We start from the raw sequence: 56,975 nt of genomic DNA, 5'->3' as shown, positions 1-56,975 counted from the left end.
ACAGTTACAGGCCAACTTTGTCCGGGCACAACAGATGTACCAGCAAGCCGAGCAAAAATATCAGGGGCTTGCGCAATACCGCACTGACTACATCCAACAAAGCCAGCAGCAGGGCTCAATAGGGCTGGGCGGCAGGCAGTATAACCAGTTTCTGGCCTTTATCAGCAAATTAGATGAGGCATTAAGCCAGCAAGCGCGGGTGGTACAGCAAAGCCGAAACGCAGCTGAACAACGCAAACAAAGCTGGTTGAAGATGCAAACCAAACGTAAGGCATTAGAGAAATTGCTGCAGTTAGCAGCTGAACGTGAACAGCTGACGCAGGAGCGGCAGCAACAAAAACTGGCAGATGATTATGCCCTGCAGCGCTTTATGCAGCAGCGGCTGTTGCTAAACAGTGACTAGGGCGTGTTGACGTTTGCTGCTTAGATTTTGTTCGCACTGGCGGCGTTTTGATCGCGAAACGAGGAGCGCAGTTTAGTCATTCTAAATAAGTGACGAGTGAAGCTACCGCGTCCTGCTCTCGCCCCTGACCTGCATCCATGCAGGCCACAAAGAGCAAAGCGCCGCCAGCGCGAACCCTCCGGGCAGCGTTTGGCTGGCGTTTCTACTGCGTTATCGCTTGTTCATGTAGAATAACTACACATCACAAGCTCTGCCTTGTATAAACACCAGCCAAACGGCTGCAAAAACAAGCAGTAAACGTCAACACGCCCTAAGCAGAGGCAGCGGGTCAAACCGACAGCGTGAGCTGGCGCGCCGATGTCATTACCCCGGGTCACTGAAAACTGGCGCGAATTTTGAATGTAATTTGTCAGCAGTACTGTGACAAGCATTTTTGCAGCGCAAAGATGGCGAACAAATAAAGCCCAAGGTCAGTCAGTGCACAAGCTAATACTGACCGCAGGCGCAAGTAGCAACGGATTACAGGTATATCTCTATGACGCAAGGTGTGCAGATATCAATGCTGTTAAACCCGGCAGAGTCGCTGGCATTTAGCGAAGTGCCGGGTTTTGCCACTACGGCGGAGGCTGGCTATAACGGCGAAACCACTTTTGCCCGCTTGCTCAGTGACGAACAACAACAACAGTTGCCGCAGCGGCAGTCTGTTGCCGCTGTACCCAGCCAGCTTGCCTCCCCTGAACCCGTTGCAGAAGCTGAGCTGACTCCGCTACCGGTACCAGCCGTTGTGGCAGCGGATCCGGCCGGGCAATCAGTGGCAGCAGCTGCTGAATCAATACCAGTAGAATTGTCTGATGCGGACATTGCCGTCTGGTCCGAAATTTCGTTACCGCCTGTTGAACCTGAGCCGGTTGCACAGCAGGCGGCTATTTCCTGGTTGGGCTTAATTGAACAGGCAAACCAAACCAGTGCACAGTTGGATAAAAAGCGTTTTATGGCGATCCAACAGCAGTTAATGCAGCACCAGGTAATTGAACAGCAAATCGGGCCTGTACCAGAGTCGCCATTATTACCGGCAGAGCAAGCAGAGTTAATTTTCAGTCAGCAGTTTGACACCACAAGACAACAGAGCAGTAGCAGCCCGACAACTAAAGTTGGCACGGCGCAGCAATTATCAGAGCCTGTAATATCTGCGCCCGCTATAGCGGCGTCGGCTACTGAGCCATCAGGCACCGAGGTTGAGCAAGAAACGGCTCAGGCCAACCTCGACCCCGTGCTGCAACTTCAGGCGAAGTCGGAGCGAACCGCTGTCACGCAAGCAGCGGCTGATTTAGAACGTACGATCATGCAGCCGGTGGTCAGTGCCAAAGCTGCAGGCGTTACCGACGGTCAGGCTGATAAAGCGATAGTCAGCACGCCGACTTCTGCTGTGCCGCAGACGCCACTTCAGCCAGCGATAGCTCCGGAAACTACCTCTGCCGCGATGCTTGCGCCGGAGCAAGAAGTTGTTGAACTGATGCAACAGATGCTGCCGTCCCAAGCGGCTCAGCAGACAGCCCCGTTGAGTAGCAGTAAAGCCGTCGCGGATCCAACAGTGCCAGTGGATAAAACGGCGGTTGAGCCGGTTGTTGTTATTAACGACGTAGCTGAGGTCGCTGCGCTGGCTGTTACGGCAGCGCCTCAGGCTGTCAGCCAGTCTGCGGCGCCGCTGCAAGCTGCGGTTAGCCGTGTTGCGGGAACCTCGCCGGCAGCAAAGGGAACAGCGGAGCGGCATAGTAAAGTTGACAGCGAAACAGCGTCACGCGAACTCAGTGCTGGTCGTAACGTCAGCCTGACAGAAGCGATTCCGCCAGCTGAAACCAGCGCAAACAATGCCTTGCCGCCGATTAGCCGGCTGGAAGTGGTGCTAGCCGCGAACAGCGGCAGCGCAGTGCCAGCTACCACCTTAACTGAAACGGCAACCCAATTACAAAGCCGGTTTGAGCAGCAACTGACACAGCAACAGAAAGCGGATGCTCCGCCAAGCGCTCCAGAGTTAAGTGCAAAATTAAAGCAACTGAATCTGCAGCAGCAGGATGCCACTTTGCAGCTGCGTGAGCGGGTGCATGTAATGGTCAGACAAAATATTCAGGTTGCCGAAATCCGGCTTGATCCTGCCGAGCTTGGTCAGATGCAGATCCGGGTAAATCTGCAGCAGGAACAAGCATCAGTGCAATTTATCGTGCAGCAGCAAGCAGCAAAAGAACTATTGGAGCAGCAAATGCCCCGCTTACGGGAAATGTTACAGCAACAAGGGATCCAATTGGGAGAAGGCCAGGTGCAGCAGCAGGAACGGCAGCAAACCGGTCAGAATAGTCAGGGGCAGCAGCAAGGCACAGAATTGGCTGATACAGGCGATGACGCAATGCCGACCCAGCAAATTCAGGTTAAGCTTTCTGAGCGTTTGGTTGACTACTATGCTTAAGCAACAGCCAACTGTCTGACTTTTCATTTACAAAGTTTCGGGCCGGTGAGCATAATAACATCTTTACAGTGGGGCTGAGGGAGCCGTGGTATGGCGGAAAATGAACTGGAATTGGTCGATCAGGGCGCAAAAAAGAAAAAACTGATCATTATCGGCGCCGCGGCCGGCCTGCTGTTAGTGTTGGCGGCGGTGGTATTTTTTCTGTTACCTGGCGATGATAGCAGCGCCCCAGTCACTGGCGAGCAAGCCGGAACTGAGGCTGGTACTGGCCCAACCGTGGCGCAGGGCTCGGCGCTTTATGTGCAGATGCCACGACCTTTCGTGTTTAATGTTGCGGGGGCAAACCGGGATCGGCTGGTACAGATCCGGGTGCAACTGATGGTCCGTGGCGATGCCAATCAGGCGCTGGCGATGCGGCATATCCCATTAATTGAAGGAACTTTACTGGCGACCTTTAGTACCGCCAGTGCTGATGAATTAATAACGTCAACCGGGAAAGAACAATTAAAGAACAAAGCGCTGATCGATTTGCAAACCGCGATGCTGGATGTGGTGGGCAGTGCTGTCGTCGCAGAAGTTTTGTTTACCGGTTTTGTGATGCAATAACAAGAGTGAATAACAGTGTCTGACTTACTATCGCAGGATGAAATTGATGCGCTGTTACATGGCGTCGATGAAGTCGAAGAAGAAGTAGATAGCAGCGATGGCGCCGATGGCGGGCGCACGGTGCAGTTTGACTTCTCATCCCACGACCGTATCGTTCGTGGTCGTATGCCTACGCTGGAAATGGTAAACGAGCGGTTTGCCCGTCATATGCGGATCAGTTTGTTTAATATGATGCGCCGCACTGCCGAGGTGTCAATCAACGGCGTGCAGATGATCAAATTCGGCGAATATGTTCATACCCTGTTTGTACCGACCAGCTTAAATATGGTGCGGTTCCGGCCATTAAAAGGTACCGGCCTGATCACCATGGAAGCGCGTTTGGTGTTCATTCTGGTAGATAACTTCTTTGGTGGTGATGGTCGTTATCACGCCAAGATTGAAGGCCGCGAATTTACGCCAACAGAGCGGCGTATTATTCAAATGCTGTTAAAACTGATTTTTGAAGATTACAAAGAAGCCTGGGCACCGGTAATGGATGTCTCGTTCGAGTATCTGGACTCTGAAGTCAACCCGGCAATGGCGAATATCGTCAGCCCGACAGAAGTGGTGGTGATTAGCTCCTTCCATATCGAACTGGACGGTGGTGGCGGCGATTTTCATGTCACCTTGCCGTATTCGATGTTGGAACCGATCCGCGAACTGCTGGATGCGGGTGTGCAGAGCGATAAGGAAGATACTGATCTACGCTGGTCAAAAGCGCTGCGTGACGAGATTATGGATGTGAAAGTTGACCTCAGTACCAAGATGCTGGACGTGGACTTGACCTTGCGTGACATTATGGAACTGAAAGCCGGTGACATTATCCCGGTTGAGATCCCGGAGCATATCACGGTATTAATCGAGGACTTACCCACCTTCCGCGCTAAGCTTGGCCGCTCACGGGACAATGTAGCGCTGAAGATCACCGAGAAAATTAAGCGGCCAGAGTCGGCGAAATCCGAAATGCAGGTCTTTACCAAGGGCGGCAGGCGCCTGGATAACGATGCCGATATTTTAGAATTAGAGGCTGATTTAAATATCAGCGAACGAGACAGAAGGTAACGAAGATGGCAAATGATCAGGACACCATGGATGAATGGGCAGCCGCAATGGCGGAAGCCGAAGGCGGTGCTAAAGCGGTTGAGCTGGAAGAGCTGAGCGATGATAAAAGTTCTGAGGTGGACAGGCGCAAGCTGGATACAATCCTGGATATTCCGGTTACCATTTCGATGGAAGTCGGACGCTCAAAAATCAGTATTCGTAATTTGTTACAGCTAAACCAGGGCTCGGTAGTGGAGTTGGACCGTATCGCCGGTGAGCCATTGGATGTATTGGTAAACGGTACCCTGATCGCGCACGGTGAGGTGGTGGTGGTTAACGATAAATTCGGTATCCGTCTTACTGATGTAATCAGTCAAATCGAACGTATTAAGAAGTTACGTTAATGGCCAATACTGATTGCAGATCTTTGAATAAAGGCGTGTTGTTGGCAGTGCTACTCTCTGCTAGTGCTGTGCAGGCAATATCGCCCGAAACTGGTAATCCGACAGCCGTAGCGCAGGCAGTTGCAGAGCAGACAGAAACAGCAGAGCCGGCAAAAGATGAGCAGAGTAGTGCGCCAGCGCCAGCCACTGCCAGTAAGACCGCCACACCAGCTACTGGTCCGAATCAGTTCACCGAGCGCAGCGCGGTGCTTAATCCGGGCAGCGAGCAACGCAGTTCGCCGATGACGATACTGCAAATAGCCAGTTCTCTGACGCTGGTTATTTTACTGGTACTGGGTTTGGGCTGGTTATTCAAGAAATTGACGCTACGCTTGCCCGGTGGACGCCATATCAAGGTGGTAACGGCTATGCCACTGGGGCAGCGAGAAAGGCTGTTAGTTATTGAAATACAAGGAAAACAGCGGGTTATTGGCGTCACTCCACATAGTGTTAATTTCCTCTTTGAATTAGAAAATCCACTTCCTGAAGAAAAGTTGGCATCAGATTTTCATACACAGCTGCAGTCATTCCTGAAAAAATAGAAGTTGGCATGCTGCGAGTGTTGTTTATTCTGTTGCTGGTGCTGTTAAGCCCACAACTGCTGGCCGATAACGGCACCTTATCGGCCGTTACTGTTACGACTAATCCAGATGGTTCTCAGTCCTACAGCGTGACGCTGCAGGTGCTGGCCATTATGACGGCGCTGAGCTTTATTCCGGCGATGGTCATTATGATGACCAGTTTCACCCGTATTATCGTAGTGTTAGCGATCTTGCGTCAGGCTATCGGTTTAATGCAAACGCCTTCTAACCAGGTGTTAATTGGTATCACACTATTTCTGACGTTCTTTATCATGGCGCCGGTCTTTAAGAGCATTAATGAGCAGGCGATTCAACCTTATCTGGAAGAAACCCTAAACCCGGTGCAGGCATTGGATGCAGCCATAGTGCCGTTAAAAGCTTTTATGCTGCATCAGACCCGGGTAAGAGATCTGGATACCTTTGCTCAGATCGCCGGTTTAGAGGTTGCGGAAAATCCGCAGGACTACCCGATGACGGTGGTGGTACCCGCCTTTGTCACCAGCGAGCTGAAAACGGCGTTTCAGATTGGTTTTATGTTATTTATCCCATTTCTGATTATTGATTTGGTGGTGGCGAGCGTACTGATGGCGATGGGTATGATGATGCTATCGCCAATGATTATCTCGTTGCCGTTTAAACTGATGATGTTTGTACTGGTTGACGGCTGGATCCTGGTGATGGGCACCCTGGCGACCAGTTATGGAGTCGGCACATGAGTCCGGAAACCTTTGTTGACGTATTACGGGATTCCTTGTTTATCGTTATCCTGTTGGTCAGCGCCATTATTCTGCCATCGTTGTTTGTCGGCTTAATAGTAGCAATCTTCCAGGCGGCTACCTCGATTAACGAGCAGACCTTAAGCTTCTTACCACGCCTAATTGTCACCCTGCTGGCGCTGATTTTCGGTGGTCACTGGCTGGTGCGGGTGATTATGGATTACACCACTGAACTTTATCAAAGCATTCCGCAGATAGTCGGGTAGGGCAGTACCGATGGAAATTTTGATGGCAACCCTGATGCAGACCATAGCAGATTTTTTACTGCCGCTGTGTCGGGTATCCGGTATGCTAATGATTATGGCGGGTCTTGGTGTCAGGACAATTCCAACCCGAATTAAAACCGGATTAGTAGTGTTAATTACTCTGGTAATGATGCCGATGCTGCCGAAAACCATCTACCCTGAACTCATTTCATTTGCGATGTTACTGGAGGTATTGCTGCAGCTGACCATCGGCTTTGCACTGGGCTTTATCTCACTGATGTTTATCAATACTTTCATATTAGCAGGGCAGTTATTGGCAACCCAAACTGGTTTAGCTTTTGCTTCGATGGCGGATCCTGCCAGCGGAATTTCGGTACCTGCGATTGGTCAGTTTTATCTGATCCTGGCCACCTTATTGTTTTTTGTCTTTAACGGCCATCTGATTATGATCCAAATGCTGGTATTCAGTTTTGAGACGCTGCCGATCAATGGTCAATGGTGGGATGTAACCAGTTACTGGACCGTTGTTGAATTCGGTGGCTGGATGTTTGCTACTGCTCTGGCTATTGCGCTGGCACCTATTGTCGCCATGTTAGTGGTGAATCTGTCCTTTGGTATTATGACCCGTGCCGCGCCGCAGTTAAATATTTTCTCGATTGGTTTTCCAATCACCATGCTATCCGGTTTGCTGATTTTATGGTTGACGCTGGATACTTTCTTATTTCATTACGAAAAGCAGTGGGAGCATGTCATCGACTATAGCTGCCGGCTGATAGGCTGTTAGGAGGCTGACGTGGCAGAAGATTCCGGCGCCGAAAAAACCGAACAGCCCACGCCCAAGAAGCTGCAAGACGCAGCGAAAAAGGGCCAGATCGCCCGCTCAAAAGACCTTGGCACGGCTTTTGTTTTAATCGGCAGCGCCGCCGCCTTACTGATTTTTGGCAAGATGTTAGCGATGGCGATGTTAAACATCGGCCAACGGCTGATGCGCTTAGACCAAAAAGATATCTTTGAAACCAACAGTATGTTTACCGCCTGGGGGGACGCCGGCAGAGAGCTGGCGGCACCCTTGGCCGGCATTTTTTTACTGATCCTGATTGCGGCCTTTATCGGCAATATTCTGTTAGGTGGTTATAACTTTAGTTGGGAAGCCGCAGCACCGAAAGCCAGCAAAATGAGCCCGCTCCAGGGGTTCAAGCGGATGTTTGGTTTACAGGCATTAATGGAGCTTGGCAAAAGCATTCTAAAAGTAGCGGTAGTGGTCGGCATTGCCTATTTGCTACTAAAGCTGTTCTTTATGGATATTATGGCGTTGTCGCTAATGAGTGAGCCAAATAATATCGAATCGGCACTCTATTTTCTTGGCTGGTTGTTTTTAGGGTTGTGTGCCAGTATTTCAGTAATAGCGCTGGTCGACGCACCCTATCAAAAGTGGCATCACACCGAGCAGTTGAAAATGTCGTTGCAGGAAATCAAAGACGAGCACAAAAATACTGAGGGTAGCCCGGAAATCAAAGCCCGGATCCGCCGCACCCAGATGCAGATGTCGATGAAGCGGATGATGCAACAGGTACCTACCGCGGATGTTATCGTCACCAACCCAACGCACTATGCGGTGGCGCTGAAATATGATCAAGGCAAGTTCCGCGCGCCGGCCGTGGTTGCGAAGGGCGTGGATGAGGTTGCGATGCATATCCGTAATATTGCCAGAGAGCATAAGATCCCGGTGATTGAATCACCGGCACTGGCGCGCTCAATTTATTACACTACCAAGCTTGATCATCCAATCCCGGAACAATTGTTCGCCGCAGTAGCGCAGGTACTGGCTTATGTTTATCAGCTTAACCTTTATCGCAAAGGCAAGGGGAGCAGGCCGAAAGCACTGGCTAAAGAGTTGCCAATCCCACCAGAGGTGCGTCACTAACGCTGTAATTTTCAGCACTTAGTACAGCTCACTAACAGACTGGAATAGTTCTTGCCTAAGCAGGGGTAGTGTCAATACCTTGTCAGGCCGCTCATGCAATTTGCTCAGTATTTCAGTAAATTTGATAAAGCTCATCTTCAACACCTAAAAGGGATCGGGACGCCCATTTTGATTCTGGCCGCATTGGCGATGGTCGTGCTACCGCTGCCACCGTTGATGCTGGATATCCTGTTTTCTTTTAATATTGCGCTGGCGCTGGTGGTACTGTTGGTGACGATATATACCCGCAGACCGCTGGATTTCGGTATTTTCCCCAGTGTATTGCTGGTTGCCACTATTCTGCGTCTGGCATTGAATGTCGCCAGTACCCGTGTCGTGCTGTTGGAAGGTCATAATGGCGGGGATGCCGCAGGGGCTGTGATTGAAGCCTTTGGTTCCGTGGTTATCGGTGGCAACTATGCCGTTGGTATCGTGGTGTTTCTGATCCTGATTATTATTAACTTTGTCGTCGTTACCAAGGGCGCTGGCCGTATTGCCGAAGTATCAGCCCGCTTTACTTTGGACGCGATGCCCGGTAAGCAAATGGCGATTGACGCCGATCTAAACTCAGGCTTGATTACCCAGGAAGAAGCACGCAAGCGCCGCGAGGAGGTGACCAGTGAAGCCGACTTCTATGGCTCGATGGATGGTGCCAGTAAGTTTGTAAAAGGTGATGCCATTGCTGGTATCGTGATACTGGTGATTAACCTGGTTGGCGGTATTTTTATCGGTATGGTGCAGCATGGCCTCAGTTTTAGCCAAGCGATGGAAATCTATACCTTGCTGACCATCGGTGATGGCCTGGTGGCCCAAATCCCTGGCCTGTTATTGTCAATCGGTACCGCCATTATTGTCACCCGCCAGAATAAAGAGGGCGATCTTGGTAAAGAGATGCAAAGCCAGCTTGGTGATAATACCCATGTGCTTTTTGTTGCCGCAGGGGTTATGACCTTGATGGGGGTAGTCCCAGGCATGCCACATTTCGCCTTTCTTTCATTGGCAGCGCTTTTGGGTGGGGTGGCCTGGTATACGAAAAAATTGGCAACCACTAAGGCTGCCCAGTTACAGCAGCGACCAACCAGTGCCAGCAATGCGATGAGTGATGTGCAACCGGTAAAAGAAATTGGCTGGGATGACGTGCAAGGCGTGGATGTGATTGGGCTTGAAGTTGGTTACCGTCTGATCCCACTGGTAGACAAAGCTCAGGGTGGGGAGCTGTTAAATCGAATCAAAGGTGTTCGTAAAAAGTTATCCCAGGAGCTGGGGTTTCTGATCCCGCCGGTACATATCCGCGACAATCTGGATTTGGAACCAAACAGCTACCGGGTGGCCTTGATGGGGGTCACCAATGGTGAAGGGGAGCTGCGTCATGATAATGAGCTGGCAATCAACCCTGGTCAGGTATTTGGCACGGTGAAGGGGATTGCGACCCGGGATCCGGCGTTTGGTCTGGATGCGGTCTGGATCAGCAAAGATCAGCGTGAACATGCGCAGACACTGGGCTACACCGTGGTGGATGCCGCAACGGTAGTGGCGACCCATCTCAGTCAGATCCTGACCAATAATGCGGCCAGTTTACTGGGACATGAGGAAGTACAAAATCTGCTGGATATGCTCGGTAAGCATTCTCCGAAGCTGGTCGAAGGGCTGGTACCCGATACGCTACCGCTGACCGCAGTGGTGAAGGTATTGCAGAATCTGTTACACGAGGGGGTACCGATCCGCGATATGCGTACCATAGTGCAAACCCTGGTCGAGTATGGGGCTAAGAGTCAGGATATTGACGTCCTTACCGCCGCTTGCCGGATTGCTCTGCGCCGGTTAATTGTGCAAGAGGTCGTTGGTAGCAAGCAGGAAATTCCGGTTATTACCTTTGCACCTGAACTGGAGCAAATGCTGCATCAATCAATGCAGGCCGCGGGTAATGATGGCGCTGGTATAGAACCGGGGTTGGCCGATCGCATTCAACAGTCGCTGCAGGAAGCTCATCAGAACCAGGAATTAACCGGTGAAAGTGCGGTGATGCTGACGTCAGGAATTTTACGCTCAGTGATGGCACGATTTGTGAAGTACACCATTCCAGGATTACGGGTGTTGTCGTATCAGGAAATTCCGGACGATAAGCAGATCCGCATTGTCAGTGTCATCGGTCAGTCGAACTAGGAGTAACTCATGAAAATTAAACGCTTTGTTGCCAAAGATATGCGCAGTGCCCTGGCCGACGTTAAGGAGTTCCTTGGACCGGACGCCATTATCCTGTCCAATAAAAAAGTCGCTGAAGGCGTGGAAATCGTTGCCGCCATTGATGCTGAGCCGGCTGTCCCGAAAGCTAAAGTTGCTGCTGCACAGGTCGAAGGCATTACACCTCCGGCTAAGCGCAATGAACCCAGAGTTAATCTGGCCATTACCGACGAAGCAGAGCCAGCAGATTCACTACGTGCCTTGCTGGAGCGTCAAATGCAAAAGCAAGGGCAAGTGCCGGACGCGCCAAAAGCTGCCAGCGCTGCGCCCAAACCCACGCTGCAAAAAGCCAGTCAGTTCGAACGTCAAAATCCTGTCGCTGCGACCCCAGCGCCGCAATGGCAGGAAATCAGTAAACTGCAACAACAACAGGCTGAGCTGATGCAACAGCAGTTTAGCAAGATGCAGGCTGAGATGTTGTCGATGCGGCAATTGCTGCAGCATCAGGTATCTGGCCTGATGTGGCAGGAACTGGCGCGGCGTGAGCCGGTGCGGGCACTGGTCATTGAAAATCTGCGTCAGCTCGGTTTATCAGAGCTGGTCGCCGATCAACTGGCGTGTTTTATGCCGGAAGATTTAAATACGCAGGATGCCTGGCAAACTGCGCTCGAGTTACTGGCTGGCCAGGTGAGTACTACTCAGGACGATATTTTGCGCCGCGGTGGCGTGGTGGCGCTGGTCGGCCCTACCGGCGTAGGTAAAACTACCACCGTAGCCAAGTTGGCCGCAGCCTTTGCCAAACGTCACGGTACCGATCAGGTCGCGTTAATTACCACCGATTGTTTCCGCATTGGTGCCTTTGAGCAGTTAGCGACCTTTGGTCGTATTATTGGCTGTCCGGTTAAGCAGGCTAAAGACAGTGAAGAATTATCTATCTTGTTGAATCAACTACAACAACGTAAACTGATCCTGATTGACACTGCCGGCATGAGCCAGCGCGATCTACGACTGGCTGAGCAGCTGGCGTCACTGGTGCACAACACCCGTGTCAAAATTCGCAGTTATCTGGTATTGTCAGCGACAGCGCAGGCCCGGGTGATGCAGGAAACCGTGCTGCAATTTAAACGTTTGCCACTGGCAGGCTGTATTTTTACTAAGCTGGACGAGTGTCTCAGCCTGGGAGAAGCGTTAAATATCGCTATCCAGCATGCGCTACCCATTAGCTATCTGACCGATGGCCAACGGGTGCCGGAAGATTTACAGATCGCTGATGCGCAGACACTGGTCGATAATGCCGAACAGTTACGTCTGGCGCATAGCCAACCAGCTCATCAGTGGTATCCGCAAGAGCAGACGGATGCCTTATATGCATAAGAAGTCAATAGCAGAAGATCAGGCCAGCGGCCTCAGACGCATGAATAGACAAAAAGTAAAAGTGATCTCCGTTACCGGTGGTAAGGGCGGGGTCGGAAAAACTAATATCACGCTGAACCTGGCGATGGCATTGGCGCAAATGGGCAAGAAAGTCCTGGTGCTGGATGCTGATCTGGGTTTGGCAAATTGTGACGTGATGCTGGGTTTGCGGGTTGAACGCAATCTTTCTCACGTATTAAGTGGTAAAGCCAGTCTGGACGATATTCTGGTAGAAGGCCCTTTTGGCATTAAAATTGTCCCCGCCACCTCGGGTAATCAGGATATGACTGAATTATCGCCGGTGGAGCATGCCAGCCTAATCCGTGCCTTCAGCGAGCTGGAAACGCCGATCGACGTGTTATTGGTTGACACGGCTGCCGGAATTTCCGACATGGTGCTCAGCTTTTCCCGCGCCTCGCAGGATGTGTTGGTGGTGGTTTGCGATGAACCGTCATCCATCACTGATGCTTATGCGTTAATGAAAATCCTCAGCCGCGACCACGGTGTTGAAAAATTTAAAATAGTTGCCAATATGGTGCGAAGTAGCAAAGAAGGTCTGGAATTATTTGCTAAACTAACCCGGGTAACAGACCGTTTTCTGGATGTAACGCTGGAGCTGGTTGCAACCGTACCGCAGGATGAAAATGTCCGCCGGGCGGCGCGTAAACAAAAAGCCTTTATTGATGCTTACCCAACCACCGCAGCCAGTATGGCGGTGAAAGCGCTGGCGCTAAAAGCAGCTAAGTGGCCTTTGCCTGAAAATGCTTCCGGCCATTTGGAGTTTTTTCTGGAGCAGCTTGTCCAGCCACAATCTGAGTAGGGGGTTCTTTGAACAGTAAGTTGGCCGCATATGGTGGTATTGATCACATGCAGCAACTAGTGGAGCGCCATGCACCACTGGTCAAACGCATCGCCTATCATTTATTAGCCCGGCTACCGGCCAGCGTACAGGCCGATGACCTGATCCAATCCGGTATGATTGGCTTAATTGAAGCCGCCAAAAATTTTGATGGTAGCAAAGGGGCCAGTTTTGAAACCTTTGCCGGCATTCGTATTCGGGGTGCCATGCTAGATGAAATAAGGCGTGGCGACTGGACGCCGCGCTCGGTGCATCGTAATGCCCGCTTAATCGCCGATACCATTGCTGAGCTCGAAGCTCAACTTGGGCGTGATGTTCGTGATTATGAAGTTGCAGAAAAACTTGCTATCTCTTTAGATGAATATCATCATATGCTTAGTGATGTGAGTTCGGGTCGGATTATCGGCATCGAAGACCTCGGTATCTCCGAAGATGTTTTGGTGACGGCTGAGGATTCAGATACCGATCAGCTGTACCATGAGCAGGCTAATGAGGCGTTTAACGCGGCACTGGTGAAACATATCAGTAGTTTGCCGGAGCGAGAGGCATTAGTCTTATCACTGTATTATAATGACGAACTAAACTTAAAAGAAATTGGGGCTGTACTGGATGTCAGTGAGTCCCGGGTCAGTCAGATTCATAGTCAGGCATTAGTGCGGTTAAAAGCCCGAATGCAGGCTTGGTTGTAGTGTATCCTGAATAATGGGATGACGTGCTCTTCGGAGGGGACTTTGGATAAGAATATGAAGATTCTCGTAGTCGACGATTTTTCGACCATGAGACGGATCATCAAGAACCTGTTACGCGATTTAGGCTTTACCAATATTTCAGAAGCGGATGACGGCAGCACGGCTTTGCCGATGTTGCAGAATGGCGATTTTGATTTCGTGGTAACCGACTGGAATATGCCTGGGATGCAGGGGATTGACCTGCTACGTGCGATCCGGGCAGATGCGAAACTTAAGCATATACCGGTATTGATGGTGACTGCCGAAGCCAAGAAAGAGCAGATTATTGCTGCCGCTCAGGCTGGCGTGAATGGCTATATCGTCAAACCTTTTACTGCAGCAACATTACAGGAAAAGCTGGCGAAAGTATTCGAACGGATCGGCTAAGCCGGAGCTGACCAAGGAGTGACGCCATGTCTGCCAATTCGGCTCCGTTAATCACGCTAGACCAAGCCAGAGAGCTGGTACAACTGTTGGAGATGGGCGAGCAGGACATCGCCAACCAATTGGTACAGCAACTCGGTATGCCCGGCTCGTCGGAATTATTTGCCGAGGTTGGCAAACTGACCCGGCAATTACACGAGTCATTGAAAAACTTTCAGATTGATCCCTCGCTAAACAATATTTTGGTTGAAGATATCCCCGATGCCAAAAAGCGCCTTAACCACGTTATTGATATGACTGAGCAAGCGGCTAACCGGACTATGGATGCCGTAGAGTCATGCTTACCTATTGCCGATCAAATCAGTCAGCAACTCAATCAGTTGTTGCCAAGATGGCAGAAACTGATGAAGCGCGATCTGGAATTGGGTGAATTCAAAACCCTCTGTCATGGCATTGATGCTTTTCTGGCAGAGACGGTGACGGAGTCAAACCGACTGAATCAATTATTGACTGACGTATTAATGGCGCAGGATTATCAGGATTTAACCGGTCAGATTTTACGCCGGGTCATCGAATTAGTCCGTGAAGTCGAAGAGAGCCTGATCGGCCTGCTTACTGCTTTTGGTAACAGTAACGTGCAGGTAATGGAACCCAAAGCTGCCAAACGAAAGATTGAAGCTAATGAAGCTGAGGGGCCTATTATTGATAAAGAAGGCCGCAATGATGTCGTCAGTGGTCAGGACGATGTGGATGACTTACTGTCGAGCTTAGGTTTTTAACAGAGGTGTTTACTGATGAGTTTTGATATGGATGAAGACATCCTCCAGGATTTTCTGGTCGAAGCCGGTGAAATACTAGAGTTGTTGCAGGAACAGCTGGTCGAGCTTGAGAATAACCCTCATGACACTGCTCTGTTAAATGCCATTTTCCGTGGTTTCCATACAGTAAAAGGTGGGGCTGGTTTCCTGTCACTGACCGAATTAGTTGATGCCTGTCACGGCGCTGAAAACGTGTTTGATATACTTCGCACCGGTAAGCGCAGTATCACCCCCGAGCTGATGGATGTGATCTTACAGGCTCTGGATGTGGTCAATGAAATGTTTACTGAGGTGAAAGCACGTCAGCCGTTGACCCCGGCCGATCCTCAGCTATTAGCGGCACTGCATTTCTATTCCGAGCCGGAAACACCCGGCGAGGCAGCACCTCAGGCAGCCAAGGCTGCACCTGCGGTTACAGCTCCGGTTGCGCCACAGGTTACAAAGGTACAGCAACCAACCGCTTCACCCGATAGCGATGATGTCGATAGCATCACCGAGGATGAATTTGAGCGTATGCTCGATGAGTTACACGGTTCGGCCGCTCCTGGTCGCACCGAAGTGGCTGCCAGTGCGCCAGCGGCGCCAGTGAGCGCAGGCGATGATATTACTGATGATGAGTTTGAAGCCTTACTTGACCAGCTGCATGGCAAGGGGAGCTTTAAGCCGGAAGTGCCTGCTGCACCAGCTGTGACAGCTACTGAGCCGGCCGCGCCCGCGGCCAAGGCTGATGAAATTACTGATGACGAGTTTGAAGCCCTGTTGGATCAGCTGCACGGCAAAGGCAAGGCGCCAGTAACCCCGGCAGCGGCTAAAGCAGAAGTTCCGCCGCCAGCACCGGTTGCCGCTCCTGCTGCCGCGCCGGTCAAAGCCACAGAGGCACCGGTTGCACCAGCTGCCGGTAATGCCGCTGCGGCAGATAAAGGTGCCGTCGCAGCAGAGACTACGGTGCGGGTTGATACTAAACGCCTGGACCAGATTATGAATATGGTCGGCGAACTGGTATTAGTCAGAAACCGGCTGGTCAGTTTATCGGGCTCTGCGCAAAACGAGGAAATGAGTAAAGCCATTGCTAACCTGGATGTGGTGACTGCCGATATTCAGGGCGCGGTAATGAAAACGCGAATGCAGCCAATTAAGAAAGTATTTGGCCGTTTCCCGCGCGTGGTGCGCGATCTCGCCCGTTCACTAAAAAAAGATATCGATCTGGTGCTGGAAGGTGAAGAGACCGATCTGGATAAGAACCTGGTCGAAGCATTGGCCGACCCATTGGTGCATTTAGTGCGAAACTCGGTTGACCATGGTATTGAATTACCAGATGTGCGTCAGGCTGCCGGTAAGTCGCGTACAGGTGTGGTCAAGTTAGCCGCGCAACAAGCCGGTGACCATATCCTGCTGACAATTCAGGACGATGGCGCCGGTATGGATCCGGAGAAGCTGAAAAACCTGGCGATCAAGCGCGGCGTTATTGATGCCGATACTGCAGCGCGGATGTCAGATACCGATGCCTTTAACCTGATTTTCGCACCGGGTTTTTCAACCAAAGAACAGATCTCAGATATATCCGGCCGCGGTGTCGGTATGGATGTGGTGAAAACCAAGATCACCCAACTCAACGGTACTGTGCATATTCACTCCAAACTGGGTGAGGGTACCTTGCTGGAAATCAAGGTACCTCTGACGCTGGCGATCCTGCCAACGCTAATGGTAATTGTCGGTAAGCAAACCTTTGCCTTACCTCTGGCAGGTGTGAGTGAAATTTTCCACCTCGATCTGGCAAAAACCAATATTGTTGACGGTCAGCTAACAATTGTTGTTCGCAACAAAGCCATTCCATTGTTCTACCTCGAGCACTGGCTGGTGAAAAACTCGGATAAAAAACTGCGTCGGGCCCAAGGTCATGTGGTCATAGTGCAAATTGGTCAACAGCAGGTCGGTTTTGTGGTTGATCAGTTGATTGGTCAGGAAGAGGTTGTGATTAAAGCGCTGGACGCCCTGTTGCAGGGAACACCGGGTATGGCTGGCGCGACCATTACTTCTGATGGTGGTATTGCGCTAATTCTGGATGTGCCTAACTTGCTTAAGCATTATGCTAAAAAATCCAAAATTAAGTTTGAACAGTTTAAGCAGCTGCATGGATAAGCAGGTGATCTATGGCAATTAGGGTATTAATCGTTGATGACTCCAGCTTTTTCCGCCGCCGGTTACAGGAGATCCTGTCGGCTGATGCAGAGCTGGAAGTTATCGACAGTGCAGTGAACGGCCGCGAAGCGGTCGAAAAAGCGCTGGCACTAAAACCCGATGTTATCACCATGGACATTGAAATGCCGGTTTTAGACGGCATTTCAGCAGTGCGTGAGATTTTAAAGGTCCAGCGTATTCCAATTCTGATGTTCTCATCTTTGACCCACGAGGGAGCTAAAGCCACGCTCGATGCGCTGGAGGCCGGTGCCGTTGATTTTCTGCCAAAGAAATTTGAGGATATTGCCCGCGATAAACAGGAAGCCGGTGAATTACTGCGCGAGCGGGTCAGGGCGGTAGCCAGACGCAGGCCATTGGGGCGTTCAACCTTTAGTAGTTCAGCCTTAGCCCGTAATAGCCAGAGCAGTACGCTGCGCCAGCCACTTGGTAGCAGACCGGCAGAGCGGACAACGGAGTCTGGGGCAGCAGAGCGCGGTCGTTTCGAACGGCCGGCTTTAACGCCACGCAGTCATTTCAGCGCTAGTGGCAAGGATTATAAAATTGTCGCTATCGGTACCTCGACCGGCGGGCCTGTCGCGTTACAACGGATCCTGACCGCGTTGCCAGCGACCTTCCCGTTGCCGATTATTCTGATCCAGCATATGCCGGCCGCCTTTACCGGAGCTTTTGCACAGCGACTGAATAGTTTGGCCAAAATTGAAATAAAAGAAGCCGAAGACAATGATCTGTTAAGGCCCGGCGTCGCCTATCTGGCACCTGGTGGTAAGCAGATGTTGGTGGAAGGTTCAGAAGGTCAGGCACGCTTAAGGATCAAAGAAGATGATTCGCCACGGATCACTTTTAAACCCAGCGTCGATATTACCTTTGCCACTGCTGCCCGTGTATACCAGGACAAGGTGTTGGCAATAGTACTGACCGGAATGGGCGCCGATGGCCGGGAAGGCGCCCGACTACTGAAACAGCAGGGCGCTACCATCTGGGCCCAGGATGAAGCCAGCTGCGTGGTTTACGGTATGCCGCAAGCCATTGCTGCAGCAGGTTTAATGGATCAGGAAGTAAGTCTGGAAGATGTCGCTACCCGCATACTGCAGGAATTAAAGCATGGATAAGCTGGCGCTTGGCGGTCTGCTGCTGGCGCTGCTTGCCGTGACCGGTGGCTTTATGCTGGAGGGCGGTGCTGTTGCTACCTTGCTGCATTTACCGGCCTTTATCATCGTGTTCGGTGGTACCCTCGGCGCCGTGATGCTGCAGACGCCTTTTAACCAGTTTCAACTTGGTTTTCGCCTGTTACCCTGGGTGTTTCAGTCCTCGCGCTTACCCGTGAAACGCACCATCGGCCGGATTGTCGATTGGGGTTCTGCCGCCAGGGCGAATGGTTTTTTATCTCTGGAAGATGCTGCGCTGCAGGAAAGTGATCCCTTTTTACATCGCGGGCTGAACTTACTGGTTGACGGTGCCGATGCCGCGCAATTGCAAGCGACGCTTGATGCCGAGCTTAGCTTGGAGCGCGAGCGTTTACTGCGCGGTGCCAGAATCTTTGAAGCCATGGGGGGCTACAGCCCGACTATCGGCATTATTGGTGCTGTGTTGGGATTGATCCAGGCGATGGCCAATATCAGTGATCCCAAGTTGCTCGGCGCAGGCATTGCCACTGCCTTTGTTGCAACCATATACGGTGTAGGTTTTGCCAACCTGGTGTTTATCCCGATAGGCAATAAGCTAAAAAACCTGATCCAACAGCAAAGCCTGTACCACGAGCTAATTATTGAAGGGCTGGTTTCTATCGCTCAGGGCCAGAATCCCAAAGCCATTGAGCCTAAACTGCAATCCTATTTACCGGGCTAAGCTATGTACCGGCAGCGCAGACACCAGCAAACTACAGAGCGCGAAGATCTTGACCGTTGGTTGGTTTCCTATGCTGACTATATGACCCTGATGTTTGCCTTGTTCGTGGTGCTCTACGCCCTGTCGCTGTTAAAGCAGGAAGAATACAGTGTTTTAACAGAGTCTTTGACCCGGATTTTTGATAAACCGCGGCAAAGTGAAACCGGCCTCAGCGGCGCTGGCGTGTTAACTCAGACTGTACCGCAAAGTGACTTTGAACGCTATGGCAGCTCATTAGAGCAGGCAAAAGGCCCGGAGCTATTAGCTGATGCCAAAGAGTTGACCGATCTTCGCCAGCATTATCTGGGAAGTCCGCTACAATCGCTGGAGCAGGAACTCACCCAGTCGCTGACGCAACTGTTGGACCAGGGTTTAGCCAAGGTTCGACTGGAGCAAGACTGGTTAGTGATTGAACTGAGTAGTGGCTTGCTGTTTCCATCCGGCAGTTCGGCTGCAACCAATTCGGCACGGGTAGTACTGCAGGAAATTGGTAAAATTATAAACCCGATCAATAATTTTTTACGCATACGCGGCTACACTGATAATGTACCGATCGCGAATGAGCTATTCTCGTCGAATTGGGAACTGTCGGTGGCGCGGGCGACCTCAGTACTCAGATTGCTGGAAAGTCAGGGCACGCCGCCGCAGCGTATGGCGATAGAGGGTTATGGCCAGTATTATCCGACCGCGGATAACAGCACGGCTGCGGGGAGGGCTGCCAACCGTAAGGTAGAAATTGCGATTTCCCGCTACGGTTACCGGCCTGATAATAATGTGCGCCCTGCCGAGCTGCCGGCAGTCATCGCCGAGCCACAGCCTGGCGAGATACAAAGCGAGGATGGAACCATTCAGGTGATTAGCCTGCCAGGTGGCGGCATCCGGATCACTACCCGTCGTGATAACCCCGACGCGGTACCCGAACAACAGGATCCATAACGTGGTAATTTGGACTATTGCGAATCAAAAAGGTGGCGTCGGTAAAACCACCACTACTGTCACACTGGGTGGTTTGTTAGCTGAGCGCGGCTATCGTGTGTTGTTGGTCGATATGGATCCACACGCGTCTTTAACCTATTACTTTGGTATTGACGCCGAAGAACTTGAAGTCAGTGTCTACGATATTTTCACCCGGGGTAAAGCCATCAGCCGTGAGGAAATTCTGCAATCACTTTGCCCCAGTACGGCAGAACGGCTCGATATCCTGCCGGCTTCAATGTCACTGGCGACGCTGGACCGCTCGTTAGGAAACCAGAGTGGTATGGGCCTGATCCTAAAGAAAGGTCTGAAGCTGATAGAGCAGGATTATGATTATGTCCTGATTGACTGCCCACCGGTAATGGGGGTGTTGATGGTTAATGCACTGGCGGCCTGTGATCGGGTATTGATCCCGGTACAAACCGAATTTCTGGCGCTGAAGGGCCTGGACCGGATGATTGCTACTATGGCGTTGATGCGTAGCTCGAAGCAGGAGCTGACCTTTACTATAATCCCAACCATGTACGATAAAAGGACCAAAGCCTCACTGGAGGCCTATAAAGAGCTGAAAGCTAAATATCAGGATCGGGTCTGGTCTGCCGTAGTGCCGGTAGATACCAAGTTTCGTGATGCCTCTCTGGCACAAACCCCGCCCAATGTCTTTGCCGGTAATTCTCGCGGCGTCTTTGCCTATAATACCTTACTGACCTATCTGTTACAGTTAAGTCCGGAGGCCTGAAATGAGCAGTCTTATTGCGAGTCAGAAGGTCATCCAGCATTATCTGCAGGCGTTGTTAACCGAGGATGATGCTGAGCAGCCGCCGGCGCCAGCAGCTGTGGCCAAGCCAGCCGCAGCGAAAGCGGCAGTCCCTGTTACAGCGGCGCCGACACTTGCTGAAGCCGAGCTGGCACAGAGTCGTAAAGCAGAATTAAATCGGTTGCTGGCTCAGGCCGTGCCCGTTGCCAAGGCCGCAGAGCCGGTGGTGCCTGCTACAGCAAAAGTGCAAACCACGGCGAAAACGCAGACCACACCAGAGGTTCAGAGCGCACCCGCAGTGCTGAATACGCCGGAGATGTTGCAACGCGCTATTCCGATCGCCGAGCGTCTGGCGCAACCTACGGTAGCCGCGACCGTTTTGAAAACCGAAAAAACCTATCGCCAGCAGCGTTTTCAGGCATTATTTTTCAGTGTCGCCGGTTTAAAAATTGCGGTGCCGCTGACCGAACTTGGCGGTATTCATGAAGTCGGTGCCGTGAATGCGTTATTTGGCAAACCAGACTGGTTTAAAGGCATTATGCTGCATCGGCAACAAAAAATTCAGCTGGTGGATACTGCCCGTTGGGTGATGCCGGAAAAATATACCCCGGAGCTGGCAACAGAGCTAAACTATCAATATGTTATTATGCTGGGAACCAGCGATTGGGGCTTGAGTTGTGAGCAATTAATTGACACCATTACGCTAGAACCAGAACAAATAAAATGGCGTGAGCACGAGGGGAAACGTCCCTGGATGGCGGGCCTGATTAAAGAGCAAAAATGTGTACTCGTTGATGTTGATGAGCTGGTCAATTTATTAAACCAGGGCCTTGATATTAACGCCTGAACCAGCAGACCCAAAGGAGCTGTAGATGAATAGTAAGTTTTCAGAGCAAGCTGATAAGAACCAGGCCGCGGATCAGGTATTGCAGTGGGTAACCTTCCGTTTGCAGGAAGAAACCTACGGTATTAACGTGATGCAGGTGCAGGAAGTGTTGCGTTACTCCGAAATTGCACCGGTACCGGGTTCACCGGATTATGTGCTGGGGATCATCAACCTGCGTGGTAATGTGGTAACAGTGATTGATACCCGCGCCCGTTTTGGTTTACCGCCGGCAGAAGTCAGCGATAATACCCGGGTAGTGATTATTGAAGCTGAGAAGCAGGTGATCGGTATTCTGGTCGATAGCGTGGCGGAAGTGGTCTATCTGAAACAATCTGAAATTGATAACGCGCCTAATGTCGGTACTGACGAGAGTGCCCGTTTTATTCAAGGCGTTGCTAACCGCGATGGTCAGCTGTTAATTCTGGTTGATCTGAATAAATTACTGAATGACGAAGAATGGGACGAAATCAGTAGCATCTGATGAATATCATACTGATTACTGTTGCACTGGCCGCGCTGGCGATCCTACTGCTGCTCACTGCCGCCTTCGGGTATCAGCGGCTGCGCCAGCAAGCTGAGCAGCTGGGCATCTTGCAGCAACAGTTTGACGCGGCGCAAAGCCAGAACCAGCAGCTACACGCCGAACTCGAGGAGCTGCGCTCTGGCTTGATTGGCGTGGGGCAGCGGGTGCTGAAGATGCAGGAGCAGCAACAGGGCTTGCGTCAGTGCCTGGATGAGTTACAACAGCAACAGCAAGTTATTGCTTTAAGCGATCCTGAAAGCAAGATCTACAGCCGGGCAGTGAAAATGGTAGAGCTTGGCGCCGATCTGGAAGAAATTATCCGTGAGTGTGAATTGCCACGGGCTGAAGCTGAACTGTTATTTAATTTACACCGCCAGCAGCGCGGTCAGTAAGCTTGCGCTGGCGCAGGTGACACTATGCCGGACAAAACCGATAATCCCCATCCCGAACTTAGTGCCAGTGCGCTAAAGTATGACGGCAGTCAGGCGCCGCTGATCATTGCCAAAGGCCATGGTCAGTTAGCTGCCGATATTATTGCGCTGGCCCGCGAGCATGGTGTCTTGATCCATGAAGATGCTGAGCTAAGTAAACTGCTGAGTAAGCTAGAACTGGGCGAACAGATCCCGCGCGAGCTTTATCTGATTATTGCCGAGCTGATTGCGTTTTCTTATGTGCTGCAGGGCAAGTTCCCGGATAACTGGCACAATATTCACCAACGTATAGACCTAAAAACCTGATACCTGCTGCCATAACGCTTTGCTCAGGCTCGCCGCCTGATCCGGCGTATCAGCTGCCAGCCACTGGCAAATGGCCCTGGCGACATCCGGATACTGTACCTGTCTTAGTTGACTATCGTTATGCAGCCAGTTGGCAATCACGGCGCTGTTAAGGCTATCACTGCGCTCTGCCAAACCTAACTTCGTTAGTGCCAGAGCGTTTGACTGCTGTTCCATCTGCCCCTGTAGCGGTTTAACCAGAATGCGTTTTTGCAATTGCAGCGCTTCACTAATTAACTCAAAGCCGGCATTGCTCAGCACGGCGCTGCAGCGCGCCAGCGTTTGTTTGAAGGCATCCAGACTAGGCGGCTGGGTTTGAATGTGCCCCAGCTGCTGTGCCGGCAGGCCCGGGCCAAACACACTAAACTGATATTCGGTCAGTGGCGACAATAACTGTAACACCTGTTGCTGATCTTCAAACGGCAGATAGACCAGCACCAGTGTCGGTTCGCTGGCCACCGCTTCAAAGGTGGTATGAAGAATTGGCGGCAGGATAGGGGCGTTAAAATGATGCCAGTGTAATCCCAGGCTATAGTTGGCAGGGGCAAAGTAACGAAAGATGCCCTGACTGAGCAGGTTAGCGTTTTCCATCGGGATCGGATGCAAAAACGCATACTGATGGCCAATGCCGATACAGGGCTTCTTTTGCTGCCGTGCTGCCCAGGCCGTTACCGGTTCAAAATCGTTCAGAATAATATCGTAACGGCTCAGATCCAATTGGCGGACATCCTGCCACAGTTGCCGTACTGAGGCCTGGCGGAAGCTTTGCCAGTAATTTACCCGGCCAGCTGCCGTCACAAAGGTCAGACCCTGTCTTAGCTGGTAATGGCCAAAGGCCTGCATATCAAAAAATTGCTCCGCCGGGCGGCCGGAAAACAGAAAGTCGACCTCGGCACCCTGCTGGCGTAAATACGGCTCCATGGCTCGGGCGCGGCTGATATGACCATTTCCTGTTGCCTGTACACCATAGAGGATCCGCATACTTTACTCCATTAATCGTCGTCGGCTTGCCAGACAAGCGCTTTAAAGTGCTGGCGGCACATTGAAACATAGCTTTCATTACCGCCAATCTGTACCTGGGAGCCAGCTCTGGCCGGTTGTCCCTGTTCATCCAGCCGCACTACGAAGTTGGCTTTACGGCCGCAGTGACAGATGGTTTTCAGTTCAATCAATTTGTCGGCCCAGGCTAACAGCGCCTCACTGCCGGCAAAGGTCTCCCCGAGAAAATCGGTGCGTAAGCCAAACGCCAGCACCGGGATCCCAAGAGTATCAACCACATCGGTCAGTTGCCTGACCTGGGCCTTACTTAAAAACTGCGCCTCATCAATCAGCACGCAATCGAGCCGGCCTTGTTGTTTTAGCTGGTCAATGTGCCGCACAAAGTCAAAGTCCGCGTCAAAAATATGGGCGTCCATCGACAGCCCAATCCGCGAGCTGACCTTACCTAAACCAAAGCGATGATCCAGCGCTGCGGTATAGATCGCGACGGTCATACCGCGCTCCTGATAGTTGTAGGCACTTTGCAGCAGCGAGGTCGACTTGCCGGCATTCATTGCCGAATAATAAAAATAGAGTTGCGCCATAAGCTTACCTTTTGCAGTTGAAGGCGCAGTATAACAAGACTCTGGCAGAAAATATAAAGTAGCAATATGACAGCAGTAAGACAGTGCGGTTTAAACGAAACACCGCCGCGCAATATGTTGAGCGGCGGTGTAATTAGGCATCACGTCAGGTATTTAAGCGGGCAGCTAGGACTGGTGTTTTGGCTCAGCAGGGCTGTCTTCTGCTTTTTTAACAGCCGCAGGGCTATCTTCGGCTTTTTTAACCGTGGCAGTGGTTTTTGCCAGCACCGTAACCGGCACAAACAGATTTAGCGGATTTTGTTTAATTTGTTCCACTACCGCTTTTAGCAGCAGCGAGAATTTACTGATCCGGCTGCCGCGGGCGCGCAGTGCGACCGTTAAGGCCAGCGTAAAGCTGACCCACAGGTTAACAAAGCCAATCAGCAGCACCAGACATAAATAAAACAAAAAGCTAAAGGGGCCCAGGCCGCCGCTGATGGTGCTGTAACCCAGATTAGCAGAGGCGAAGGCGACATGGCGGATATCCAGCGGCAGTTGCAGCAAATAGCCGACGTAGCCGGTCATGCCCAGTAACAGGCCGAAGATAAAATTACCGGCCAAGGGGCCATAGTTGTCATGCCAGTAGTTGGCAAAGGCTTGGCGGGGGCGTTCCGGCAGCAGTTTCTTCAGCAACGGGTGGTGATAAAGCCGTTGCCGCAGATCCAGATAATTGGCTCTGTTATCAAAGAAGCCAGCAATGATACCGGAACAAAACAGCCAGATACCGGCAATAGCCGCGAAAAATAACGAGCCATGCCAGGGCGCGACCGCTTGTAACTGATAGCTGACGGCGGCGCTGTCCAGGAGCGGCTTACCCTGCCAGGCAGCGTATGCCAGCGCGATACTGCTGGCGGTCAGTACTGCGACACTGACGTTACCCCAGACGGCGGCCCACTGCGAGCGGTTTACATCGAGCAGCAGATTGGCGAGTTTTTTATGGGCAGCGCGGCCGTTTTCACCTTTTTCAACTTCTGCGGCAAAGCTGGCAGCGGTCATCGCTGGCTGCTTGGTTGCTACCGTCAGCCCTAATAAATGGATCAGCACAAAGCCCAGACCATAGTTAAGGCTAACCAACAGCGCATTGCTAAAAGCCGATAATTGCAGGCTTTCGATATAAATCTTCAGCAGAGCCATAGAGGCAATAATCACACCGGCACCGGCAGCTGAGCCAAATAAGCGCAGATACTGCTTTTTATCGCGCGCAATATAGTGCTCACCATGACTACTTTTATTGACACTGATACTTTTCGATAATAACTGGGTGCTACTGCGCCACAGTGCCCGGACACTGCTATTATCGCGACTGGTATCCAGCAACTGGCTGGCCAGTTCAATACTCAGCTGGCGTAACTGGGGCGCTTGCCCGCAGGTAACCAGTGTGACCAGTTGGGTGATCCGTTGCAGCGTTTGCTCCAGTCGCTCCAGAAGATGAGCTACTGCAACAGAGCTACCCGCTGTTGCTGTGCGCCGGCGTAGCCGGTCAACTTGTTCATTACACTGCGCCATCATCACATGATAATGGGCAACATCATAAGGCTGTTCCTGCTGCTGGCGGCAGTGCTGCACCAGTGCTGTCAGCTCACGGTGCAGGGCGATAAAGGCCGAGTCGATATTATTCAGGCGCTTATCCAGGCGCATCAGATCCGGCTCCATCTCTTCGGCAGCGATCCAGACACTTAGCATCTCCAGCGCGCATAATGTCTCTTCGCGCAGATGAGCATCGAATTGCGCTAATACCGTCGGGCTGGCCGCTGGCAGCAAGAGTTGACTGAGCTTTAGCAGCAGTCCCTCATTGCTATCGTCAGCCTCCTCGTCGTGAGCCACCTCTTTATACAGCTCCGCCAGCACATCTTTTAGCTCGTTCAGATCGCGTGGCGCAGGGTTGACTTTTTCGTACAGTCGGCTGGACAGCTCACGTAAAAAGCCGCGCCGGGAAAATACGCCCAGACTGACCAGAGCCGGATACAGATGCACCTGACAGAGCCAACTTAGCAGCGTATCGGCGATCTGACGTTGCTCGGCCGGATACAAGGCCAGAGTTTCCAGCAATTTTTGCGCTCTTTTGCGGCGCTCAAAGCTAAAACGTGGCCCCTGTAGCCACTTAACCAGGGTTTTTAACAAGGCCAGACCATCTTGTTCGGCGGCCAGACTTTTTAGCAGCATCAGAGCATTAGCTTGTTCCATTGATTCCTTGTTCCGATGATTCAGTCGCGGTTCACTGGTAGGGGGTGTTGTTAACACGCCCTAGCTAAGAGCCGGATCACAGCAAAAAGTTGCATGCTTCTGGCTGAGCGCGGCATACTGCCGGCAGTAAACCACAGAACCTAAGGAATAAAAATGGAAAAATGGTTGTTACTGACGGTATTTGCCCAGGTATTACTGACCAGTGGCGTGATGATCCTGATGGGGCGGCGGCGGTTTCAGGCGGCCAAAAATAAAGAAATTAAGATGGCGGCGTTTCGCACTATGGACCTGAGCGGCGCCAACGAGCAGGTGATAGCGACCAGCCGTAATTTTGATAATCAGTTCCAGATGCCGCTGTTATACATTGCCGCGGTATTGTTTATTCTGCAGTTCGGTCTTGCAGATCTTGGCTTTGTACTATTGGGGGCAACCTTTGTGGTACTTCGCTACTGGCATAGCCTGATCCACATTGGCAGCAATGTGCTGCGTAGTCGTTTCCGGGTATTTTTACTTGGTTGTCTGGTGCTCTGGATTATCTGGCTACGCTTATTGCTGCTGGCCTTTATCTGACCGGCAGCCCCAGCAGGGCGTAGCATCAAACTCGAAACTACGCCCTTGCTGATACTGCTTCCTTACTCGTAGCGAAGTGCTTCTATCGGTTGTAAGCGTGAGGCTTTGCGCGCCGGATAATAACCGAAAAAGACGCCGATTAAGGCCGAAAAGCCAATACTCATCAGCACCACTTGTGGCTCAATAATAGCGGTATAGCCCAAAAAGTGCTCCACCGCCCAGGTGGTGCCCAGTGCCAGCGTTAAACCCAGGGCGCCACCGAGGGCACAGAGCAGCACGGCTTCAATCAAAAACTGGCGCAAAATATCGGCCGGCCTGGCGCCAACCGCCATCCTCAGGCCAATTTCCCGGGTCCGCTCTGTTACCGACACCAGCATAATATTCATAATGCCAATGCCTCCCACTAACAGCGAAACTGAGGCTACAGCCGCCAGCAGGCCATTAAAAATCTGCATGGTTTGGGCACGGGTTTCGACCATCTCGGATAAATTACGGATGCGAAACGGCGGGTCGTTGGCTGTGGTGCGCAGCCGCTGTCTGAGCAGGGCATCCAGCTCCTGTTCCACCAGTGGCATATCCCGGTCTGAGGCCACCTGCACTACGATGGAGCGCACGGCTTTCGGGCTCGACAGCGTGATACCGGAGATCCTTTTACGCACGGTATCAATCGGCATAAAGACGATATCATCCTGATCGTTGCCCTGGGTATTCTGCCCTTTGCCGTTTAATACGCCGATAATGGTGACCGGCACCTTGTTAATGCGCACGGTTTGCCCCAGCGGATCACTGGCACCAAATAGCTCGCGTTTTACGGTCTGACCAATTACCGCTACCCGACCTGCGCTGCTTAATTCGGTTTCAGTAAAGGTGCGGCCTTCGGCGAGTGACCAGCTTTGGGCCTGATAAATCTTATTATCGACACCGAGGATACTGGGAGCCCAGTTCAGGTTGCCGTAGATCACCTGACCCGACGATTGCACCATAGGCGCGGCCACTGTCACCTGCGGGATCTGATTTTCAATAGCCAGGGCATCCATCTCGGTCAGGCTCTGACCGGTGCCGCCTTGCTGGGCGCCGCCCATAAAACGCATCCGGCTAAACACAATAAAGACGTTACCACCGAGGTTCTTGATCTGCTGGTCTACTTCGTAACGGGCACCGGAGCCCAGTGCCAGCATAATAATAACCGCGGCGACACCAATAATAATCCCCAGCATGGTCAGAATACTGCGCAGTAAATTGACCCGCAGTGCCACCCAGGCTACGTTTAACAGCATCAGACTATTCATTTCAGTGCCTCCGCCAATCGGTGTTGCCTGAAGTCTGCCAGTGCTTGCTGCGCATCCAGTGGCGAACTTTGCCGATCGGTCAGCAGTAAGCCATCGCGAAATACCAGTTGCCGGCTGGCAAAGGCGGCGATATCCGGCTCGTGGGTAACCAGCACCAGTGTTTTACCTTGCTGATGCAGTTGCTGGAATAAGGCCATGATCTCAAGCCCGGTTTCAGTATCCAGTGCACCTGTGGGTTCATCCGCCAGAATAATATCTGGTTCATTTACCAGTGCCCGGGCAATCGCCACCCGTTGTTGCTGACCACCAGAAAGCTGTGATGGATGATGGTCAAGGCGTTTACCCAGACCAACCAGCTCCAGACAGTGCCGGGCCCGCTCCCGGGCTTGTGCCCTTGGCATAGCGGTATACAGCAGTGGCAACATCACATTGTCCAGTGCAGTGGTGCGTGGCAGTAAATTAAACTGCTGAAACACAAAGCCGATATGTTGGTTACGCACTGTCGCCAGTTCAGCGGCACTCATCCGCGTGACATCAGTGCCTTTCAGTAATATTTGCCCGCTGCTCGGGGAGTCGAGACAGCCAAGCATATTCATAAAGGTGGATTTACCTGAGCCGGAAGGCCCCATCACCGCAACAAAGTCGCCTTGTCCGATACCGACACTGACCCCTTTTAAGGCTTTAAGTACCTGTTCACCCATCCGGTAGTGTTTTTCAACCTTCAGGGTTGCCATCACCGCGTTTTGCATTTATTCCACCCTGACTGCACGGACTATCACCTTGTCGCCCTGGCTGAGTTCACCGGACAACACCTCGCTGTACTCGTCATTGCTAAGGCCAACCCTAAGGTTGATGGCCTTGGGTTGTTGCTTACTATCCAGTACCCAGACAGTGGCTGCCGTGCCGCTGTCACCCTGGCCCCGTTGCTGGCGGCGCTGGGCGTTTATTTCGCTATAGCGCTGATACTCCTGCTCCGACAGCACCAGCTGTAACTCATTGTTTAGCTTTTGTCGCAGTTGCTGCATCTGCGCCCGCATATCAGTCATCGGGTTATTGGCACTGGCGCTGCGCGCCTGCTGTAAGCCACTGGTAAAGTCAGCAAAGACCCGACGCACCGCACTGGCTTTATCGCTGCTTAATCCCAGCTCCCGGATCAACTCAGCAGCCGGATCCGGTTGCGAAGCTGCGGGGTTGGCCGCGCCGGCGGGCCGAAAACGCAGCGCGGCATTAGGTACCCGCAGCACGTCAGTTTGCTGGCCACGAATGACATTGATATTGGCTGTCATGCCGGGTAACAGCAATTGCTGTTGGTTCGGCGCATCGATAATCACTTTGTAGGTCACAACATTGGAAACGTTGGTCGCCGCTTTGCGTACCTGCGACACCTGGCCGTTAAACTGGCGGTTCGGATAGGCATCGACCTGAAATCTGACTTGCTGGCCTTCAGCTAATTTACCGATATCGGCTTCGTCAACGTCGGCTTCAATCTGCATCTGCCGCAGATCCTGAGCGATGGTAAAGAGGGTTGGTGCTGACAGGCTGGCGGCAACGGTCTGCCCAATATCAACCTGACGGTCAATAATGGTGCCATTGACCGGGGAGCGGATTTGGGTGCGATCCAGATCCAGTTTGGCCTGCTCTAACTGCGCTTCCCGTTGCAGCAATTGTGCCTGAGCGCTGCTGATCTGAGCACGGGCGACACTGATTTGCGCCCGTGCCGTTTCAAAGTTAGCCAAGGCGGTGTCCAGTTCACTCTGGTTGGTCAGCCCCTGGCTCATCAGTTGTTGCTGGCGTTGGTGGGCGCGCTCGGCCCGGCTTAATTCTGCTTCGGCTTTTAATAAGTTGGCCTGCTGTTGCTCCAGATTGGCTTTGGCCATCACCACGTCGGCCTCGGATTGGCGTAATCTGGCCAGATAAGTACGGTCATCGAGGCGCGCGATCAGCTGACCCTGAGTCACATCGTCATTAAAATCAGCCAGTAATTCGGTGATCAGACCCGAGACTTCAGTACCGACCTCCACCGTGACCACGGCACGGGTGGTGCCGGCGGTATTGACCACGCTCTCAATATCACCGCGGCTGACGCTTTGGGTTTGATATTGAATTTGTTCTTTATTATCGGGCATCAGGTACCAGCCCAGCCCGGCCAGCAAGGCGACAACAATCAGGATCTGCCAAAGGCGCATAGAAATAACTCCATAAAATTTCTGGTTTTACTATAACCAGTTACGCCAGACTGACAAAGAGGGGGTAGGGTAAAGGTTGTGTAAAGCCGGCTGAGAAGGCGAAAAAATACGATTAATCGCGGCTTTTCGCTGGCTGCGGCTGGAGCAAGCCTAAAAGTTACTGCTATGATAGTGACATAAGATAAGACGCTGTGTTGGTGTGAACGGCGTTAACAATATAAGAAAACTGAATAAGCAACCTGACGTTGCCGAGGTCCCAGTGCTGAAAAGAGTCTGTAGTCTGGTGTTACTGCTCACCAGTAGTCTTGCCAATGCCGCCGTTCCCGATCCTTTGGTACGGGAGTTTGAGCAGTTTTTTCAACAACAAATGGCGGAGCAAAACATTCCCGGCGCCGCCTATGCCATCGTGTATAAGAACCGCATTATCGCTGCCAATGGTTATGGTGTGCGTGAAGTGGGCTCGAATTTGCCGGTAGATGCCTATACCGTATTCCGGATTGCTTCCGTATCCAAAACCTTTGCTGGCGGTCTGGCGGCAATACTGGCAGCGCAAGGCCATTTTCGCTGGAACGATCCGGTGGTGCGTTATGTACCGGAACTAAGCTTTAAAACCCGCTCCTTTAACAATAAGCTGAAGGTTGAACACCTGTTATCGCAAAGTACCGGGGTGATAGCCAATGCCTACGATAACCTGATTGAGGCTAATTACCCGCCAGAGCGGATTATTCCGCATTTTAATAAGCTCGATCCGCTGTGTAATCCGGGCCAGTGTTATGGCTATCAGAATGTGTTATTTAGCCTGATTGAGCCGGTGCTGCAGCAAACGACCAAGCAGGACTATGCCACCTTGCTGAAGCGAAATATTTTTGAACCGTTAAAAATGCCGACCGCATCGGTGGGGTTACAGGGCTATCTGGATAGCCCAAACCGGGCCACACCCCATGTTAAAGCACGGGGCCAGTGGCACGCCCGCGCGGTGAATGAGAGCTACTATCGCTTTGCGCCGGCAGCCGGTGTTAATGCCAGTGCGGTTGATTTAGGCTACTGGTTGATTGCCCAACTGGGATATAACCCGGACGTGCTGCCTGAACCCTTGTTGGAGCAAATCACCAGCCGTAAGGTCAGGACACCGCGCTACTTAAATCGCCAGATGTGGCGGCCTCACCTCAAGGATGCACACTATGGTCTGGGTTGGCGCCTGTATAAGTTTGGACAGGAACAGCTGGTATTTCACGGTGGCTGGGTGCAGGGTTTTCGCGCCGAACTGGCCTATTCCAAAGAGCGCGAATTGGGGTTGGTGATCCTGATGAATGCCGAGTCCAGAGTGATCACCGAATTAACGACCCATTTCTGGTCCACCATGTTTACGGCTTTGCAGCAGCAGGACCGGCAGCTGATGCTGGCCGGGTGCAAAGCGCCAGCTTCGCAATCTCAAGCCTCGCCACCTCAAGCCAAAGCGGCAGATTGTTAACTGTTAAAGCGCTGCTGCCGGTTCAGGGCAGCGGTTTTTGATAGCGATCCAGATAAAAGTCACAGCTTATCGCCGGTGCGCCGGCGATAAAGTGCTCCAGCGCCGGCGGACTGAATTTCCAGCCCAGTGGTACCATGGTAATCAGCGCCTTCAGATCATCGGTCGGCAGCTGTAAGCTAAAACTTAGCCGCTGTCGCTGCACATGTTGTAAGCCGTCGATGGCGACCACCTCAGCGCTGTGTAACCGTACCTGCGGGTAAACCGCCGCCTTGACTTCCTTTAGATGCTCCGGCGCCGGACTGACACTAAACAAAGCGCCACCGTCACGCAATACCCGGCATAGCTCTGCATCCAGCGAAGGGGCGTAGATGCGCAAAATAGCATCAAAACTGGCGGCTGCGAAAGGTAACTGGTAACTGCTGGCAACGGCAAAGCTAACTTGCGGATACTGTTTGGCAGCGGCTTTAATTGCTGCTTTAGAAATATCTACGCCATTGATTGCCAACGCCGGCAGTGCCTGCTGCAGTTGACCGCTGTAATAGCCCTCACCACAACCCAAATCCAACAGTTCGCTTACTGCTAAGGCTGACAGCTGCTCAATCAGAGCCGTCACGACAGGCTGATACCAGCCGGCTTGCAGAAACTGACGTCTGGCCTGCATCATTAACTGATTATCACCGGGATCTTTAGATTTTTTTTGTTGTACCGGCAGTAAGTTCACATAGCCTTCGCGGGCCAGATCAAAGCTGTGGCGCTGTGGACAGCGAAACTGCTGTGTCTGTTGTAGCAGTGGCGCCTGACAAAGTGGACAGATATACATAACCAAGCCTGATTCTGGGATCTGACCCTCAACCTCGTTGAGGGTCAGATCCCCAAAGTTACCCAAAGTTGGCTGCAATTATACACTTATTACCTGTCTGATAATGCGTTGTTTGATGGCAAAAGCTGTTCGCACCGGGCAGCAGTGTTATACTGAGGTACACCAAGCAGGAGACAAAGATGCAACATGTAGAACTCTGGTCGCTGGATGAATTGTGCGACCATGCCTTTGATATTTTTGACGAACTGGCGCCGGATAATTTAAGCGCCAGTGATTATCAGACCTATCAGCAACACTATGAAAACCGTAGTTATGTCGATTTGCTGCCGCCGGGTGCCGGCTGGGAAGAATTAGCCGGCGGCGAGCTGGATCCGGAACTGCATTTTGAGGCACAAATTGGTCTCAGTGGTGAAGCAGGCGCGGAAGATCAGATATTAGCGCGCATTCTGCTAAGCCGTGATAAAGACGAAACCCTGTGTCATGCCTTATGGCGCGGTCAGTTTTAAGTTAGCTGTTTTAAGTCAGCCGAATCAGTTCAGGAGTACTTCATGTTACTTAACGTCGGACAAAGCCAGCTACTGGTCATTGATTTACAAACCAAACTGGCTCCTGCCATCGACTTGACTGATGAAGTGGAGCGCGCAGCGATTTGGTTGTTACAGGTCGCCGGTTTATGTCAGGTGCCGGTACTGGCTACTGAGCATTACCCCAAAGGCTTGGGGCACAGTTTACCTTCGGTACTGGAATGGCTGACACCAGATGCGGTGCTGGAGAAAATCCATTTTAGTGCCTGGCGCGAAGCTCATATTCAGCAGCGCCTGGCAGAGAGTGGTCGCCGTCAGGTGGTGGTAATAGGCACTGAGACCCATGTTTGTGTGCTGCAAACTGTTATGGATTTGCTGACGGCTGGCTATCAGGTATTTGTGGTGACGGATGCGGTAGGCTCCCGTACCGCTGAAAACAAGCAACTGGGGTTAAACCGGATGCAGCAGGCAGGTGCGGTGCTGGTGAGTCGTGAGATGGTTGCCTTTGAGTGGCTGGAGCGGGCTGGTACAGAGTTATTCCGGCAAATTAGTAAAGGCTGGATCCGCTAATTGAACCAAAGGTATCTGACCCCGAACCTGGGTTCGGGGTCAGATACCCCAAGTTATTCACCGAAAATCAGCTCCAGAACCAACGCCAAGCGCACTGCTGCCTGCTGCAAGCGGGTTAGCAGCACGCCCTGGTATTGTTCCAGATAGGCATCGTCAATCAACATGCCGGGACGGTAATGTTGATAAATATCATAGGTAATGGCTGCTGACTCATTGGCCCAATCCAGCACCTCGCCCTGTTGCCAGCTGGCGCGCTGCTCAGCGGTAATTTGTTCAAATAACTGCTCCTGCAGCAGAAAATCTTCGTCATAGCCAAGCTTATGCAGCATATTGCTATCCCAGACGCCATGCAGATTGGTTGGCAGTTCGTGGCTGTAGAAATAGACTGCAGTGCGGTTGCCGCCAAGGTCATCAGCATAGCTGACATGCAATGGCTGATGCAGATCACCCAGGTGATGTGCTAAAAAAAGCAGTGCTTGCCAGTCGCTGCTATCGGCGCTCAGGCGCTGTTGCATCATGCTAATCGCCGATAAAATGCAGCCATGCTCCGGGCAATATTCGGCCTTCACCTGTTTTTCGCCGCGTGGCATATTGACGTAGTGGTGCGGTGCCGTCCAACGAAACTCCTCCTGGCTGCGCACTTCATCCGGCCAGGCACAGGCGGCACCAAACTCATGGTGCGGCGAGGCTTCAACCAGGCTGGCGACTTGCTGCTGTGCCTTAGCGGACAACAGCTGCAACGCCATATCACACACCATGGCATGACCGGTGCGGCCAAAGCCATAGCTATAGCTACTCAGGGTTAACAATAAAACGATAAGCGCCAGGCGCATGGTTATTCTCCAACAAGTTGCATAATCTGATAATGACTGGCTGGGTTGCCCAGCTGTTGCTGTACTTCAGACAGCGCCGGTGCCAGGCTTTGTGCCAGGGTATAGGGCGGGTTAACCACCAGCATACCGCTACCGGTCATACCATGGCCCGGGCTGTCGGCATGCAGGTTAAATTCAATCCGTAGCTGATTCTTAATGCCGGTGGCGACAATGGCCGCGATAAACTGTTCAATACTATGGCGCTCAATCACCGGATACCAGATCGCATAGGTTGCTTGTGGGAAGCGTTTATAGGCTTCCTGCAGGCCTTTAATCAGATCCTGATATTCGGTTTTCAGCTCATACGGTGGGTCAATTAATACCAGGCCGCGTTTAACTAAAGGTGGCAACATCGCCTTAATACCGGCGAAGGCATCAATATTCTCAATCCGCGTTAAACGGCGCTGTAAAAACTGGCTTTGCAGCAGCGGAAAATCACTTGGATGCAGCTCGGTAGCCTGCAGCTGATCGCCGGCGCGCAGCAGCATGGCGGCAATCTTGGGTGAACCGGGATAGAAATTCAGTTCGCCATCCGGGTTTAACTGCTTTACGACATCCAGATATTTGCCAAGTAACGGGCTTTGCGGCTGATAGTGCCACAGCTTGCCGATACCCTCAGTATATTCGGCGGTTTTCTGCGCCTGGCTGCTTTGCAAGCTGTACAGGCCGGCACCGGCATGGGTGTCGTGATAGCACAAGGGCTTATCTTTTTGCAGCAGGTAATCCAGAATGGCAACTTCGGTCAGATGTTTTAACACATCGGCATGATTGCCGGCGTGAAAACTGTGGCGGTAACTGAGCATGCATTAACCTTAGATCGGGTTCAGGCTGGCAAGGATACTGCGTTAGCATAAAAAAACAAGTATCATAGCCGCCGGTCTTAAGCTTAGTTAACCCGTCAGGACACCGCATGTCTGCCAGCAACAAAAAATCATCCGCCGCCAAAAGCCGCGACCCACTGCAAAAGCCCTGGCAGCGCCAGACAAAAGCGAAAGCCGCAGTTAGCCAGAGCGCTACGGTTGGAGTAGGTTTGCCAAAAGTGGCGGCCAAAGAAACGGCAAAGGCGCCGCGGCAGGAGGAAAGCAAAGTTTATGGCGAAAACGCCTGTCGCGAGTTATTCCGCCAGCGCCCGGAAGCGATTATCCGGCTTTATATCTCGCCTTTCTTGATCAGTTTAGGCTCGAAGCTGCTATTGCGGTCTCTCGGTGTTTCAAGTTCACTGTCGCCGTGAATGCTGCGCACTGATTTACGGCTTTTACCGTTGCGGTAGTTACCGGTGTTTTTACCGGCGGCATCATGTTTGGCATAACCAAGATGCTGTTCCATCTCGGCGTCAAGGGCGCGTTCGGCAAGCTTTTGGGTCATCTGCTTAAGGATACCTTGCTCGCCAAACAAGTCCTCTGGGGATTTATAGTCAGCTAATAACTGACCGATAAACTGGTCTGATACTGGCATTCTTTATTCCTTTCAAATACATGGATAGAATGCCACTTACACAGATTTTTTACACCCTCAAGGCTAGATGAATGGATAAGGCATCTTCTGAGAGCCCTCCAGCTAGAGCAGTGGCGGCATGGTAGGCGCGCCTATGATATAGTAACCAAGCTTGGCGGCTCAGAAAGTGAAGCCAAGCGGATTGCCAGAAATTGTCGAAGCTGGTGGAGTAACAGCTAGATGTTACTCCATAAAGTACTGACGATAAGCTACTTCGACGGGCAAGGCTTGGTGTGACTCTCCTAACCTCAACTTCTCGAAACGCCCGATGCGGACCCACATGCAGGGTGGTGTGGCAGGGGGAGATCAGACAATCTGATCTCCCCTATGCCGATTTCAGGAAACACCAATCTTGCATTCAAAGCGTAATTCACCTATGTTTGTTAATGCGTGTGAACGAAGGCGCGTGGAAGTAAGTAAAATAAGAGGGATTTTTATTATGAGTAAATTTATTTGTGTGTTTATGTTTTTTTTGGTCTTAAGTTCATTTTCTAGCCATGCACAAAAGCTACAATCTGAAACAGATAAACTCGAAGATCTGAGTATTTATAATCCTCATTTGGACGAATCGTTTCTAACAAAAACAGATGGCTTGGCACATTGGCACAAGACTGATACATCTAATCCTAAGGGTCTTACCGCTCGGAGCTATAGTCAAAAAGATGGTTTATATGCCGGTTATATCGCAGAGAGCGATATCCGCCTATTATTTATTTCCACCCAGCATCACACTGGTCCAATCAACGCTAAAATTCTCTATCTTGATAAAAGTACTAAAGAAGTCAAACCTGCTTTTACTTTGGCAAGATATGAAACTAAAGATAGTTCAACATTAAAAATACTGGTGGGAGGTGTAGATTTAATTTCTGCGTTAAGGGAAACCGCACTAAATCCGAGAACCCGAAACACATCAGAAAAAATTAAAATGTTAACGGAGTTTCTATCTAGCGACGTAGGTAAGGCTTTGTCCGAATCAATACCAGTTTTATATAGTGAACTTGAGGTGCTGGATAAACACGATAATACTTTAGCAGGATTAAAAGCACCATTTGGTGCAATGCGAATGGCACTTGATCTGGTCACAAATCGTTTTAGTAGTTTTACCTTTAGTGAAGGTATTCTTGAACAAGAAAAATTAAAGTATCTCATAGAAAATTGCGAGGATGATGCTTGTCTTTATCGGTCATCACAATTTGTTATCCATAACCATGGTCTCTTTGATGTACTTACAGATTTTGACAGCATGTTAAGCTGTCAAAGAAAATTGCTTGCGCTGAACGCATTAGAGAGTCAATCAGCTTCTGAGCACATCACGGGAAATTCAAGCAATCAGTGTTTTGGCTATTGTGGGCCTGGCTGTTTGACTCCCGGAAATGTTAAAACGTCTGAGTGTGAAGGTCACGATCAGTGCGTCTGTGAGAAGTCACATTTTGAATGTCTTTTTTCAGCACCAAGCAACTGTGGTAGTGGGAGCTGTCCAGACTCACCTGTTCCTGTGGGCCATTGCAGTTCACTAATATCTGCAATTATTAGCTATATTGGTGCTTTGTTTGGATTTGATTGGGGCTTTGGCTCGGATATTATTGTAGAGTTGCCATGGGAGAATACGCCCTGCAATAGCTTTGGCAGTTGTAACAACTGTTATTTTCAAGCGAATTGCTATCCATCACACCATATTGATTTGTAGAGGAGAGCAGCGATGAAATTCTCTTTTGCAATGATTCTTTGTGCGGCTTTTTTGGCTGGGTGTCAGGGCACGGTTTTAACTATGCACCAGGTTCAAATGAATGTTAAAACCGACCCGCCAGTGCAAAGAACGGAATATTACGATGGAGCTAGCCCTTCGGCGTTTCCTTTTGACTATCCCTGTTATCGGGATGAGATCGTAGAACTTTGCGTTATCGTAGGTAAATATCACCTACGTTTTAACGTGACCGCGCAGTTACAAAACGAATTGGAGTTTTTATGGGGGGAAGCGCTGATTTCCTCTTCGGAACAACCCAAACCTAGAGCATTACGCACAGGTTACTTTTATCTGGATATTCCGGTAACGCATGAGTTAGGCAGTTGGCCGGTATCTGGTTATTTTGCGCCGCCGACGGTTAGCATTGCGCAAGCTGAAAAGCGTTTTGGTTTTCAGATAAATGTCTCTGAGCTATACGCATATCCAGCTATGTTCGGGACCCAGACCATGGGTTACAAACAAAAAGGGTTTATCGACACCGGTATCGGGCGACAGCTTATACTTCAGGTACCGGTTCGTTTTAATGAACAAACGACGATATATCACTTTATTTTTACCGCCACTGATGTCGCTCAGTGGCGCTCATACTTCTGAGTATAGATATCGGCCTTAGTTATTCGGTAAGGAATGCTTTTCCGTACTGAGATTTGTAAGAATCTGTAGTGTCTGGCAAACGGTGTCACCTGAAAATATAAGTATTATTGAGTTGTAGCTGTTAAAATTCACAGAATTAATGATTGCTGGCTAAAAAACTTATACTGGAACACCGATGTCTCAACACCGTCCAAACAAAAATAAAGCTGCTAACCCGTTGCAAAAGCCTTGGGCAAAAACGGATAAGCCTGCCGGGAACACGCTTAACCGTCAAACGGTAACTACAAAACCTCAAACAGTTAAATCGGCAAAGTCAGTACATGACGATGAGATAAAAGTCTATAGCCAGAACGCTTGCCGCGTGCTGTTTCAACAACGTCCAGAAGCGGTTATTCGATTATATGTGTCTGAAAAAATGGCACCAAAATTTGCGGATGTCATGAAGCATTTGGCTGCTGCAAAAAAGGCTTACCATATCGTTGATGAAGTTGAGTTAGAAAAAATTGCCGCCAGTAGCCATCATGGTGGTGTGGTGATGCTTGCCAAACGCAGACCTATCCAGAATATCGGCCAGTATTTGCAACAAAATAAGATGTTAAAGCAAGACTGCTTACTCAGCCTCGACGGCGTTGGAAATGCGCACAATCTGGGCGCTATTACCCGTAGCTGCGCCCACTTTGGCGTAAACGGCATTATTATGCGCGAGCCGCAGTTATTACAATCCGGTGCCGCTTTACGCACAGCTGAAGGCGGTGGTGAGTTTGTCGATGGCCTGGCATGTGATGATTTACCGCTGGCGCTTAAGCTTTGTAAAGACGCGGGCTATACGCTGATTACCACATCCAGCCATGGCGGCAGCTCGCTCTATAACACGGCCTTGCCGGCCAAAGTGGTGATTGTATTTGGCGAGGAGATGTTTGGCGTATCGAAAAATGTGGCGAAAAGTGCCGATATTGCGCTGCAAATTCCGGGCTCAGGCAAGGTAGAGTCACTGAATGTCAGTGTTGCGGCCAGCCTGATTTTAGGCGAGTGGTACCGGCAGCAGCAAGGCTAATGTTGGCGGCCTAATCGGCAACTGGCAGGGTTAAACCTGCCGGCGGCTCAGTGCCTATATATTGAAAACGTGGGATCAGCTCACCGGCAATTTCAACGTTTTCGGCAAACATGGTGGCAGGGCGGGCCCAAAGGCCAAAGTCAGCATACAGTGCCCGGTAGATCGCCAGCCATTCCTCAGTTTCACTGTGCCTGGCCAGATCCAGCAACTGATAATAAGCGCCTTTATAATGCTGATAATAACCCGGCGCTAACGCCGGTTTAGCCTTGTTGTTCATACCAGCCTTCAAAAATAATCTGCGCCGACAGGCTATCCACCTTATCTTTGCTTAAATTGCGATAACCGCCCTCGGCGAATAAGCGGCTACGCGCATCGGCGGTGGATAAACGCTCATCATGATAAGCGATAGGTAAACCAAAGCGGCCATGCAAGCGGTTGGCAAATTTACGGGTACGGGCGGTAAACTCCTGCTCGCTGCCGTCCATATTTAGTGGCAAGCCCACTAACAACAGCTGTGGTTGCCATTCCTGAATTAAGCGTTCAATTTGCTGCCAATCCGGGATGCCGTCTTTAGCTTTTAAAGCAGCGAGCAAGGTGGCGCTGCCGGTCAGCTCTGAGCCTACGGCCACGCCGATGCTTTTAGTGCCATAATCAAAACATAAAATAGTGCGGGCGGTCATCAGGCGTGTCCTGCCTCACCGGTCAGTTGCCACGGTTGAATACCGATACTGGCCGTAGCTTTTTGCCATTTCTCGGCATGGCTGAGATCAAAAATAATGCGGTTGTCGGCCGGGATCACCAACCAGCTATTATCGGCGATTTCCTGTTCCAACTGGCCGGCAGTCCAGCCCGCATAGCCCAGCGCCAGTAAGAACTTCTCCGGTGCCTGCTCGGTAGTCAGATCCTGCAAAATATCCTTCGAGGTGGTAACCATTAAACCATTTTCCAGCTGTAAACTGCTGTGATAACCAGGCTTGGCGGTGTGCAATACAAAGCCGCGGTCATGCTGTACCGGCCCGCCCGCAACCACCTTGGCCTGTGCCGCCGGACTCTTGGCGTCGTAGCTGATTTCCAGCTGCTCTAACAGCTCAGCCAGTGATACATTCATTGGATGATTGACCACTATGCCCATGGCACCCTCTGCGTTATGCTCACACAGGTAAGTCACACTGCGTTTAAACATCGGATCGTCCAGTGATGGCATTGCGATTAAAAAATGATTCTGGAAACCTTGCATACTGTTCTCCTTGATCAACCTGTGGTGCGACCAACTTACTACGAACCTGCTGCCAGGCGACGCTCGATAGCATCAAATAACATACCGGTAATACTGATCGGGAAGGCGGCTTCGATTTCCCGGATACAGGTCGGGCTGGTGACATTAATTTCGGTCAGTTTGTCACCGATCACGTCCAGGCCGACGAAGATTAAACCTTTGGCCTTTAAGGTTGGGCCTATGGCTTTGGCAATGGCCCAGTCGCTGTCTGACAGCGGACGGGCTTCGCCACGGCCGCCGGCGGCTAAATTACCACGGGTTTCACCCGAAGCGGGGATCCGTGCTAAGCAGTATGGCACAGGTTCGCCGTCAACCACTAAGATGCGTTTATCGCCATCGACAATTTCCGGAATATAGCGCTGCGCCATCGCATATTGACTGCCATGGGCGGTGAGTGTTTCTAAAATGACACTGACATTCGGATCTTCAGGTTTTAAGCGGAAGATCGAGGCGCCACCCATGCCATCCAGTGGTTTTAAAATCACGTCCTGTTCTTGCTGGTAGAAAGCTTTTAAGCGCTTAGGATCACGGCTGACCAGGGTTTTTGGCGTAAACTGACTAAACCAGCTGGTATAGAGCTTTTCGTTGGCATCGCGCAGACTTTGCGGCTTATTGACAATCAGGCTGCCGGCATCTTCGGCGCGCTCCAGCATATAGGTGGAGTAGATATATTCGGTATCAAAGGGCGGATCTTTGCGCATCAGAATCACGTTGAGCTCGCTCAGCGCCAGATCCTGTTCGCTACCAAAGTGATACCAGCGCGCCGGGTTGGGTTCGACACTGAGTAAGCGCGACCGGGCGCGGGCCTGACCTTGCAGTAAATACAGATCCGCCATTTCCATATAGTGAATTTCATAGCCGCGGCGTTGCGCTTCCAGCAGCATAGCAAAGCTGGAGTCTTTTTTGATATTGATGTCCGCAATCGGGTCCATCACGATGCCAAGTTTAATTGCTGTCATGCTTATCCTCAGGCGAGATCGCCAAATTGCAGTTGCAGGGCGCTGATCGCGGTCAGCGCTGCCGTTTCAGTGCGCAAAATTCTCGGACCCAGCGTAATACCGGTAAAGCCGGCGGCCGCGGTCTGGCTGACTTCGGTATCGGTAAAGCCACCTTCCGGACCTATTACCAACTGAATATCGCTGGCCGGAGTTAGGGTCTTAATGGTGGCGGCAGCGCGCGGATCCAAGGTCAGCCGTAAAGCTTTTGTTGGGGTGGTCAGCCATTGTTGCAGACTCACCGCCGTGTGCACTGTGGGCACCACACTGCGTCCGCTTTGCTCGCAGGCGCTGATCGCAATTTTTTGCCACTGCTCGGTACGTTTTGCCAAACGCTCGGCATCCAGTTTTACACCGCAGCGCTCGGTAAACAGCGGGGTGATTTCGGTCACGCCAAGCTCTACCGCCTTTTGAATGGCAAAATCCATCCGGTCACCACGGGAAATGCCTTGACCTAAATGGATACGCAGCGGGGATTCGACCGGATTGTCACTGCTGCTGTCGATAGTAACCCATAGCTGCTTCTTGCCGACTTCGCTGATGGTAGCGACATAGTTTTTGCCATCGCCATTAAACAATTGTAACGGCTGTCCCGCTTGCATGCGCAGAACCCGGCCGACGTGGTTGGCCGCGTCGTCACTCAGGACAAGCTTAGCGCCGGCTGGCAAGGCTGATGGCTGGTAGATTCGTATTGTTCGCATCTTGTCGTTCTGTTTAACTGAAAAAAGCATGAGGCTAATATTAACAGTGTTTTGTCTTAACCCGGCGCTAATCCATAAAAAAAGGCCCCGCAGGGCCTTAGTCAAAACGCGTGTTGCTTAGCGGTTGGGGATATAGTCGTAAGTCGCACCTAAACCCAGCGGAATATCCAGTGCCCAGAAGCCAAGCAGGAAGGCAGTCCAGAGTACCAGCATCGCAATAGAGTAGGGCAGCATTAACGCTACCAGAGTACCAATGCCGCTGTTCTTCACATACTTTTGACAGAACACAACGATCAGCGGGAAGTATGGCAGTAGTGGGGTGATAATGTTGGTCGAAGAGTCACCGACGCGGTAGGCGGCCTGGGTCAGATCCGGGGAAATACCCAGTTCCATTAGCATTGGCACCATGATGGCGCCAATCAGTGCCCATTTGGCAGAAGCTGAACCGACAACCAGGTTAACTAAACCGGATAAAAACACGATACCCACCAGCGTCATTGCCAGTGGCAGTCCCATGGCTTTTAATGCATTGGCGCCTTTTAACGCCAGTAATACCCCCAGATTCGACTGGTTAAAGGCATACAGGAACAGCGCACAGAAGAACGCCATCACGATATAGTAGCCCATACCACTCATCGCATTGCTCATGCCTTTGATGATATCACGGTGAGTTTGCACTGTACCGGCGACATAACCATAGACAATACCCGGTACCAGGAAGAATACAAAAATCAGCGTCACAATCGACTTCATCAGTGGCGAAGCGGCAACCAGCAGCGGGTTCATCCCCTCGGCAACTTGCTCAGCGGGTGCTGCCCAAGGCGTTGCGGCAGGTACAACAATACTCAGTGCCAGCAGGGCGGCCACGACAAACATCGAAATCACGGCAGCGCGTAAGCCTTTCCGCTCTTGTGCACTCAGTGCATCCATTTTCACCATCTGTGACGTATCGCCATCAACCTTAGTGGCTTGCAGGCGCGGTTCAATCACTTTATCCGTTAAAAACCAGCCGACTAATACAATCAGGAAGGTCGATGCGGTGGTAAAGATATAGTTATTTAGCGGGTTGATGGTAACAGTTGGATCCAGCAACTGAGCCGAAACCTGAGTCATACCGGCCAGTAACGGATCCAGGCTGGAAGGGACAAAGAACGTTGCCGAGAAACCACCGGAAACACCGGCAAAGGCTGCTGCGATACCGGCCAATGGATGACGGCCCGCAGCATAGAAAATTACCGCACCCAGCGGAATCACCAGCACATAGCCGGCATCTACCGCCACATGGCTTAGTACACCCACGGCAATTAACACTGGGGTTAATAACATCTTTGGCGTGACGGCCAGAATAGAGCGTAAACCGGCATTAATAAAGCCGGTATATTCCGCGACACCTAAACCTAACATCGCGACCAATACTACACCTAATGGCGGGAAGTTAACAAAGGTTGTCACAATATTGGAGGCAAACTGAGTAAGAGCAGCCCCGGATAGCAGGTTAACAATTTGCACCTGCTGTCCGCTGCGAGGGTCGATTTCGGTAAAGGTCATTCCGGAAAATAACCAGGACAGGCCCCAGACGATAACCATTAACAGTGCAAAGAGCACGGCCGGATCGGGTAATTTATTCCCGATCACCTCAATGGTATTGAGTGCACGGTTCATCCAGCCGTTATTCACGGCGGCGGTTTGTTCTGACATAGCAGTTCCTTTCTCTTTCTTTTTTATTGTGTGATTGCTAAGCGCAATCAAACCCTGGAGGCTAAAACGCCCTAATAATACACAAAAGCGCGCTTCGGGTAAGCGGCAAATCGGTTGTGGCAGCAAATTAAAACAAAAAAGGAGAGTCACCTCTCCTTTTTACGGCATTTAACCCGCTATCGGTTATTTGGCGTACTGACGTAACAGCTCAGCTTTATCGGTTTGCTCCCACGGGAACTCGTTACGGCCGAAGTGACCGTAAGCCGCGGTAGGCTGATAAATTGGTCGCTCCAGATCCAACATTTGGATCAGGCCATAAGGACGCAGGTCGAAATGCTCGCGTACCAGTTTGATCAGCTCGTCTTCACTCAGTTTACTGGTACCGAAGGTTTCCAGGCTGATTGAAGTAGGTTCGGCAACACCAATAGCATAAGATACTTGCAGTTCCAGACGCTCTGCCAGACCAGCCGCAACCAGGTTTTTCGCAACATAGCGGGCAGCATAAGCCGCTGAGCGGTCAACCTTGGATGGATCCTTACCAGAGAAAGCTCCACCACCGTGGCGCGCCATACCACCGTAGCTATCTACGATAATCTTGCGGCCGGTTAAACCACAGTCACCCATAGGGCCGCCGATCACAAAACGACCGGTTGGGTTGATAAAGAACTTGGTTTTGCTGCTTAACCACTCCGCCGGCAATACTGGCTTAATGATTTCTTCCATTACCGCTTCACGCAGATCAGCCGTGCTGATGGTGTCACAGTGCTGGGTAGATAATACTACGGCATCGATACCGACCGGCTTACCATCTTCGTAAATAAAGCTTAACTGCGACTTGGCATCCGGGCGTAACCACGGCAGGGTACCGTCTTTGCGCACCTGGGCCTGACGCTGCACCAGACGGTGTGAATAGGTAATAGGTGCCGGCATCAGCACGTCAGTTTCGTTACTGGCGTAGCCAAACATTAACCCCTGGTCACCCGCGCCTTGCTCACGCGGATCAGCTTTATCTACACCCTGATTGATATCGGGTGATTGTTTACCAATAGCATTTAATACAGCGCAAGAGTCGGCATCAAAACCCATATCGGAGTGGGTATAGCCAATTTCACGTACGGTTTTGCGTACCAGCTCTTCGATATCAACCCAGGCAGAAGTCGTGATTTCGCCACCGACTAACACCATACCTGTTTTAACGAAGGTCTCACAGGCAACACGCGCCTTGCTGTCTTGTTCCAGGATCGCATCCAGTACCGCATCGGAAATCTGATCAGCGATTTTATCCGGATGCCCTTCAGATACAGACTCAGACGTGAAAATATGTTGTGCCATCTGTTAGTTTCCACCACGTTAGTTAATACATAAAGCGCCGTGACACTGTCACAGCGCTGTGATTAAGCAGGCGCAGCAATTGCCAACTCACAATATAACTCAAAATGTATAGCCGGCAGGCGCCAAAAAAATAGCCGCTTATTTTAGTGAAAGCCCCCGGCGATTACCAGAAAAATTTACGCCCAGACGTCTTTCATGCCGGAAATTACGTAAACCTTAGCTGCCGGATCACTGCGCTGCAAAAAAGGTCACAGATAATCATTTGCCATCTGACGGCGGCTGGGTGAAAATACGGCCATCTAAACCCCCACAGTAATCATTTTAGTAACAGCCTGTGTCGGGTTACACTGCGAACCTCAAGTCTGAATTATCAGCGCAATTTGTCAGGAGTCTGCATGCCATCTCGTAAACAACTCGCCAATGCCATCCGTGCCTTAAGTATGGACGCGGTGCAAAAAGCTAAATCTGGCCACCCAGGCGCCCCAATGGGGATGGCCGATATTGCCGAAGTGTTATGGCGTGACTATCTGAAACATAACCCGCAAAACCCGGGCTGGGCCGACCGGGACCGCTTTGTGCTGTCGAATGGTCACGGCTCGATGCTGATTTACTCTTTATTACATCTGACCGGGTATGACTTATCGATAGAAGATTTAAAGCAATTCCGCCAGCTGCACTCGAAAACCCCGGGTCACCCTGAATTTGGCTATGCACCCGGTGTTGAAACCACTACCGGGCCGCTGGGGCAGGGTATTACCAATGCCGTGGGCATGGCGCTGGCCGAAAAAGCGCTGGCGGCGCAGTTTAACCGCCCCGGTTTTGACATGGTGGACCACTATACTTATGTGTTCCTGGGCGATGGCTGTTTAATGGAAGGGATTTCGCACGAAGCCTGTTCGCTGGCAGGTACCCTTGGCCTGGGTAAGCTGATTGCGTTTTGGGATGATAACGGTATTTCGATTGATGGCCATGTTGAAGGCTGGTTTACCGATAATACCCCGGCGCGCTTTGAAGCCTACGGCTGGCATGTCGTGGCCAATGTTGATGGCCATAATCCGGAAGCGATTAAAGCGGCCATTGAACAGGCACGCGCCGTGACCGACAAACCGACACTGATCTGTACCAAGACCGTGATCGGTTATGGCGCACCGAATAAAGGTGGCAGCCATGACTGCCATGGCGCACCGCTGGGTGAAGCGGAAATTGCCGCTGCCCGCGAATTTTTACAATGGCCTTATGCCCCCTTTGAAATCCCGGCGGATATCTATGCTGACTGGGATGCCAAGGCAGCCGGTGCGGCAGCAGAACAAAGCTGGCAACAGCGCTTTACTGCATACGAAAAAGCTTATCCGGAACTGGCCGCCGAGTTTAAGCGTCGTCATGCCGGTACCTTACCTGCCGATTGGGCAGCACAAAGTCAGGCGTATATTGAGCAATTACAAGCTAACCCGGCAACTATCGCCACCCGTAAGGCATCACAAAATGCGCTGAATGCCTTTGGCCCGCTATTACCGGAGTTTATGGGGGGCTCTGCCGACTTAGCCGGCTCCAACCTGACCATTTGGTCTGGCTCTAAGCCGCTGACCAGAGACGATGCCGCCGGTAACTATGTTTACTACGGAGTGCGCGAATTTGGTATGTCGGCCATGATGAATGGTATCGCGCTGCATGGTGGCTTTGTGCCTTACGGCGCGACCTTCCTGATGTTTATGGAATATGCCCGTAATGCAGTGCGGATGGCAGCGTTAATGAAGCAAAGAGTGATCTTTGTTTATACCCACGATTCAATTGGTTTGGGTGAAGACGGTCCAACGCATCAACCGGTCGAGCAGCTGGCCAGCTTACGTGTTACCCCGAATCTGATGAACTGGCGCCCTTGCGATCAGGTAGAATCAGCGGTGGCCTGGCAGCAAGCGATTGAGCGCCAAGATGGCCCAAGTTCGCTGATTTTTACCCGCCAGAACCTGGTACAGCAGCCGCGTACCGCAGCACAACTGGCCGCGATTAAGCGCGGCGGCTATGTGCTGCTGGACTCTGCCGCGACGCCTGAGCTAATTATCATTGCTACCGGCTCCGAAGTAGAGCTGGCGATGCAGGCTGCTAAAACGTTGCAAGCCGAAGGTAAGGCCGTGCGAGTTGTGTCTATGCCATCGACGGATGTGTTTGAGCAACAGGACGCCAGTTACCGTGAAGCCGTGCTGCCAGCCAGTGTCAGCAAGCGGATTGCGGTGGAAGCCGGTATTATGGATACCTGGTATAAATACGTTGGTTTAAATGGCGCCGTGATTGGTATGCAGACGTTTGGTGAGTCGGCACCGGCTGAGCAGCTATTTGAACACTTTGGTATTACCGCCGCTAACGTGCTGGCGACTGCCAGAAACTTGCTGGCGTAATTCTGGTTTTGTAACGGGCCCTTACCGGGCCCGTTTTTTCATGCTGAGCTTATGACAATTAAACTGGCAATAAACGGCTTTGGCCGTATCGGTCGCAACATTTTGCGCGCCATTTATGAAAACGGCTGGCAACAGCAGTTGCAGGTGGTTGCGATTAATGAGCTGGCGCAAGCCGAAGGTGTGGCGCATCTGCTACGTTACGACAGTGCCCATGGCCGTTTTCGCTATCCGGTTGCGGCGATCCCGGGTGGCTTGAGTGTCGCCGGCGACAAGATTGCACTCTTTAATGAACCTGATCCGCTGGCGTTACCCTGGCGCGAGCTTGGGGTGGATATTGTGCTGGAGTGTACCGGTGTTTTTCACAGCCGGGAGCACGCCAACTGGCATTTGCAGGCCGGTGCCAAAAAAGTGTTATTTTCGCACCCAGCGGACGCCGATATCGATGCCACAGTAATTTACGGCATTAATCAGCATTTGTTAGACGCGCAGATGCAAGTGATTTCAGCCGGCTCCTGTACCACTAACTGTATTGTTCCGGTGATCCAGGTACTGGATCAGCACTTTGGTGTTGAAAGCGGTACTATTACGACCATTCATGCGTCAATGAATGACCAGCAGGTGATTGACGCCTATCATCCGGATCTACGCCGCACCCGTGCGGCCAGCCACTCCATTATTCCGGTGGATACCAAGCTGGCACTGGGGATCGAGCGGATTATGCCGCATCTGGCCGGGCGTTTTGAAGCCATAGCGGTGCGGGTGCCCACTATTAATGTTACGGCGATGGACCTTAGCGTTACCCTGCATCAGGACGTGACCATCGCCGAAATTAACCGGGTATTGCGCGCAGCCGGTCAGACCGCATTACAAGGCATTCTGGATTACACTGAAGCGCCGCTGGTGTCGGTTGATTTTAACCATGATCCGCATTCCTGCATTGTCGATGGCAGCCAAACCCGGGTCAGCCACAAAAGATTAGTGAAATGCCTGGTATGGTGCGATAACGAATGGGGCTTTGCTAACCGGATGTTGGATACCGCCAGAGTGATGAGCCAAAATTTTTAATTGCAACCTTAATTCGAGTTTAATCCCAGGGAGAGAAAGATGTCTGTGATCCGTATGAGCGACTTAGATTTGCACGGCAAACGTGTACTGATCCGCGAAGATTTAAACGTACCGGTTAAAGACGGCGTGGTAACCTCAGATGCGCGCTTAAAAGCCGCAATTCCCACCATTGAACTGGCGCTTGCCAAGGGCGCGAAAGTGATGGTGATGTCACATCTGGGCCGGCCGGAAGAGGGCGTATTTGACGCCGAATCCTCAATGCAGCCGGTAGCAGACTATCTGGCTAAAGCGTTAACGGCACCGGTGCGGCTGGTGGCAGACTACCTAAAGGGTGTTGAGGTTGCACAGGGCGAAGTAGTGGTGTTTGAAAACGTACGCTTTAATAAAGGCGAAGGCAAAAACAACGATGAGCTGGCGCAAAAACTGGCCGCGCTTTGCGATGTGTTTGTGATGGATGCCTTTGGTACAGCGCACCGCGCTCAGGCGTCGACTCATGGTGTCGCCAAGTATGCTCAGATTGCTTGCGCCGGCCCATTACTGACCGCAGAACTGGACGCTTTGGCTGCCGCTTTGAAAAATCCAAAACGGCCATTAGTTGCTATCGTCGGTGGTTCGAAGGTTTCTACCAAGCTGACTGTACTGGAGTCACTGTCTGGTATTGTTGATCAGCTGATTGTGGGGGGCGGTATTGCCAATACCTTTATTGCTGCTCAGGGACACAATGTCGGTAAATCATTGTGTGAAAACGACCTGATCCCGGAAGCACAGCGCTTAATGGCGCAGGCGAAAGCCCGTGGGGGTAATATCCCGGTACCCACCGATGTGGTAACAGGTAAAGCCTTTAGTGCCGAGACAAAGGCTGAGTTGAAAAACGTCGCTGCAGTAGCCGCTGATGATATGATTTTTGATGTTGGCCCAGCCACCATCGCTGAGTTAACGGCTATTTTGAAAAACGCCGGTACCATTGTCTGGAACGGTCCGGTTGGTGTGTTTGAATTTGACCAGTTTGGTGCTGGTACCAAGGCGCTGGCGGAGGCTATCGCACAAAGCGAGGCATTTTCAATTGCCGGTGGCGGTGACACCCTAGCGGCGATTGATAAATACGATGTGGCTGCCCAAATTTCCTACATTTCGACTGGTGGTGGTGCATTTCTGGAATTTCTGGAAGGAAAAACCCTACCAGCAGTGGCAATTTTAGAAGAACGCGCTCAGAATTAATAAATAACAAAAAAGAAAACTTTTTACCTAAAACTGTACCTTAGTATAAAAGAGAGGAAGCAATGGCTCTGATTTCCTTACGGCAAATGCTCGATCATGCCGCCGAATTCGGTTACGGCGTACCGGCGTTTAACGTAAACAACCTTGAACAGATGCGTGCCATTATGCTGGCTGCCGATAAAACCGATAGCCCGGTAATAGTGCAGGCATCAGCCGGTGCCCGCAAATACGCCGGCGCGCCTTTCCTGCGCCATTTAATCCTGGCGGCAGTGGAAGAGTTCCCGCATATTCCGGTGGTGATGCATCAGGACCACGGTACCTCATTAGCCGTATGTCAACGCTCAATCCAGTTGGGCTTTTCATCCGTGATGATGGATGGTTCCCTCGGCGAAGATGGCAAAACACCGATGGACTACGCGTATAACGTCGAAGTAACCCGCCGGGTCGTCGAAATAGCGCATGCCTGTGGTGTCTCGGTAGAAGGCGAGTTAGGTTGTTTAGGCTCACTGGAAACCGGTGACGCCGGTGAAGAAGATGGCATCGGTGCGGATTGTAAGCTTAGCCATGATCAGATGCTGACCGATCCGGAAGAGGCGGCGCAGTTTGTGCGTGAAACCCAGGTTGATGCCCTGGCTATTGCCTGTGGTACTTCACACGGTGCCTATAAGTTTAGCCGGCCACCAACAGATGATATTCTGGCGATTGACCGGATTAAAGCCATTCACGAACGGATCCCGGATACTCATCTGGTGATGCACGGCTCCTCTTCAGTGCCGCAAGACTGGCTGGAAATTATCAACGAATATGGCGGTGCTATCCCGGAAACCTATGGTGTGCCGGTCGAGCAAATCCAGCAAGGGATCAAATACGGGGTGCGTAAGGTCAATATTGATACCGACCTGCGTCTGGCATCGACCGGTGCGATCCGTCGCTATCTGGCGAAGCACCCGGCCGAATTTGATCCGCGTAAATATTTACAGGAATCCGTAAAAGCAATGGCGGATATCTGCGTTGCCCGTTATCAGGCCTTTGGCTGCGCCGGGCAAGGCAGTAAAATCAAGCCGTTGTCATTGGATAAGATGGTTGATTTATATGTGGCAGGTAAATTAACGCCGAACATTAAATAACCAGAATTTTTAATGCGCGTTAAACAAGGTAAGAGCTCTGTTTAACGCGGCTTAAAATTGGTGCTAAACCTTCCGTGCAGGACAGGTGGCGAAAGCCTTGTCAGCGCTGGCTGTCTGTTGACATCCGGCGTTTTACCTGTAATGATGCGGGCGGTTTACCCTCTAAAACGAGGGCTGCTGCCGTGCTATACGGCAACCCCTTACAACATCAGGTTACGTTAATCAGCAATAATTGGTTGGGAACTATGTTTAATAAAAAAATCCATATGAGCCTTGTTGCTTCTGCACTGGCGGGCAGTTTTGCCCTGGCTGGTTCAGCTGCAGCGACAGATTTAAAAGATCTGCATCAGGCAAATGCACAAATCCAGCGTGCAGCAGTACAGTCTCAGGAAAAAATCAATACTATTTACGAGCAGACTCAGGAACTGCTGGGTGAATATCGTGGAGTCGTCGTTCAAACTGACAACCTGAAAGTCTACAACGACTTCCTGGCAACTCTGGTGGCTGACCAGCAGCGTCAAATTGACGGCTTAGAAAAGACCAACCAAGGCACAGTGCCACTGATGTTCCGCATGATTGACTCATTAGAGCAATTTATCCAGGCTGACATCCCACTGCGTACCGACCGTCGTTTAGAGCGCGTACAACGTTTACGTGATCTGATGGCCCGTTCAGACGTGCAGCGTTCTGAGCAATTCCGTCAAATTTTAGAAGCCTATGAAATCGAAATGGGTTATGGCACAGAGTTGGCTGCCTTCCAAGGCACTCTGAATATGGGCGGTAGCGATATTACTGTTGATTTCGTGCATCTGGGCCGCTTAGCGCTGATGGCGCTGGCATTAGATGGCAGCTCAGGCTGGGTGTATAACAAGAGCACTGGTAGCTGGGATAAGTTAGCGGATTCATACTTACCGTCAATCGGTAACTTTATCAAGATGGCACGTCGTGAAGCCACGCTTGAGATGGATCGTGTACCACTTTTCGCAGCGGAGTAAGAATAGATGAAATTGGCAATTAAAAGTTTAGTCGTCGCTGCGGCAGTAACACTTTCTGCATCAGTAGCCTTTAACGCGACTGCAAATACTCAGAAGCTGGATCAGTTATTACAGCAAGTACAACAACAGCGCACTATTGAAGGCCGGATCAACCAAGAACGCGAGCGAGCTTTCCTGGCTGAGCGTGCAGACAAACAAGCGTTGTTAAATACCGCTAAGCGCCAACTGGCTGAAGAAGAAGCCCGTGGTAAGCGTTTACAGCAACAATATGCCCAAAACGATATCGCTATCGCTCAGAAACAACAGGAGCTGCAAAGCGCCCTGGGTATTATGGGTGAGGTATTCGGTGTGGTTCGTCAAACAGCGAACAAAACCGTTGGTACTATTTCAAGCTCTATCGTTAGCGCTCAGTATCCAGGTCGTGACGTAGTACTGCGTGATATCGCTGCTGCGACTGAACTGCCAACCATTGAGCAAATGGAAGAGCTGTGGGTAGCGATGTTAACTGAAATGACTGAATCAGGTAAGATCGCTAAGTTTGATGCTGAAGTGGTTGAACTGGCTGGCGGTAGCTCGACTCAGCGCGTAACCCGCTTCGGTGCTTTCCACCTGACCACTGGCACTGATTATTTAATTCGTAACGTAGACACTGACCAGATCCAACCACTGGGCCGTGCTCCACAATCTAAGATCCAACGTTCAGTAGCGGCGTTCCATGGTGCTCGTGCCGGTGAGTTAACCAGCCTGTATGTTGACCCAACTAAGGGTAACTCACTGTTACGTCTGAACCAGCAACGTTCGACCTTGATGGAGTACTACCATGAAGGTGGTACAGTTGGTTACCTGATTACTGTACTGTTAGCTATTGGTTTACTTATTGCTCTGGAGCGGATTCTGGTGTTGACGGCAGTTGGCGGCAAAATGCGTACACAGCTGAAAAACTTAGGTAACCCTTCGACCAACAACCCGCTGGGCCGGATCCTGAAAGTTTACCACGACAACAAAGATGCTGACGTAGAAAACCTGGAACTGAAACTGGACGAAGCTATCCTGCGCGAAACGCCAAAAGTTGACCGTGGTATCGGCTTAATCAAACTGTTTGCTGCGGTAGCGCCGCTAATGGGTCTGTTAGGTACTGTTATCGGTATGATCCTGACGTTCCAGCAAATTACTCTGTATGGTACTGGTGACCCGAAACTGATGGCCGGTTCAATCTCTCTGGCGCTGGTAACAACCGCTCTGGGTCTGATTGCTGCGCTGCCACTGCTATTCGCACATAGCATTGTACAAGCTCGTGCTAAATCGATTCTGCAAGTTCTGGATGAGCAAAGCGCTGGTATCGTAGCGGCTCACGCGGAGAAGGAGAAAGCCTAATGATGCTCCAGCTAATAGGGCTGTGGGAATCGGTACAGGATTTTATCCATACGGGTGGCAACGTCTTGTACGTTGTCGCTGCAGTGCTCTTCATTATGTGGGTATTGATGATTGAGCGCTACTGGTATGTCACTTCGATTTTCCCGAAAATGAAACGGGAAATTATCGCAAAGTGGGATGCCCGGGAAGATACCACTTCCTGGTATGCACATAAGATCCGTGACTGCTGGATTTCTGAAGCGACGGATAAACTCGATCAAAGAATGTTACTGATAAAGACACTGGTTGCAATGTGCCCATTAGTGGGCTTGCTTGGAACGGTAACAGGTATGATTGCGGTGTTCGATATTATGGCCACCCAAGGTACCGGTAACCCTCGCACTATGGCGGCGGGTATTTCCATGGCAACTATTCCAACAATGGCCGGTATGGTTGCTGCCTTGTCGGGTGTATTTTTCAGTTCGCGGCTGGAAGTGAAAGTCAAACGGGAAAAAGCAGATCTCGTTGACAGCTTACCGCATCATTAAGAGAGAATTTTTATGGCACGTAAACGTATACGCGAAGACGAAGAGGCCGCAATCGACATCACGCCGATGATGGACATCGTTTTCATTATGTTGATCTTCTTTATCGTGACGACCTCTTTCGTGAAGGAAGCCGGTATTGATGTCAACAAACCTGAAGCCACTCAAGCTGTTAAAAAGCCAAGCGCTACGATCTTTATTGCGATCCGTGCCAATGGTGAAGTGTGGATGGACAAGCGGCCGGTTGATGTGGAGCGGGTTTCTGCCAACATCGAGCGTTTAAGAGCGGAGTCACCAACGGATACCATCATTATCCAGGCTGACAAAGAAGCGAAACACGGTGTAGTTATGGAAGTAATGGATCAGATTAAAGCTGCCGATCCTGCGCTTGTAATTACTGTTGCCGGGGAGAATAACTAACTATGGTACGTTTCCTAACATCGTTAATTATCGGTGCCGTGGTAACGTTCCTGTTGTTTCTGATTATGGCGCTGCTCATTGAGGGCAGCGGCGACCGCCGGCCTCCTGAGCAGGAGCGTATTGTCATTGAGATTAATACGACGCCGCCGGATTCAGATACACAGACGCGGACACCACCGCCACCGCCGCCACCGCCACCACCGGCTCAGCCGCCACAGCAGCCGCAGCCTCAACCTGAAACAACGAATACCGCAGGTGCAGTATCGTTTAATCTTCCCGGCTTGGACTTGGGGGTTAATGCAGGTTTAGGTAATCCTGGTTCGCTGTTACGTGACGGTGACGCGACGCCAATCGTGCGGATTGAACCACGCTATCCGGTTCAGGCTGCCCGCGATGGTTTACAAGGCTGGGTTCGTTTGCGGTTTACCATTATGGAAGATGGCAGCGTAGATGAAGTGGAAGTTATTGAAGCTGAACCACGCCGTGTGTTCGATCGTGAAGCTATCCGTGCGCTGCGGCGCTGGAAGTATAGCCCGAAAGTGGTGGATGGTAAGCCGGTGCGTCAGCCTGGTCAGCAAGTGCAGCTGGACTTTACCCTTGACATGGCTCAGGGAGGCTAACAGATGAAAAAATTGTCTTTAATTTCTTCTGCGTTATTGGTCGCTGCCAGCATCAGTTTTTCGGTACCCAGCTTTGCTCAGGTTACCCTGACTGATGCTGATCGTGCCCGTATTGAAGAGCGAAAAAACCGTCGTACCACACTTCCTGGTGAACGTGTCGGTCGCGGAGTGACTCGAGCGTTAGAGCTTTACAACGAAGAGAAAGTTGACGAAGCACTCAAGATATTGCTTGAAGTTCGTGGCGGTAGTGACTATGACAACGCATTTCTTGCGCGTTTTATTGGTACGCTTTATGCGCAGATAGGCAACACTACTGAAGCGATCAAGTATCTTGAACAGGCACTGAAGCCTGATGTCCTGAGCTACTCCGATCACTCGGCTTCATTGAAACTGGTTGCAGACTTATTGCTGCAGGCGGAAAAATTTAACGAAGCGGCCAGAAACTATGAGGCGTTACTGCGCTTTACTGGTGAAAACGACCCTGATGTTTATTTACGTATAGCTAGTGCATATGTTCAAACACAGCAACACGCTAAAGCATTACCATTTGTGGATGCTGCGATTCGTTACTCCAGAGATCCTAACAAGTCGCATTATCTGTTAAAAATGGGCGCTCATTATGAGCTGAAGCAATACCCTAAAGCGATTGAAACTGCTGAGACTATGGTTCAACTGTTTCCAGAGGAACGCCAGTACTGGGTTTATTTGGGACAATTTTATACCTTGGTTGAAGACTATCAGAAGTCATTAAGTACGTATCAAATTGCTTACGCTAATGGTTTTCTAGAGTCTGAAGCTGATTTCAGAATGCTAGGACAGCTGTACGCTAATAACAGTATTCCTTACAAAGCTGCGTCAATTTACGAAAAATACCTGAAGAGCGGTAAAATCAAAAAAGACCGCACTATGTTAACTGCAATTGCATCTAACTATCAGGCTGCTCGTGAATTTGCTAAAGCTGCCCAGTACTATGGTGAACTTGCCGCTCTGACTAACGAAGCAGAGGCTTACCGTCGTCAAGGAATGGCTTTTATGGCAATTCAGCGTTATAGCGACGCGCTAAAAGCTTTTGAAGCTACCTTAGCTCGTGATTCAAGCAATGCTGGCCGTGTTCATATGAGTATGGCGGAAGCATTCCTGAATCAGGATAAACTGAGGGAGGCATACGCTTCACTCCAGCTTGCTAAGCGTGATTCAGCAACTTCTCGACAAGCAACTAACTATGAAGGTTACGTAAGAGAGAGAGCTCGGATCAAAGGTATTACTCTCTAATAGTAGAGCTTGAACGAAAAGCCCGCTTAATAGCGGGCTTTTTTATATGTGCGCCGGGCATGGCGCGCA

The 56,975-nt window shown here is 51.2% G+C and carries 58 protein-coding genes and 1 pseudogene (1 of these 59 running past the window's edge); 42 read left to right on the top strand and 17 right to left on the bottom strand.

What is annotated here, in order from left to right; translation table 11 throughout:
• The 25 genes from fliJ to A9165_RS02545 all read left to right on the top strand — a co-directional run.
• On the top strand, positions 1 to 403 hold the 3' portion of the coding sequence (fliJ, locus tag A9165_RS02665; protein WP_008609981.1) for a flagellar export protein FliJ. 50 nt of this gene lie to the left of the window's left edge; only the last 403 of its 453 coding nucleotides appear in the window; its start codon lies off the left edge, out of view; its stop codon occupies positions 401 to 403.
• Positions 404 to 938: 535 nt separating this feature from the next.
• Complete coding sequence (locus A9165_RS02660) at positions 939 to 2,864, top strand: flagellar hook-length control protein FliK (RefSeq protein WP_065954815.1); 1,926 nt, start codon at positions 939 to 941, stop codon at positions 2,862 to 2,864.
• Between the two features lie 90 nt (positions 2,865 to 2,954).
• Positions 2,955 to 3,470, top strand: coding sequence for a flagellar basal body-associated protein FliL (fliL, locus tag A9165_RS02655; protein WP_065954814.1), 516 nt, complete (start codon positions 2,955 to 2,957; stop codon positions 3,468 to 3,470).
• A 15-nt stretch (positions 3,471 to 3,485) separates the two neighbouring features.
• A complete protein-coding gene (gene fliM, locus A9165_RS02650) occupies positions 3,486 to 4,571 on the top strand; it encodes a flagellar motor switch protein FliM (protein WP_065954813.1) in 1,086 nt (361 codons plus the stop codon).
• Positions 4,572 to 4,576: 5 nt separating this feature from the next.
• Positions 4,577 to 4,954 (top strand): flagellar motor switch protein FliN, encoded by a 378-nt coding sequence (gene fliN / locus A9165_RS02645; RefSeq protein WP_008609985.1) that lies wholly within the window; start codon positions 4,577 to 4,579, stop codon positions 4,952 to 4,954.
• Positions 4,954 to 5,535 carry a flagellar biosynthetic protein FliO gene (gene fliO / locus A9165_RS02640; protein WP_051030630.1) on the top strand — a complete coding sequence of 194 codons (582 nt, stop codon included), beginning with the start codon at positions 4,954 to 4,956 and terminating at the stop codon, positions 5,533 to 5,535. The genes fliN and fliO overlap by 1 nt, the downstream gene beginning before the upstream one ends.
• An 8-nt stretch (positions 5,536 to 5,543) precedes the next feature.
• A complete protein-coding gene (fliP, locus tag A9165_RS02635) occupies positions 5,544 to 6,290 on the top strand; it encodes a flagellar type III secretion system pore protein FliP (protein ID WP_008609989.1) in 747 nt (248 codons plus the stop codon).
• Positions 6,287 to 6,556: a flagellar biosynthesis protein FliQ gene (gene fliQ, locus A9165_RS02630; protein WP_008609991.1), complete on the top strand. Its 270-nt coding sequence runs from the start codon at positions 6,287 to 6,289 to the stop codon at positions 6,554 to 6,556. The genes fliP and fliQ overlap by 4 nt, the downstream gene beginning before the upstream one ends.
• Before the next feature lie 10 nt (positions 6,557 to 6,566).
• Positions 6,567 to 7,340, top strand: a complete 774-nt coding sequence (gene fliR / locus A9165_RS02625) for a flagellar biosynthetic protein FliR (protein WP_176714589.1) — start codon at positions 6,567 to 6,569, stop codon at positions 7,338 to 7,340.
• A 9-nt stretch (positions 7,341 to 7,349) separates the two neighbouring features.
• Positions 7,350 to 8,480, top strand: a complete 1,131-nt coding sequence (gene flhB / locus A9165_RS02620) for a flagellar biosynthesis protein FlhB (RefSeq protein ID WP_008609994.1) — start codon at positions 7,350 to 7,352, stop codon at positions 8,478 to 8,480.
• Between the two features lie 93 nt (positions 8,481 to 8,573).
• Positions 8,574 to 10,682 (top strand): flagellar biosynthesis protein FlhA, encoded by a 2,109-nt coding sequence (flhA, locus tag A9165_RS02615; RefSeq protein WP_065954812.1) that lies wholly within the window; start codon positions 8,574 to 8,576, stop codon positions 10,680 to 10,682.
• A gap of 9 nt (positions 10,683 to 10,691) precedes the next feature.
• The gene (gene flhF, locus A9165_RS02610) at positions 10,692 to 12,074 is read left to right on the top strand and encodes a flagellar biosynthesis protein FlhF (protein ID WP_065954811.1); all 1,383 of its coding nucleotides are present in this window, start codon (positions 10,692 to 10,694) and stop codon (positions 12,072 to 12,074) included.
• On the top strand, positions 12,067 to 12,933 hold the full coding sequence (locus tag A9165_RS02605) for a MinD/ParA family protein (RefSeq protein WP_039925586.1): 867 nt from the start codon (positions 12,067 to 12,069) through the stop codon (positions 12,931 to 12,933). Before flhF ends, A9165_RS02605 begins: the two co-directional genes overlap by 8 nt.
• An 8-nt stretch (positions 12,934 to 12,941) precedes the next feature.
• Positions 12,942 to 13,661, top strand: a complete 720-nt coding sequence (locus A9165_RS02600) for an RNA polymerase sigma factor FliA (protein WP_039925587.1) — start codon at positions 12,942 to 12,944, stop codon at positions 13,659 to 13,661.
• 42 nt (positions 13,662 to 13,703) lie between these two features.
• The gene (cheY, locus tag A9165_RS02595; protein WP_039925588.1) at positions 13,704 to 14,087 is read left to right on the top strand and encodes a chemotaxis response regulator CheY; all 384 of its coding nucleotides are present in this window, start codon (positions 13,704 to 13,706) and stop codon (positions 14,085 to 14,087) included.
• 26 nt (positions 14,088 to 14,113) lie between these two features.
• Complete coding sequence (locus A9165_RS02590) at positions 14,114 to 14,863, top strand: protein phosphatase CheZ (RefSeq protein WP_008610003.1); 750 nt, start codon at positions 14,114 to 14,116, stop codon at positions 14,861 to 14,863.
• Positions 14,864 to 14,878: 15 nt separating this feature from the next.
• The gene (locus A9165_RS02585; protein WP_008610004.1) at positions 14,879 to 17,041 is read left to right on the top strand and encodes a chemotaxis protein CheA; all 2,163 of its coding nucleotides are present in this window, start codon (positions 14,879 to 14,881) and stop codon (positions 17,039 to 17,041) included.
• Positions 17,042 to 17,052: 11 nt separating this feature from the next.
• Positions 17,053 to 18,210 carry a chemotaxis response regulator protein-glutamate methylesterase gene (locus A9165_RS02580; RefSeq protein ID WP_008610005.1) on the top strand — a complete coding sequence of 386 codons (1,158 nt, stop codon included), beginning with the start codon at positions 17,053 to 17,055 and terminating at the stop codon, positions 18,208 to 18,210.
• Positions 18,203 to 18,946, top strand: a complete 744-nt coding sequence (locus tag A9165_RS02575) for a flagellar motor protein (RefSeq protein ID WP_008610007.1) — start codon at positions 18,203 to 18,205, stop codon at positions 18,944 to 18,946. Before A9165_RS02580 ends, A9165_RS02575 begins: the two co-directional genes overlap by 8 nt.
• A gap of 3 nt (positions 18,947 to 18,949) precedes the next feature.
• Entirely contained in the window at positions 18,950 to 19,921 is a 972-nt protein-coding gene (locus A9165_RS02570; protein WP_008610009.1) for an OmpA family protein, read from the top strand.
• Between the two features lies 1 nt (position 19,922).
• Positions 19,923 to 20,699, top strand: coding sequence for a ParA family protein (locus A9165_RS02565; protein WP_008610011.1), 777 nt, complete (start codon positions 19,923 to 19,925; stop codon positions 20,697 to 20,699).
• Position 20,700: 1 nt separating this feature from the next.
• On the top strand, positions 20,701 to 21,564 hold the full coding sequence (locus tag A9165_RS02560) for a chemotaxis protein CheW (protein WP_008610012.1): 864 nt from the start codon (positions 20,701 to 20,703) through the stop codon (positions 21,562 to 21,564).
• 25 nt (positions 21,565 to 21,589) lie between these two features.
• Positions 21,590 to 22,084 carry a chemotaxis protein CheW gene (locus A9165_RS02555; protein ID WP_008610013.1) on the top strand — a complete coding sequence of 165 codons (495 nt, stop codon included), beginning with the start codon at positions 21,590 to 21,592 and terminating at the stop codon, positions 22,082 to 22,084.
• Complete coding sequence (locus A9165_RS02550; RefSeq protein WP_008610016.1) at positions 22,084 to 22,518, top strand: DUF2802 domain-containing protein; 435 nt, start codon at positions 22,084 to 22,086, stop codon at positions 22,516 to 22,518. Before A9165_RS02555 ends, A9165_RS02550 begins: the two co-directional genes overlap by 1 nt.
• A gap of 24 nt (positions 22,519 to 22,542) precedes the next feature.
• Positions 22,543 to 22,863, top strand: a complete 321-nt coding sequence (locus A9165_RS02545) for an EscU/YscU/HrcU family type III secretion system export apparatus switch protein (RefSeq protein WP_008610017.1) — start codon at positions 22,543 to 22,545, stop codon at positions 22,861 to 22,863.
• On the opposite strand, the gene A9165_RS02540 is transcribed toward A9165_RS02545, so the two are convergent.
• The 3 genes from A9165_RS02540 to A9165_RS02530 all read right to left on the bottom strand — a co-directional run bounded on the left by A9165_RS02540 (position 22,852) and on the right by A9165_RS02530 (position 26,708).
• A complete protein-coding gene (locus tag A9165_RS02540; protein WP_065954810.1) occupies positions 22,852 to 23,883 on the bottom strand; it encodes an MJ1255/VC2487 family glycosyltransferase in 1,032 nt (343 codons plus the stop codon). The genes A9165_RS02545 and A9165_RS02540 overlap by 12 nt on opposite strands.
• 11 nt (positions 23,884 to 23,894) lie before the next feature.
• Positions 23,895 to 24,485 carry a thymidine kinase gene (locus A9165_RS02535; RefSeq protein WP_065954809.1) on the bottom strand — a complete coding sequence of 197 codons (591 nt, stop codon included), beginning with the start codon at positions 24,483 to 24,485 and terminating at the stop codon, positions 23,895 to 23,897.
• A 165-nt stretch (positions 24,486 to 24,650) separates the two neighbouring features.
• Complete coding sequence (locus tag A9165_RS02530) at positions 24,651 to 26,708, bottom strand: site-specific recombinase (RefSeq protein ID WP_065954808.1); 2,058 nt, start codon at positions 26,706 to 26,708, stop codon at positions 24,651 to 24,653.
• Between the two features lie 153 nt (positions 26,709 to 26,861).
• Between A9165_RS02530 and A9165_RS02525 the strand changes: the two genes are divergently transcribed.
• Positions 26,862 to 27,278 (top strand): MAPEG family protein, encoded by a 417-nt coding sequence (locus tag A9165_RS02525; RefSeq protein WP_065954807.1) that lies wholly within the window; start codon positions 26,862 to 26,864, stop codon positions 27,276 to 27,278.
• Between the two features lie 62 nt (positions 27,279 to 27,340).
• On the opposite strand, the gene A9165_RS02520 is transcribed toward A9165_RS02525, so the two are convergent.
• From A9165_RS02520 to A9165_RS02510, 3 genes are read right to left on the bottom strand one after another with little or no spacing between them, the layout of a single operon-like run.
• Entirely contained in the window at positions 27,341 to 28,567 is a 1,227-nt protein-coding gene (locus tag A9165_RS02520; RefSeq protein ID WP_008610022.1) for an ABC transporter permease, read from the bottom strand.
• Complete coding sequence (locus A9165_RS02515; RefSeq protein WP_065954806.1) at positions 28,564 to 29,316, bottom strand: ABC transporter ATP-binding protein; 753 nt, start codon at positions 29,314 to 29,316, stop codon at positions 28,564 to 28,566. Before A9165_RS02515 ends, A9165_RS02520 begins: the two co-directional genes overlap by 4 nt.
• A complete protein-coding gene (locus A9165_RS02510; protein WP_065954805.1) occupies positions 29,317 to 30,753 on the bottom strand; it encodes an efflux RND transporter periplasmic adaptor subunit in 1,437 nt (478 codons plus the stop codon).
• Positions 30,754 to 31,012: 259 nt separating this feature from the next.
• On the opposite strand from A9165_RS02510, the gene A9165_RS02505 reads away from it, so the two are divergent.
• Positions 31,013 to 32,224, top strand: coding sequence for a serine hydrolase (locus A9165_RS02505; protein WP_255365623.1), 1,212 nt, complete (start codon positions 31,013 to 31,015; stop codon positions 32,222 to 32,224).
• Between the two features lie 22 nt (positions 32,225 to 32,246).
• Here the strand turns inward: A9165_RS02505 and rlmA are convergent, their stop codons facing one another.
• The gene (rlmA, locus tag A9165_RS02500) at positions 32,247 to 33,044 is read right to left on the bottom strand and encodes a 23S rRNA (guanine(745)-N(1))-methyltransferase (RefSeq protein ID WP_065954863.1); all 798 of its coding nucleotides are present in this window, start codon (positions 33,042 to 33,044) and stop codon (positions 32,247 to 32,249) included.
• A gap of 179 nt (positions 33,045 to 33,223) precedes the next feature.
• Between rlmA and A9165_RS02495 the strand changes: the two genes are divergently transcribed.
• Entirely contained in the window at positions 33,224 to 33,550 is a 327-nt protein-coding gene (locus A9165_RS02495; RefSeq protein ID WP_008949650.1) for a DUF440 family protein, read from the top strand.
• A gap of 42 nt (positions 33,551 to 33,592) precedes the next feature.
• A complete protein-coding gene (locus tag A9165_RS02490; RefSeq protein ID WP_065954803.1) occupies positions 33,593 to 34,138 on the top strand; it encodes a hydrolase in 546 nt (181 codons plus the stop codon).
• A 53-nt stretch (positions 34,139 to 34,191) separates the two neighbouring features.
• Here the strand turns inward: A9165_RS02490 and A9165_RS02485 are convergent, their stop codons facing one another.
• The 3 genes and pseudogenes from A9165_RS02485 to A9165_RS02475 all read right to left on the bottom strand — a co-directional run.
• The gene (locus A9165_RS02485) at positions 34,192 to 34,971 is read right to left on the bottom strand and encodes a S1/P1 nuclease (protein ID WP_008610032.1); all 780 of its coding nucleotides are present in this window, start codon (positions 34,969 to 34,971) and stop codon (positions 34,192 to 34,194) included.
• A gap of 2 nt (positions 34,972 to 34,973) precedes the next feature.
• Positions 34,974 to 35,813 carry a 23S rRNA (adenine(2030)-N(6))-methyltransferase RlmJ gene (locus A9165_RS02480; protein WP_008949647.1) on the bottom strand — a complete coding sequence of 280 codons (840 nt, stop codon included), beginning with the start codon at positions 35,811 to 35,813 and terminating at the stop codon, positions 34,974 to 34,976.
• Positions 35,814 to 36,165: 352 nt separating this feature from the next.
• Positions 36,166 to 36,465, bottom strand: a pseudogene (locus tag A9165_RS02475) (transposase); the annotation flags it as partial.
• Positions 36,466 to 36,943: 478 nt separating this feature from the next.
• On the opposite strand from A9165_RS02475, the gene A9165_RS02470 reads away from it, so the two are divergent.
• The 3 genes from A9165_RS02470 to A9165_RS02460 all read left to right on the top strand — a co-directional run bounded on the left by A9165_RS02470 (position 36,944) and on the right by A9165_RS02460 (position 39,896).
• Complete coding sequence (locus A9165_RS02470) at positions 36,944 to 38,191, top strand: hypothetical protein (RefSeq protein ID WP_141686130.1); 1,248 nt, start codon at positions 36,944 to 36,946, stop codon at positions 38,189 to 38,191.
• A gap of 12 nt (positions 38,192 to 38,203) precedes the next feature.
• Positions 38,204 to 38,842 carry a hypothetical protein gene (locus A9165_RS02465; protein ID WP_065954800.1) on the top strand — a complete coding sequence of 213 codons (639 nt, stop codon included), beginning with the start codon at positions 38,204 to 38,206 and terminating at the stop codon, positions 38,840 to 38,842.
• Between the two features lie 175 nt (positions 38,843 to 39,017).
• A complete protein-coding gene (locus tag A9165_RS02460) occupies positions 39,018 to 39,896 on the top strand; it encodes a tRNA/rRNA methyltransferase (RefSeq protein ID WP_065954799.1) in 879 nt (292 codons plus the stop codon).
• A 10-nt stretch (positions 39,897 to 39,906) separates the two neighbouring features.
• Here the strand turns inward: A9165_RS02460 and A9165_RS02455 are convergent, their stop codons facing one another.
• The 7 genes from A9165_RS02455 to metK all read right to left on the bottom strand — a co-directional run bounded on the left by A9165_RS02455 (position 39,907) and on the right by metK (position 45,898).
• Entirely contained in the window at positions 39,907 to 40,173 is a 267-nt protein-coding gene (locus A9165_RS02455; protein WP_008610037.1) for a DUF1653 domain-containing protein, read from the bottom strand.
• Positions 40,157 to 40,576, bottom strand: a complete 420-nt coding sequence (gene ruvX / locus A9165_RS02450; RefSeq protein WP_008983099.1) for a Holliday junction resolvase RuvX — start codon at positions 40,574 to 40,576, stop codon at positions 40,157 to 40,159. The genes A9165_RS02455 and ruvX overlap by 17 nt, the downstream gene beginning before the upstream one ends.
• Positions 40,576 to 41,133 carry a YqgE/AlgH family protein gene (locus A9165_RS02445; RefSeq protein WP_065954798.1) on the bottom strand — a complete coding sequence of 186 codons (558 nt, stop codon included), beginning with the start codon at positions 41,131 to 41,133 and terminating at the stop codon, positions 40,576 to 40,578. The genes ruvX and A9165_RS02445 overlap by 1 nt, the downstream gene beginning before the upstream one ends.
• Positions 41,134 to 41,171: 38 nt before the next feature.
• Positions 41,172 to 42,131, bottom strand: a complete 960-nt coding sequence (gene gshB / locus A9165_RS02440; RefSeq protein WP_065954797.1) for a glutathione synthase — start codon at positions 42,129 to 42,131, stop codon at positions 41,172 to 41,174.
• Between the two features lie 8 nt (positions 42,132 to 42,139).
• Positions 42,140 to 42,868: a 16S rRNA (uracil(1498)-N(3))-methyltransferase gene (gene rsmE / locus A9165_RS02435; protein ID WP_065954862.1), complete on the bottom strand. Its 729-nt coding sequence runs from the start codon at positions 42,866 to 42,868 to the stop codon at positions 42,140 to 42,142.
• A gap of 117 nt (positions 42,869 to 42,985) precedes the next feature.
• Positions 42,986 to 44,566 (bottom strand): AbgT family transporter, encoded by a 1,581-nt coding sequence (locus A9165_RS02430; protein ID WP_065954796.1) that lies wholly within the window; start codon positions 44,564 to 44,566, stop codon positions 42,986 to 42,988.
• 183 nt (positions 44,567 to 44,749) lie between these two features.
• A complete protein-coding gene (gene metK / locus A9165_RS02425; protein WP_008610045.1) occupies positions 44,750 to 45,898 on the bottom strand; it encodes a methionine adenosyltransferase in 1,149 nt (382 codons plus the stop codon).
• A 395-nt stretch (positions 45,899 to 46,293) separates the two neighbouring features.
• On the opposite strand from metK, the gene tkt reads away from it, so the two are divergent.
• The 10 genes from tkt (at position 46,294) to A9165_RS02375 (ending at position 56,906) form a co-directional block, all read left to right on the top strand.
• Positions 46,294 to 48,291 (top strand): transketolase, encoded by a 1,998-nt coding sequence (tkt, locus tag A9165_RS02420; RefSeq protein ID WP_065954795.1) that lies wholly within the window; start codon positions 46,294 to 46,296, stop codon positions 48,289 to 48,291.
• Positions 48,292 to 48,342: 51 nt separating this feature from the next.
• Positions 48,343 to 49,356 carry an erythrose-4-phosphate dehydrogenase gene (epd, locus tag A9165_RS02415; RefSeq protein WP_065954794.1) on the top strand — a complete coding sequence of 338 codons (1,014 nt, stop codon included), beginning with the start codon at positions 48,343 to 48,345 and terminating at the stop codon, positions 49,354 to 49,356.
• Between the two features lie 39 nt (positions 49,357 to 49,395).
• A complete protein-coding gene (locus tag A9165_RS02410) occupies positions 49,396 to 50,574 on the top strand; it encodes a phosphoglycerate kinase (RefSeq protein WP_065954793.1) in 1,179 nt (392 codons plus the stop codon).
• 62 nt (positions 50,575 to 50,636) lie between these two features.
• Entirely contained in the window at positions 50,637 to 51,701 is a 1,065-nt protein-coding gene (gene fba, locus A9165_RS02405) for a class II fructose-bisphosphate aldolase (RefSeq protein WP_065954792.1), read from the top strand.
• Between the two features lie 245 nt (positions 51,702 to 51,946).
• Positions 51,947 to 52,696, top strand: coding sequence for a DUF3450 domain-containing protein (locus A9165_RS02400; RefSeq protein ID WP_065954791.1), 750 nt, complete (start codon positions 51,947 to 51,949; stop codon positions 52,694 to 52,696).
• A gap of 6 nt (positions 52,697 to 52,702) precedes the next feature.
• Entirely contained in the window at positions 52,703 to 54,070 is a 1,368-nt protein-coding gene (locus A9165_RS02395) for a MotA/TolQ/ExbB proton channel family protein (RefSeq protein ID WP_065954790.1), read from the top strand.
• A gap of 2 nt (positions 54,071 to 54,072) precedes the next feature.
• Positions 54,073 to 54,597 carry a MotA/TolQ/ExbB proton channel family protein gene (locus tag A9165_RS02390; protein ID WP_065954861.1) on the top strand — a complete coding sequence of 175 codons (525 nt, stop codon included), beginning with the start codon at positions 54,073 to 54,075 and terminating at the stop codon, positions 54,595 to 54,597.
• A gap of 12 nt (positions 54,598 to 54,609) precedes the next feature.
• The gene (locus A9165_RS02385) at positions 54,610 to 55,014 is read left to right on the top strand and encodes a biopolymer transporter ExbD (RefSeq protein WP_065954789.1); all 405 of its coding nucleotides are present in this window, start codon (positions 54,610 to 54,612) and stop codon (positions 55,012 to 55,014) included.
• 2 nt (positions 55,015 to 55,016) lie between these two features.
• Positions 55,017 to 55,634: an energy transducer TonB gene (locus tag A9165_RS02380; RefSeq protein WP_065954788.1), complete on the top strand. Its 618-nt coding sequence runs from the start codon at positions 55,017 to 55,019 to the stop codon at positions 55,632 to 55,634.
• A gap of 3 nt (positions 55,635 to 55,637) precedes the next feature.
• A complete protein-coding gene (locus A9165_RS02375) occupies positions 55,638 to 56,906 on the top strand; it encodes a lipopolysaccharide assembly protein LapB (RefSeq protein WP_065954787.1) in 1,269 nt (422 codons plus the stop codon).
• Positions 56,907 to 56,975: the final 69 nt, after the last annotated feature.

Origin of the sequence: Alishewanella sp. HH-ZS, from assembly GCF_001704375.1 — a bacterium.
In the GTDB taxonomy this organism is placed as follows: domain Bacteria; phylum Pseudomonadota; class Gammaproteobacteria; order Enterobacterales; family Alteromonadaceae; genus Alishewanella; species Alishewanella aestuarii.
This window is presented reverse-complemented; position numbering and strand designations above follow the sequence as displayed.

Excerpts from the sequence above, each read along its gene's own strand:
- A9165_RS02540 (WP_065954810.1), bottom strand. The coding sequence starts at position 23,883 with ATGCGGATCCTCTATGGTGTACAGGCAACAGGAAATGGTCATATCAGC.
- ruvX (WP_008983099.1), bottom strand. The coding sequence starts at position 40,576 with ATGACCGCCCGCACTATTTTATGTTTTGATTATGGCACTAAAAGCATC.
- A9165_RS02575 (WP_008610007.1), top strand. The coding sequence starts at position 18,203 with ATGGATAAGCTGGCGCTTGGCGGTCTGCTGCTGGCGCTGCTTGCCGTG.
- A9165_RS02480 (WP_008949647.1), bottom strand. The coding sequence starts at position 35,813 with ATGCTCAGTTACCGCCACAGTTTTCACGCCGGCAATCATGCCGATGTG.
- A9165_RS02555 (WP_008610013.1), top strand. The coding sequence starts at position 21,590 with ATGAATAGTAAGTTTTCAGAGCAAGCTGATAAGAACCAGGCCGCGGAT.
- A9165_RS02380 (WP_065954788.1), top strand. The coding sequence starts at position 55,017 with ATGGTACGTTTCCTAACATCGTTAATTATCGGTGCCGTGGTAACGTTC.
- A9165_RS02445 (WP_065954798.1), bottom strand. The coding sequence starts at position 41,133 with ATGCAAGGTTTCCAGAATCATTTTTTAATCGCAATGCCATCACTGGAC.
- A9165_RS02390 (WP_065954861.1), top strand. The coding sequence starts at position 54,073 with ATGCTCCAGCTAATAGGGCTGTGGGAATCGGTACAGGATTTTATCCAT.
- fliO (WP_051030630.1), top strand. The coding sequence starts at position 4,954 with ATGGCCAATACTGATTGCAGATCTTTGAATAAAGGCGTGTTGTTGGCA.
- A9165_RS02485 (WP_008610032.1), bottom strand. The coding sequence starts at position 34,971 with ATGCGCCTGGCGCTTATCGTTTTATTGTTAACCCTGAGTAGCTATAGC.
- A9165_RS02490 (WP_065954803.1), top strand. The coding sequence starts at position 33,593 with ATGTTACTTAACGTCGGACAAAGCCAGCTACTGGTCATTGATTTACAA.
- A9165_RS02550 (WP_008610016.1), top strand. The coding sequence starts at position 22,084 with ATGAATATCATACTGATTACTGTTGCACTGGCCGCGCTGGCGATCCTA.
- fliN (WP_008609985.1), top strand. The coding sequence starts at position 4,577 with ATGGCAAATGATCAGGACACCATGGATGAATGGGCAGCCGCAATGGCG.
- A9165_RS02495 (WP_008949650.1), top strand. The coding sequence starts at position 33,224 with ATGCAACATGTAGAACTCTGGTCGCTGGATGAATTGTGCGACCATGCC.
- A9165_RS02530 (WP_065954808.1), bottom strand. The coding sequence starts at position 26,708 with ATGGAACAAGCTAATGCTCTGATGCTGCTAAAAAGTCTGGCCGCCGAA.
- flhA (WP_065954812.1), top strand. The coding sequence starts at position 8,574 with ATGCAATTTGCTCAGTATTTCAGTAAATTTGATAAAGCTCATCTTCAA.
- A9165_RS02410 (WP_065954793.1), top strand. The coding sequence starts at position 49,396 with ATGTCTGTGATCCGTATGAGCGACTTAGATTTGCACGGCAAACGTGTA.
- A9165_RS02535 (WP_065954809.1), bottom strand. The coding sequence starts at position 24,485 with ATGGCGCAACTCTATTTTTATTATTCGGCAATGAATGCCGGCAAGTCG.
- fliQ (WP_008609991.1), top strand. The coding sequence starts at position 6,287 with ATGAGTCCGGAAACCTTTGTTGACGTATTACGGGATTCCTTGTTTATC.
- A9165_RS02560 (WP_008610012.1), top strand. The coding sequence starts at position 20,701 with ATGAGCAGTCTTATTGCGAGTCAGAAGGTCATCCAGCATTATCTGCAG.
- rsmE (WP_065954862.1), bottom strand. The coding sequence starts at position 42,868 with ATGCGAACAATACGAATCTACCAGCCATCAGCCTTGCCAGCCGGCGCT.
- flhF (WP_065954811.1), top strand. The coding sequence starts at position 10,692 with ATGAAAATTAAACGCTTTGTTGCCAAAGATATGCGCAGTGCCCTGGCC.
- A9165_RS02545 (WP_008610017.1), top strand. The coding sequence starts at position 22,543 with ATGCCGGACAAAACCGATAATCCCCATCCCGAACTTAGTGCCAGTGCG.
- fliR (WP_176714589.1), top strand. The coding sequence starts at position 6,567 with ATGGAAATTTTGATGGCAACCCTGATGCAGACCATAGCAGATTTTTTA.
- A9165_RS02590 (WP_008610003.1), top strand. The coding sequence starts at position 14,114 with ATGTCTGCCAATTCGGCTCCGTTAATCACGCTAGACCAAGCCAGAGAG.
- A9165_RS02395 (WP_065954790.1), top strand. The coding sequence starts at position 52,703 with ATGAAATTGGCAATTAAAAGTTTAGTCGTCGCTGCGGCAGTAACACTT.
- A9165_RS02525 (WP_065954807.1), top strand. The coding sequence starts at position 26,862 with ATGGAAAAATGGTTGTTACTGACGGTATTTGCCCAGGTATTACTGACC.
- A9165_RS02400 (WP_065954791.1), top strand. The coding sequence starts at position 51,947 with ATGTTTAATAAAAAAATCCATATGAGCCTTGTTGCTTCTGCACTGGCG.
- A9165_RS02510 (WP_065954805.1), bottom strand. The coding sequence starts at position 30,753 with ATGCGCCTTTGGCAGATCCTGATTGTTGTCGCCTTGCTGGCCGGGCTG.
- A9165_RS02385 (WP_065954789.1), top strand. The coding sequence starts at position 54,610 with ATGGCACGTAAACGTATACGCGAAGACGAAGAGGCCGCAATCGACATC.
- A9165_RS02520 (WP_008610022.1), bottom strand. The coding sequence starts at position 28,567 with ATGAATAGTCTGATGCTGTTAAACGTAGCCTGGGTGGCACTGCGGGTC.
- metK (WP_008610045.1), bottom strand. The coding sequence starts at position 45,898 with ATGGCACAACATATTTTCACGTCTGAGTCTGTATCTGAAGGGCATCCG.
- A9165_RS02580 (WP_008610005.1), top strand. The coding sequence starts at position 17,053 with ATGGCAATTAGGGTATTAATCGTTGATGACTCCAGCTTTTTCCGCCGC.
- A9165_RS02460 (WP_065954799.1), top strand. The coding sequence starts at position 39,018 with ATGTCTCAACACCGTCCAAACAAAAATAAAGCTGCTAACCCGTTGCAA.
- A9165_RS02660 (WP_065954815.1), top strand. The coding sequence starts at position 939 with ATGACGCAAGGTGTGCAGATATCAATGCTGTTAAACCCGGCAGAGTCG.
- epd (WP_065954794.1), top strand. The coding sequence starts at position 48,343 with ATGACAATTAAACTGGCAATAAACGGCTTTGGCCGTATCGGTCGCAAC.
- A9165_RS02585 (WP_008610004.1), top strand. The coding sequence starts at position 14,879 with ATGAGTTTTGATATGGATGAAGACATCCTCCAGGATTTTCTGGTCGAA.
- A9165_RS02430 (WP_065954796.1), bottom strand. The coding sequence starts at position 44,566 with ATGTCAGAACAAACCGCCGCCGTGAATAACGGCTGGATGAACCGTGCA.
- A9165_RS02470 (WP_141686130.1), top strand. The coding sequence starts at position 36,944 with ATGAGTAAATTTATTTGTGTGTTTATGTTTTTTTTGGTCTTAAGTTCA.
- gshB (WP_065954797.1), bottom strand. The coding sequence starts at position 42,131 with ATGACAGCAATTAAACTTGGCATCGTGATGGACCCGATTGCGGACATC.
- A9165_RS02515 (WP_065954806.1), bottom strand. The coding sequence starts at position 29,316 with ATGCAAAACGCGGTGATGGCAACCCTGAAGGTTGAAAAACACTACCGG.
- fba (WP_065954792.1), top strand. The coding sequence starts at position 50,637 with ATGGCTCTGATTTCCTTACGGCAAATGCTCGATCATGCCGCCGAATTC.
- fliP (WP_008609989.1), top strand. The coding sequence starts at position 5,544 with ATGCTGCGAGTGTTGTTTATTCTGTTGCTGGTGCTGTTAAGCCCACAA.
- A9165_RS02605 (WP_039925586.1), top strand. The coding sequence starts at position 12,067 with ATGCATAAGAAGTCAATAGCAGAAGATCAGGCCAGCGGCCTCAGACGC.
- A9165_RS02455 (WP_008610037.1), bottom strand. The coding sequence starts at position 40,173 with ATGAACAACAAGGCTAAACCGGCGTTAGCGCCGGGTTATTATCAGCAT.
- A9165_RS02375 (WP_065954787.1), top strand. The coding sequence starts at position 55,638 with ATGAAAAAATTGTCTTTAATTTCTTCTGCGTTATTGGTCGCTGCCAGC.
- tkt (WP_065954795.1), top strand. The coding sequence starts at position 46,294 with ATGCCATCTCGTAAACAACTCGCCAATGCCATCCGTGCCTTAAGTATG.
- rlmA (WP_065954863.1), bottom strand. The coding sequence starts at position 33,044 with ATGTATATCTGTCCACTTTGTCAGGCGCCACTGCTACAACAGACACAG.
- A9165_RS02465 (WP_065954800.1), top strand. The coding sequence starts at position 38,204 with ATGAAATTCTCTTTTGCAATGATTCTTTGTGCGGCTTTTTTGGCTGGG.
- fliL (WP_065954814.1), top strand. The coding sequence starts at position 2,955 with ATGGCGGAAAATGAACTGGAATTGGTCGATCAGGGCGCAAAAAAGAAA.
- A9165_RS02570 (WP_008610009.1), top strand. The coding sequence starts at position 18,950 with ATGTACCGGCAGCGCAGACACCAGCAAACTACAGAGCGCGAAGATCTT.